At 41.7% G+C, this 57,671-nt stretch carries 44 protein-coding genes and 1 riboswitch (1 of these 45 running past the window's edge); of the genes, 4 read left to right on the top strand and 40 right to left on the bottom strand.

The window, feature by feature from the left end; all coding sequences use genetic code 11:
• Positions 1-552: the beginning of a CAP domain-containing protein gene (locus WKT17_RS12985; RefSeq protein WP_340273153.1), read on the bottom strand. Its footprint begins 792 nt before the window's first position; the window shows 552 of its 1,344 coding nt (coding positions 1-552); the start codon lies at positions 550-552; the stop codon falls past the left edge of the window.
• Positions 553-1,079: 527 nt separating this feature from the next.
• Between WKT17_RS12985 and WKT17_RS16340 the strand changes: the two genes are divergently transcribed.
• Entirely contained in the window at positions 1,080-1,283 is a 204-nt protein-coding gene (locus WKT17_RS16340; RefSeq protein ID WP_291682068.1) for an IS66 family transposase, read from the top strand.
• Between the two features lie 348 nt (positions 1,284-1,631).
• Here the strand turns inward: WKT17_RS16340 and WKT17_RS12975 are convergent, their stop codons facing one another.
• The 20 genes from WKT17_RS12975 to WKT17_RS12880 all read right to left on the bottom strand — a co-directional run bounded on the left by WKT17_RS12975 (position 1,632) and on the right by WKT17_RS12880 (position 26,028).
• A complete protein-coding gene (locus tag WKT17_RS12975; protein ID WP_291682066.1) occupies positions 1,632-3,074 on the bottom strand; it encodes a GH25 family lysozyme in 1,443 nt (480 codons plus the stop codon).
• 4 nt (positions 3,075-3,078) lie between these two features.
• Positions 3,079-4,224 carry a pyridoxal phosphate-dependent aminotransferase gene (locus WKT17_RS12970; RefSeq protein ID WP_291682064.1) on the bottom strand — a complete coding sequence of 382 codons (1,146 nt, stop codon included), beginning with the start codon at positions 4,222-4,224 and terminating at the stop codon, positions 3,079-3,081.
• 16 nt (positions 4,225-4,240) lie between these two features.
• Entirely contained in the window at positions 4,241-6,151 is a 1,911-nt protein-coding gene (locus tag WKT17_RS12965; RefSeq protein ID WP_291682063.1) for a glycosyltransferase family 39 protein, read from the bottom strand.
• Positions 6,135-7,088, bottom strand: a complete 954-nt coding sequence (locus WKT17_RS12960) for a glycosyltransferase family 2 protein (protein ID WP_291682059.1) — start codon at positions 7,086-7,088, stop codon at positions 6,135-6,137. The genes WKT17_RS12965 and WKT17_RS12960 overlap by 17 nt, the downstream gene beginning before the upstream one ends.
• 8 nt (positions 7,089-7,096) lie before the next feature.
• Complete coding sequence (locus WKT17_RS12955) at positions 7,097-7,741, bottom strand: RraA family protein (RefSeq protein ID WP_291682054.1); 645 nt, start codon at positions 7,739-7,741, stop codon at positions 7,097-7,099.
• Positions 7,742-7,761: 20 nt separating this feature from the next.
• Complete coding sequence (locus WKT17_RS12950) at positions 7,762-8,976, bottom strand: ATP-grasp domain-containing protein (RefSeq protein ID WP_291682053.1); 1,215 nt, start codon at positions 8,974-8,976, stop codon at positions 7,762-7,764.
• Positions 8,977-8,985: 9 nt separating this feature from the next.
• Complete coding sequence (locus WKT17_RS12945) at positions 8,986-9,648, bottom strand: acetyltransferase (RefSeq protein ID WP_291682052.1); 663 nt, start codon at positions 9,646-9,648, stop codon at positions 8,986-8,988.
• Between the two features lie 5 nt (positions 9,649-9,653).
• Positions 9,654-10,784, bottom strand: coding sequence for a dTDP-4-amino-4,6-dideoxygalactose transaminase (gene rffA / locus WKT17_RS12940; protein ID WP_291682051.1), 1,131 nt, complete (start codon positions 10,782-10,784; stop codon positions 9,654-9,656).
• Positions 10,777-12,603, bottom strand: coding sequence for a hypothetical protein (locus tag WKT17_RS12935; RefSeq protein WP_291682050.1), 1,827 nt, complete (start codon positions 12,601-12,603; stop codon positions 10,777-10,779). Before WKT17_RS12935 ends, rffA begins: the two co-directional genes overlap by 8 nt.
• Positions 12,604-12,615: 12 nt before the next feature.
• The gene (locus WKT17_RS12930; protein ID WP_294459103.1) at positions 12,616-14,073 is read right to left on the bottom strand and encodes a flippase; all 1,458 of its coding nucleotides are present in this window, start codon (positions 14,071-14,073) and stop codon (positions 12,616-12,618) included.
• A 2-nt stretch (positions 14,074-14,075) separates the two neighbouring features.
• A complete protein-coding gene (locus WKT17_RS12925) occupies positions 14,076-15,083 on the bottom strand; it encodes a glycosyltransferase family 2 protein (RefSeq protein ID WP_291682047.1) in 1,008 nt (335 codons plus the stop codon).
• Between the two features lie 18 nt (positions 15,084-15,101).
• Positions 15,102-16,103 carry a glycosyltransferase family 2 protein gene (locus tag WKT17_RS12920; protein WP_173747198.1) on the bottom strand — a complete coding sequence of 334 codons (1,002 nt, stop codon included), beginning with the start codon at positions 16,101-16,103 and terminating at the stop codon, positions 15,102-15,104.
• 11 nt (positions 16,104-16,114) lie between these two features.
• Positions 16,115-17,221 (bottom strand): glycosyltransferase, encoded by a 1,107-nt coding sequence (locus tag WKT17_RS12915; protein ID WP_291682046.1) that lies wholly within the window; start codon positions 17,219-17,221, stop codon positions 16,115-16,117.
• 21 nt (positions 17,222-17,242) lie between these two features.
• A complete protein-coding gene (locus tag WKT17_RS12910) occupies positions 17,243-18,670 on the bottom strand; it encodes an O-antigen ligase family protein (RefSeq protein WP_291682045.1) in 1,428 nt (475 codons plus the stop codon).
• A 24-nt stretch (positions 18,671-18,694) separates the two neighbouring features.
• Positions 18,695-19,792: a UDP-galactopyranose mutase gene (gene glf / locus WKT17_RS12905; protein WP_173747195.1), complete on the bottom strand. Its 1,098-nt coding sequence runs from the start codon at positions 19,790-19,792 to the stop codon at positions 18,695-18,697.
• Between the two features lie 49 nt (positions 19,793-19,841).
• Complete coding sequence (locus WKT17_RS12900) at positions 19,842-20,912, bottom strand: glycosyltransferase family 2 protein (protein ID WP_291682042.1); 1,071 nt, start codon at positions 20,910-20,912, stop codon at positions 19,842-19,844.
• Entirely contained in the window at positions 20,905-22,128 is a 1,224-nt protein-coding gene (locus tag WKT17_RS12895) for a glycosyltransferase family 4 protein (RefSeq protein ID WP_291682041.1), read from the bottom strand. The genes WKT17_RS12900 and WKT17_RS12895 overlap by 8 nt, the downstream gene beginning before the upstream one ends.
• 13 nt (positions 22,129-22,141) lie before the next feature.
• Positions 22,142-22,840, bottom strand: a complete 699-nt coding sequence (locus tag WKT17_RS12890; RefSeq protein ID WP_173747192.1) for a sugar transferase — start codon at positions 22,838-22,840, stop codon at positions 22,142-22,144.
• A gap of 2 nt (positions 22,841-22,842) precedes the next feature.
• On the bottom strand, positions 22,843-24,045 hold the full coding sequence (locus WKT17_RS12885; protein ID WP_173747191.1) for a DegT/DnrJ/EryC1/StrS family aminotransferase: 1,203 nt from the start codon (positions 24,043-24,045) through the stop codon (positions 22,843-22,845).
• A 99-nt stretch (positions 24,046-24,144) separates the two neighbouring features.
• The gene (locus tag WKT17_RS12880; protein ID WP_340273141.1) at positions 24,145-26,028 is read right to left on the bottom strand and encodes a polysaccharide biosynthesis protein; all 1,884 of its coding nucleotides are present in this window, start codon (positions 26,026-26,028) and stop codon (positions 24,145-24,147) included.
• 342 nt (positions 26,029-26,370) lie between these two features.
• On the opposite strand from WKT17_RS12880, the gene WKT17_RS12875 reads away from it, so the two are divergent.
• Positions 26,371-28,224 carry a hypothetical protein gene (locus WKT17_RS12875; RefSeq protein WP_330026880.1) on the top strand — a complete coding sequence of 618 codons (1,854 nt, stop codon included), beginning with the start codon at positions 26,371-26,373 and terminating at the stop codon, positions 28,222-28,224.
• 62 nt (positions 28,225-28,286) lie between these two features.
• Here WKT17_RS12875 and WKT17_RS12870 read toward each other — a convergent pair whose 3' ends face one another.
• From WKT17_RS12870 to WKT17_RS12860, 3 genes are all read right to left on the bottom strand, one after another.
• Positions 28,287-29,405 (bottom strand): DUF362 domain-containing protein, encoded by a 1,119-nt coding sequence (locus WKT17_RS12870; protein WP_291682037.1) that lies wholly within the window; start codon positions 29,403-29,405, stop codon positions 28,287-28,289.
• Positions 29,406-29,423: 18 nt separating this feature from the next.
• Complete coding sequence (locus WKT17_RS12865; RefSeq protein WP_173747187.1) at positions 29,424-30,467, bottom strand: ribonucleotide-diphosphate reductase subunit beta; 1,044 nt, start codon at positions 30,465-30,467, stop codon at positions 29,424-29,426.
• A 74-nt stretch (positions 30,468-30,541) separates the two neighbouring features.
• On the bottom strand, positions 30,542-32,806 hold the full coding sequence (locus WKT17_RS12860) for a ribonucleoside-diphosphate reductase subunit alpha (protein ID WP_291682034.1): 2,265 nt from the start codon (positions 32,804-32,806) through the stop codon (positions 30,542-30,544).
• A 198-nt stretch (positions 32,807-33,004) separates the two neighbouring features.
• Here WKT17_RS12860 and WKT17_RS12855 point away from each other — a divergent pair, with 198 nt between their 5' ends.
• Positions 33,005-34,327, top strand: a complete 1,323-nt coding sequence (locus tag WKT17_RS12855; RefSeq protein ID WP_291682032.1) for a uracil-xanthine permease family protein — start codon at positions 33,005-33,007, stop codon at positions 34,325-34,327.
• Positions 34,328-34,387: 60 nt separating this feature from the next.
• Here WKT17_RS12855 and WKT17_RS12850 read toward each other — a convergent pair whose 3' ends face one another.
• From WKT17_RS12850 to WKT17_RS12800, 11 genes are all read right to left on the bottom strand, one after another.
• Positions 34,388-36,751: an N-acetylglucosaminidase gene (locus tag WKT17_RS12850; protein ID WP_291682030.1), complete on the bottom strand. Its 2,364-nt coding sequence runs from the start codon at positions 36,749-36,751 to the stop codon at positions 34,388-34,390.
• Positions 36,752-36,921: 170 nt separating this feature from the next.
• Positions 36,922-37,776, bottom strand: coding sequence for a DUF368 domain-containing protein (locus WKT17_RS12845; protein WP_226853420.1), 855 nt, complete (start codon positions 37,774-37,776; stop codon positions 36,922-36,924).
• 29 nt (positions 37,777-37,805) lie between these two features.
• Complete coding sequence (locus WKT17_RS12840; protein WP_173747183.1) at positions 37,806-38,429, bottom strand: DUF47 domain-containing protein; 624 nt, start codon at positions 38,427-38,429, stop codon at positions 37,806-37,808.
• Between the two features lie 14 nt (positions 38,430-38,443).
• Entirely contained in the window at positions 38,444-39,499 is a 1,056-nt protein-coding gene (locus WKT17_RS12835; RefSeq protein WP_291682027.1) for an inorganic phosphate transporter, read from the bottom strand.
• A gap of 18 nt (positions 39,500-39,517) precedes the next feature.
• Positions 39,518-40,180 (bottom strand): potassium channel family protein, encoded by a 663-nt coding sequence (locus tag WKT17_RS12830; RefSeq protein WP_291682025.1) that lies wholly within the window; start codon positions 40,178-40,180, stop codon positions 39,518-39,520.
• 16 nt (positions 40,181-40,196) lie between these two features.
• Positions 40,197-41,366 carry a TrkH family potassium uptake protein gene (locus tag WKT17_RS12825; protein WP_445291968.1) on the bottom strand — a complete coding sequence of 390 codons (1,170 nt, stop codon included), beginning with the start codon at positions 41,364-41,366 and terminating at the stop codon, positions 40,197-40,199.
• Positions 41,305-43,578 carry a protein translocase subunit SecF gene (gene secF, locus WKT17_RS12820; protein WP_445291967.1) on the bottom strand — a complete coding sequence of 758 codons (2,274 nt, stop codon included), beginning with the start codon at positions 43,576-43,578 and terminating at the stop codon, positions 41,305-41,307. The genes WKT17_RS12825 and secF overlap by 62 nt, the downstream gene beginning before the upstream one ends.
• 135 nt (positions 43,579-43,713) lie before the next feature.
• Complete coding sequence (locus tag WKT17_RS12815) at positions 43,714-44,136, bottom strand: hypothetical protein (RefSeq protein ID WP_173747179.1); 423 nt, start codon at positions 44,134-44,136, stop codon at positions 43,714-43,716.
• Positions 44,137-44,343: 207 nt separating this feature from the next.
• Complete coding sequence (gene ppdK, locus WKT17_RS12810) at positions 44,344-46,974, bottom strand: pyruvate, phosphate dikinase (protein ID WP_173747495.1); 2,631 nt, start codon at positions 46,972-46,974, stop codon at positions 44,344-44,346.
• A 295-nt stretch (positions 46,975-47,269) separates the two neighbouring features.
• Positions 47,270-48,517 (bottom strand): 6-phosphofructokinase, encoded by a 1,248-nt coding sequence (locus WKT17_RS12805; protein ID WP_294459132.1) that lies wholly within the window; start codon positions 48,515-48,517, stop codon positions 47,270-47,272.
• Positions 48,518-48,766: 249 nt separating this feature from the next.
• Positions 48,767-50,161 (bottom strand): glycine--tRNA ligase, encoded by a 1,395-nt coding sequence (locus tag WKT17_RS12800; RefSeq protein WP_173747178.1) that lies wholly within the window; start codon positions 50,159-50,161, stop codon positions 48,767-48,769.
• A 260-nt stretch (positions 50,162-50,421) separates the two neighbouring features.
• Here WKT17_RS12800 and asnB point away from each other — a divergent pair, with 260 nt between their 5' ends.
• Positions 50,422-52,002 carry an asparagine synthase B gene (gene asnB, locus WKT17_RS12795; protein WP_340273124.1) on the top strand — a complete coding sequence of 527 codons (1,581 nt, stop codon included), beginning with the start codon at positions 50,422-50,424 and terminating at the stop codon, positions 52,000-52,002.
• Here asnB and purF read toward each other — a convergent pair.
• From purF to WKT17_RS12770, 5 genes are all read right to left on the bottom strand, one after another.
• Positions 51,999-53,375: an amidophosphoribosyltransferase gene (gene purF, locus WKT17_RS12790; RefSeq protein ID WP_173747176.1), complete on the bottom strand. Its 1,377-nt coding sequence runs from the start codon at positions 53,373-53,375 to the stop codon at positions 51,999-52,001. The two genes, asnB and purF, sit on opposite strands and share 4 nt — an antisense overlap.
• 115 nt (positions 53,376-53,490) lie before the next feature.
• Positions 53,491-54,357 (bottom strand): YitT family protein, encoded by an 867-nt coding sequence (locus tag WKT17_RS12785; RefSeq protein WP_173747175.1) that lies wholly within the window; start codon positions 54,355-54,357, stop codon positions 53,491-53,493.
• 29 nt (positions 54,358-54,386) lie between these two features.
• Entirely contained in the window at positions 54,387-55,373 is a 987-nt protein-coding gene (locus tag WKT17_RS12780; RefSeq protein WP_173747174.1) for a diaminopimelate dehydrogenase, read from the bottom strand.
• Between the two features lie 135 nt (positions 55,374-55,508).
• The gene (locus WKT17_RS12775) at positions 55,509-56,693 is read right to left on the bottom strand and encodes a phosphoribosylaminoimidazolecarboxamide formyltransferase (protein ID WP_173747173.1); all 1,185 of its coding nucleotides are present in this window, start codon (positions 56,691-56,693) and stop codon (positions 55,509-55,511) included.
• A gap of 24 nt (positions 56,694-56,717) precedes the next feature.
• The gene (locus WKT17_RS12770; RefSeq protein WP_173747172.1) at positions 56,718-57,431 is read right to left on the bottom strand and encodes an IMP cyclohydrolase; all 714 of its coding nucleotides are present in this window, start codon (positions 57,429-57,431) and stop codon (positions 56,718-56,720) included.
• 118 nt (positions 57,432-57,549) lie between these two features.
• Positions 57,550-57,628, bottom strand: a riboswitch (ZMP/ZTP riboswitch).
• Positions 57,629-57,671: the final 43 nt, after the last annotated feature.

Raw genomic sequence — 57,671 nt, 5'->3', positions numbered from 1 at the left:
TTCTCCTCTTGCCAATCGATACGGATCTCCCACATTCATTTGACATTGAATATTATCCGTAATCACTTGAACCGCTTCTTGTGTGTCAATGTTTTGTCTTTCATCTGTAGATACAGCTTCTGAGGTTCCAAATAATTGTACCCAGTATCTAATCCCGCCTTGCGTAAAGCATCCTACTCCCATGATTGAAAAGTCTTTATCGAGTATATTTGCTTTATGCCCTGGTGAATTCATCCACTGTCTCATTGTTCCCTCTGCGGTAGAGTTCCCCGCTGCGATATTTTCCCCAAATGCCTTATCCGAAACAGAAAAACAACTCTCTCCATTTGGCCGTGTATGAGAGAAATCTATCTGAGTTTCTATTGCTCTTGTCATCGCAGCATGCAGTAACTCTTTGTCCATAGTAACTTTCGGTACACCAATCTTCGCCCGCTCCTGATTTACCAATTCAAGTATCTGCCACGCCTCTTCGTACAAATAAGTTCCTTCCAGCCAGATATCAGTACACTCTGCCCCATACTGAGAAACCGAAACCTCCTGTCCTGCATTCAATGCCTCTCCAATGTTTATTCCCTCTTCCATTCCGGACCTATTCATGTTTTGCATGTTGTCATTCATATCACCTTCTGCAAGAACTCTGCTGTTTCCCAACATAACCAAACATGTCATTACCAGAATACACACTACGGTATTTTTTAAAAATTTGTACATCCTTTCTCTCCTCCTATTTAATATCTCTCTTAGGCGTTTGCGAAACGCCAGAACCCGCATAAATACGGGATTCTTTTTACTACAAAATAACTCCTCACTGATTTATGCTAAAATTGAGACGTCCAATAACAATTAACCATATCTACCAGTAAAGGAGTTATATTTACACGATACCATACAAACCGCTTTCTTTGGCAGATTTTTTACCGATTGCCAAAATAAATTTGATAACGATAAATATGCGTTTCTTGAACTTCTTAAAAATGCCATCTACCTGATGAAATTGTTCCAGTGTCTTTTATTTCTCCTTTTCACACTGCCACCAGCAGGCCTCGCAAGCCAGTCCGGAATACTCGTATGAAAAAACAGTGAATTATGTGCTTAACTGCCGGGATACTGCAGAGACCTGTTTGGAAGATGGACGCTGTAGCTTTACCAACAATCTCAGCGAGAATGAAATCTGCGTGTTTGCCGTTAATCGGAAGAACTGGCTGTTTAGTAATTCTGTGGATGGGCCTATGCCAATGCAATGGTCTACACAATGGTTGAAATGGCAAAGGTACATAATCTGAATATATACGGATGCCTGAAATTTCTACTGGAGCATCGGCCCACAAAAGAAATTACGGACGAACAGCTCGCAGAACTTGCACCCTGGAGTGAAAACTCCAGTCTATCAAAAATCGCATATGAATTATAGTGAATTGCTCCAACTCGCAAAGGGCTGGAGCGATTTTATATTCTACCGCATTATATTTTGGCGGGTACTTCTCAACTTACCCCCTCTTATTTTACAGAAAAAGTTTCATACTCTCATTTTATTAAGTGCTTACTTTCTTTCTACTTCTGACAAATGTTCATCTGCTTCTATCATTAATTCCATTTCTTTGGTAATAACTTGAAATTGGAAGGATATACTATTATAAGCCACGGCCATATGTATATCTAGGCGTACCGCCCACTACCATCGTGTTCCCACTTTTGTGATACGGGTAAACCCAATAGTAATTATACATTGTTTTTGATGCCTTTGTATCTATGAAGGATGTTGCATTACTCGTCATTCCAATATATTCATATTGTCCACCGGCTCTCCTTCCATAGACCAGATACCCCTCTGCGTCAAATTGTCGATTCCATGTAAGTTTTACTCCATCTAACACAGAAGATGCTTTCAAATTCTGTACTGCTGGTATAATTCCTTTCGCATATACATATTTTGCACATGCTCCCGGAAACATATTTCCTTTTGAATCCTCACAATAAGGAAATACCCAATAGTAATTATACTCTTCATCCAAGGCTTTAACATCTATAAATTCAGACTTTTTAGTCGTCATCCCACAATACCTATACTCGCCATATTTTTGTGCATATATTAAATATCCATCTGCCCCCTCTGAAGGGTTCCAACTAATTTTAACCTTATTTTTGCCATATGCGCTTGCTTTTAGATTTTGTACTGGTGATGGGATTACTAACTCTTCAGAACCAAAATACATATTTAAATCTACTTTTCCACTAATACCATCTACTACCCCAGCATCTGCACACTGCCAAATTTTATACTCACCATTATAAGTACATACACTATTATATTGTGCTACCCACTTTTCCATATTGTCAAACGTTGAATCTGTAAGATAATTTGTAAACCAATCGGTATTGGCATAGATTGCAGCATCATATCCTGCCGCCTCTATAATATCACAAAATGTTTTTGCAATCTCTGCAATTTTTTCTTTGCTGACATGATTTCGTATACTGTTTTCTTCTAAATCATAGTAAATAGGAAATTCCAAATCATACCCTTGAACAAGTCTTAAAACATGCTGTGCTTCACTTTTTGCCCGTTCTACACTATCAGCATACGAATAAAGATAAGTTCCGAATGGAATTCCCAATCGTGTACATTCATCAGCATTTCTTTTCCAATAATCATCGTCTTGGTTTGTCTGATTCATACCATATCCACACCTTATAATTGCAAAGTCAATATCTGTATTTTTTACTTTCTCCCAATCAATGCTTCCCTGCCATTCACTTACATCAATACCTTTTGCTGTTGCTCCCTTAATGATCTCGCCACGATTATTGATATAGTGCCCATCAACCTTACTCCATGCCTGAAAAGCCCCCCATGTCTGAGAAGGTTCATCAAAATAAATTCTTTCCCCATCTTGATAACGCCAACTGTTACTATGTCCCTCTAAAATAGCTGCTTCATCAGATTCACTGTCAACATTTTCTTCATTTTTTTCTATTGATTTCTCAGATGCCTGCACTTGAGAAACCGAACTAATATTTAATAAACTAACAAGAACAATACAAATACTTTTTTGTATTAACCGTTTCTTTTTCATATGTCTAAACTTCTCCTATCTTTTTGATTACTGTCCTCAATATTTCCATATCACTTGCAAAAGAAAAACGAACACATGGATATTGCTGTTCTCCATAAGATAGTCCATCTACACCGATAATTCCATATTTATCCAATAATCTTTCACATACTTTTTTTGAATTTTTTTCACTTTTAAATCGTACCCATGCATAAAAAGCCCCTTCTGGCTTTCTACATTCTATTCCTTCTACTTTATTTAATTCTTCTACAAAATAGTTTCTTCTGTATTCATATATTGTTCTCATTTTTTCAATTTCTTCATCACAATGGAATACTTCTATGGCTGCATTTTGTATGAAAGGACTAAGTCCGGTTATGGTATGAACATATAGTTTATACATAACTTTCGTTATTTCTGCACTTGCCACTGTATACCCTATTCTCCATCCAGTCATAGCCGCACACTTGGAAAATCCATTAACGGTCACCACTCGATCTGCTATATTTGAATAAGAAGCCAAACTAATATTCTTCTTACCATCATATATGATTTTCTCATAAATTTCATCAGAAACAATATGCAAATTATATTTTTCCGTAACATCCCTCAGCAATTCTGCCTCTTCTTTTGATAGAACTCTACCTGTAGGATTGTTTGGATAATTTACTACAATTACTTTTGTTTTTTCTGTAATATAGGGAATAATATTTTCTTCTTTTATCTTATAATTATCATCGTATTGCAGATAACTTATAATTGGCTTTCCTCCACATGCTCTTATTATTGGACAATAAGAAACCCAAGAGGGAGCAAAAACAATTGCCTCGTCTCCTACGTTCATTAGAGAGGCAATCGCCATATAAATACCATACTTCCCTCCTGGAGTCACAATAACATTCTCAGGCGTACACATAATATTATTTTCATTTCTAAGTTTTTCCGCAATGCGCTCTCTCAAAGAAAAAATCCCCTGACCGACAGCATAGTGAGTCTCTCCTTGATTTAAAGACTGTATTGCTTTATTAATTATTCTATCAGGAGTATCAAAGTCTGGCTCACCGCCAGCCAGACTTATTACCTCTTTTCCCTCTTTACGCATTTTCTCAGCTTTCAGCATTAATTCCACAGACGATGAACCTTCTAATCCACTGATAAACTTATTATACATTTCCTGTTCCTCTTTACTATTCTTCAAACATATAACTTCTAATATCTTTCATATCTGTTTTTGCAATTCCCGGTGCTGCCATAACTACATAATAATCATTCGCATATTCTACAGAATATTCTCTATCTTCTAAATACTGTGCAAATAATTCCTTTTTTCCAGCATACTGATTCGACAATTCACTAGAAAGCAAAGTTTCATAATTCCAATCTTCAAATCCATAATAATTATTTGTTCTGCAATAGACAACTATCGGCGGGATTTCAGACTTCTCTTCTGCATTAGATAAATCCTGTCCCAATTTCTCATTGCTATAGTTAGGATTACTTACCCATGGCTGCACATAGGACTCCATATCTGTTAATGAATACAGGAGAATAGCCCCCCCAAAAACCATTAATTTTTCTTTTTCATCTTTTTCTCTGCTTTGTAAATCAGAAACCACTTCTAATGTTCCATTTACCGCATCTGCTTCTCGCTGTGTTGTTTTCATAAATTTCAATTTATCACTATTAATCGTATATTGCAGTGAACTTCTATCAGTACTGTCAAAATTCATAGTAGAATATATCATGTCAAAGAACTTATATCCACTACATACACATAAAACTAGAATTGTCAACATCACTGCACTGCGTTTTGTAACAATTCCAATCCGAGAAGTTATATCATTTAGAGACTGGATTGATGTTCTTTTCAACAACGCACAAATAGAAGATACCGACAACGGCGCTATAATCCAAAATGCTAATATTACATGTTTAGTTCCTGTATTAGACCCTGCAATTGTCAACAATGGTAAAATCACTGCACATATTCCTATTAAAGCAATTTTGACATTTCCATTTTTCGTATACAAATGATAAAAAATAGTAAAAAATGTAATCACATATAGTAATCCTATAAAGAAAGACGGACCTGTTGTCATCTGCGGCCAATTAGGAACTTCATTGACATCATACGCATAAATTAACTGATATACTGCAATTCCCACTATCACAATTCCAAATAAAATATTAAAGATTTTTCTTTTTATTTCTACTTTTTGAGTGGCAAATATTATACTAATGCCCAAAAATAATACAATCCCTGCAGCCAGAAAAATAAATCCAGATGCGATTGCATCTAAATTTCCAAACAAAAATGTAGACCAAAGATTATTCATGCTATATCCGCCATCTGATGCTGAAGCTAGACCTGATAATCTGAATATATTTCCAATAAAATACTTCATTTGTCCAGAAACTGTAAGAACTATTCCCATAAAAAAACCCATTCCTAACGTTCCTGTTAAAAATGCTCCTATATGTTTAAAAAGATATTTTACCTCTTTATTCTCATACATATACCAAAAGATATACAGGAAACATGTTATTACAGCTGTAACACTTCCCATCCTAGAGCATACAACCAAAGTAAAAAATATTCCTGCAAATACACTAAATATTTTCTTATCTCTAATAATGGCTTTATACTGAAATGATAAAATTAAAATCAAAAATAAAACATTATATTGATGGTAATTAAAAATATTGAGATATGTATCAGACGCCAAAACAGCAATTAAAATTCCAAACAATGTCTCCAACTCACCAAGATCTTGTCCAAAGGTCTTGTAAATGACTGCTGCCATGACAATCTCAATGAAAACTTCTAATAAATTTAGGCCCCATATTCCTAATCCCGGAAATACATTTAGCCACATCCACCCTGTTACACTAGTAAAATAAGAAGTAAAACCAATCAATTCCGGGTTACTAAAAATGTTTTCATAATTAAACATATGAATTCCTGTATCTCCTAAATCAATCCCGTAAAAACTGGTCATAAAAGGATAAAATCCAATACAAAACATTAAAAAGATTTTAACAATTTTTTTATATTTGTCACAATCGGTTTTTCTCATTTTTTCAGCTATTTTTCTCATATTCCTCCTCTTTTCCAACAATACTCTCAATAACGTATTGCGGTTTTTTATTTATACACATATAAATTCTTCCAATATATTCTCCTATGATTCCCAAAACACCTAAAATAAGTCCGCCGATAATTAATTGCACTGCTATCTGAGATGTATAACCAACTTGTATAGTAGGTATCATTAACTTTCTCACTAAAGCTATAATTGCAACAAAAAAGCCAATAATAGAGCTTCCAAATCCCAAAGCACTTCCTATTCTCAATGGCTTTACTGAAAAAGCTGTAAATCCATTAAGCCATAACTTCACCAATTTTTGAAAGGTATAACCGCTATTTCCTTCTCGTCTCTCTCTTTGGCTGATTTCTATATTTGCAATTTTGCTTGTAGTCCTTAATAATAGTCCCGCTATATACGGATATGCATTTTGATATTTTATCACTTCTTTCACAACAAATTTTTTTGCCATAAAAAAGGATGATAATCTGAGACTTTTGGGTTTATCTATCATATGATACATCATAAATTCATTTAATTCTGTACCTAAACGCCTAATACGAGACTTCTGTGTTGTTTCTTTATATTTGGCACAAACAACATCGTATCCTTCTTGTATTTTATCATAAAAATCCCAAACCATACCAACTGGCGTTTGTCCATCATCATCCGATGTCATAATGTATTTTCCTTTTGCCATACGAAATCCTGCCAGAAGACCACTGGGTTGTCCAAAATTTTTTGAAAAATTTATTCCCACAATTCTTGAATCATCCGCAACAAGTTTCTCTATTAACTGTTTTGTATTATCTTTTGAATTATCGTTGACTAATATAATTTCATATTCAAAAGAAGGCTTTTTTTTCATTGCCTCTCTAATCTCATCAACTACAAATTGTAAATTTTTTTCTGAACAATAACATGGTATCACAAAAGATATATCCATCATATTTTCTCCTAATCATTTAAATATTTTTTCAAACAAACTATATCATATGTGTCCCATTTTCTGCGGTCTAAACATTCAAACCAAGTATCTTCCTGTTTCTCTATATTATCTAGTTTTCCCAAAAATTCAACAGTATGCTGTTCTTTTGGTATAATTACAACCCCTGTATCATCACATACTGCAATACTGCCATCATATTTTTCTTTATGTTGCTTATAAATTTCTTCGTCCAAAGGTTCTTCTATTTTTTTATTAAAGCATCCTACTGGAGTAAATCCGTTACACCATACAGGATAATTTTGCTTAATTAAATCGTTTGCATCTCTCAATGGCGCATTTGATATAACTGCCACTGCTTCTTTATATAAAAGCATAAATTTTGAAACCAATTCTCCAATTGTTGCTCTATTTTTACAATTAAACGCCTCTATTAATACAACATCTCCCGGCTGTACTTCTCGCGCCTGTTCATGAATGCTCCAATTGGACTCATTATAAGCATATATCCATTTTACGTTTCCAACCGCAAAATGTCCTCTATTAACAATGTGTGCCCCCTCAAATAAACCTGCTTTTCCCAAGCAGTCTGCTACCTCTGTAGTTGAAATACGATTTTTTCTAATTTTATCGATAATCTCCTTTTTTATATCCATATCCTGCTCCTCCTTATGATTTATTTAAATGAAACTTTAAACATTTCTTGAACCTGTTTTATCAAGTTTTCTACTTGTCCTCTATTTTCTGCACAGATAATATAAAAGCCCACTCTCGAACGATCATCCTGAGCACGTTCAATAATGTCTCCTTCTGAAAAATCCACATCAAAGGCGACCACTTCTGGAATAGCTCGAATCTCATGTATTCCCTCAATTCTTTCAATCTGCTTTCCGTTTGATTCTATATCTAAAAAGGCCAGTACTGCACAACGTTTTTTGCACTCATTTTTTACTTCAAGTTCTGCCTCTTCTGCAACGTCTTCATTTCCTAATGCAGTTTCAATTAAAAATTTATAATTATCTACTCCTGAAACATACGGCACAATATCTGAAGAAATACGTGTTCCACCGCCTCTTGCCGCCATTTCTATCAAATAAAATTCACCATCTTCAAATTTATATTCCGCATGTGTCAAAGCATTTTTCAAACCTGTTCTATCAATAATTTCATTATTTGTACTTCTGAGATAAGTATAATCAAATTTATCGTTCTCATATGAAAAAAACAATTTTGATGCAATGTTCGGATTATATGTAAAATGAGATTTTTCAGAAATCGCTAAACTATGATGACATCCATTTAAAACAATCCCATCTATTGTAAATTCTGTCCCTTTTATATATCGTTCTACCAAAACATATTTTCCTTTGTTTGTATAACCCTCAGCAACAGGATACCACTTTCTCATTTCCGCTTCTGTTGCTACGGTAAACACCCCTCTGCTTGATTGAGAATCCAAAGGCTTTATAATCACTGTTTTGCCCAATTCTTCAAGAAACGTGACAGCCTGCTCTACATTTTCACACAGGCAATACTCCGGAAATTTAAATCCATTTTTTCTACAAAACTCTCTCATTTTATATTTATCCGTAAAAAGTTCTGCCATTTCACTGCCTATACCACTACAGCCCACTTTTTCTGCTACATATGCCACGGTTGGAACTGCTATATCACTTTCATCTGTCAAAACAGCATCTACCTGGTATTGTTTTGCGAACTCTAGATTACCTTTTTTATCAAGAACATTCATGACTCCTCTAATATCTGCATATTCAAATCCAGCAGAATCTTCATATAAGTTTGTATTTGCAACTTGATACCCTAATTCTTTTGCTCGCTTAATCAAGGGGACCTGCCATGTTCCTCCCGCAATCACCATAATTGTCTTCATTTCGTTCTCCTATCTAAAAAATTCTTTACTGTTTTTATTTGATAAACATATCGTTCTTGCAGGTACATATACTCTATTTTTTTCTGTCGAGTTGTTTATATAACTCCCTGCACCTATTAAGGTATAATCTTCTAAAATATTCCCACCTCTGACAGCACTCTGAATTCCTAAAAAGCAATTATTTTTTACGATTGTCTTCCCGGCTATTACTGAAGAAGGTGAAAAATAATTGAAATCACCCACTGTAGATTCATGCGATAATTGACAACCATTCCAGATAATATTTCCCGAACCTATTTTCGTTCCATAGGCAAGTACAACATTTTCCAGTATGATATTTCCATCTCCCATTTGTAAACATTCCAGTCTTGCAGAAGGGTGTATTATATTTACTAATTCGTACCCTTTTCTTTTTATCTGGTAGTATATTTCTTTTCTTATATCATTCATAGCTCTATATCCTATTGCCAAAATGAAAGAGTACTCTTCTGGTTGATATTTTCTACTAATTGATTCAAATTCTACAACAGGAAGTCCATCTCTTTTTCTTTCTGTTATATATCTCCTATTCATAGTATACGCATCTACAACTATATCCATATATTTCTCAGCATAAAACCGAAGCATACTACCAAAATCATTTGCCCCAAATACTACACAACGTTTTTTCATCTTCTTCAACCTTTATAAAATTTTCTAACCTGCTCTGCCACAAATAAAATATCAGATTCTCTCAATTTATAATATAACGGAAGTCTTAGCAGCTTTTCACTTTCTGCTGTGGTATATTTGTCTTCCCCAAAAAAAGTACCATATTTTTTCCCTGCCGGTGCCGAATGAAGTGGTATGTAGTGAAAAACTGCATTAATTCCGGCTTGTTTCAAAAATTCTATTAACTTCTGTCTTTCCTCCAAGCTTTGAGTTTTAATATAAAACATATGAGCATTATGTGAACATTCTTCCGGAATCACAGGTAGCTTTATATATTCTTTCTCCTCTAATTCTTTTAATGATTCATAATACAGAGTCCAACTTCTCATTCTATCTTCAAATATTTTGTCTGCCACCTCTAACTGAGCCCATAAATATGCTGCATTCAATTCACTTGGAAGATAAGAAGAGCCTGCATCCATCCATGTATACTTATCTATTTGCCCTCTAAAAAATTTACTTCTATTTGTACCTTTCTCCCTTATAATTTCTGCACGTTCAATATCCTTCTCGTTTTTAATTAAAAGGGCACCGCCCTCTCCCATACTGTAATTCTTGGTTTCATGAAAGCTATAGCAGCCATAGTCACCAATAGTTCCCAAGGGTCTTCCCTTATAAAAGGAGTTAACTCCCTGTGCTGCATCCTCTATCACAAATAAGTTGTATCTTCTTGCCATATCACAAATTTCATCCATCTTACAGGAAACCCCTGCGTAATGAACCGGCACAATAGCTTTTGTTTTTTCTGTAATAGCGTCTTCAATCAGTCTTTCATCAATATTCATTGTCTCCGGTCTGATATCTACGAATACAGCCTTTGCTCCTCTTAACACAAAAGCATCCGCTGTAGATACAAACGTATAAGAAGGCATAATTACCTCGTCACCTGGCTGGATATCGCATAAAATTGCTGCCATTTCTGTAGCATGGGTACACGAGGTTGTCAATAAAGCTTTGGACGTTCCTGTTGTTTCTTCCAGCCATTTAGAACATTTCTTTGTGAAATTTCCATCCCCACAAATTTTTCTATTCTGTATAACCTGTTCAATATAGTCTATTTCTTTCCCCACCACTGGCGGCACATTAAAATTAATCATTGCTTTCTCCTTCTTTTTCGTTTGTTTTTATTTTCCAGATTTGATAACCAGCAACCTCTTTGTATAATTCTGCCTCTGCCTCAGAATAATAGTGCTCCTGTATAAATTTCACCTTATTATTCAATGTTCTCGTATCTGTATCTACCAGATATACTCTGTCTTCCACAAGTGCTTTTAAAGGCTGTGATATCCCATATGCCTCCATACACGCTCTTTCCTCTGGAAAATTTGTCATAACACTTGCAAAATACAGGGCATTTCGCAAATATCCCTTCTCCAGTGTCTGAAATGGATTCCATTCATAATACAGTGTCTGCATAGTAGTCTGAAAATCTAAAAAATAGAAATTGTCTCTATTATCTTCTATCTCTTTTATTAATCCATTTTCCGGCTTACCTTTATTTACATTTTTTCTATATTTTCTAGCATCATAATTCCATGACTCAAAAAAAACATTGTCAATATAAGATTTTCTATTTTCGCTAACCACATCCTGATAACTACGATCAGGCAAATATAACGGTATTTGCAACATCAGACAAACTGCATTAAGTATAACACATATTCTACTAATTTCAACAAAATTGCTTTGATTTTCTTTGTATTTTTCTTTCCAAAAATAAAGAATACTCAAAAATACTCCTGCCAGTACAGCATATTCTACTCTGTATACAACTCTTTCTCTTATAAAGAAATAAAGCATATACACAAAACCTACTAATGACAAAAGAAATCCCGTCCAACAATATTTTCTCTGAAATATACACATAAGTACAAATAGAAATGCTGTAGCCAGAAATATTGGATATCCTGTAATTCCTCTTGTCTGCATATTTTCCAGTATCATTTCCTTAGAAATTTCTACATTTTTGTTATAGTTTTCTATAATATCAGCAGTCTTTTGCATAATCTCAAGCGTAAACACTTCATTATCTGCAAAATTCCATGTTCTCATAAGGTAATAATCATTTTCTGAAACTCCAATTTTCTTCAGTTCTTCTCCGTATGCCTCATACCCATAATCCGCGGAATCTACAATTCGTCCTCTTGCTTCTCCATATTCTCTAAAAAATCTATATTCTTCATTTTGATTATAAATATAATCATCAAATTTATCCATTCCAAATGCTACTACAATGACTAAAATTCCGGGAATCATAATCCACAGTATTCTCTTCTTGAAAGTTTCTTCTTTTCTCTCTTTTTGAAACAACCTTACAAACTCTACTATTAAAATAAATAGCAGAAACCCTCCTGCTATATAAATCACATAAAATCTTATTAGCGTTCCGGCCAGGCATATCAACGCAGAACCCCACTTTAACTTCCAGGATTTATTCTCAAACAAGGCCCAAACAAATACAATCCCACCTCCCATAACGGCCAACATTGCTGTCTTTGTAAATTGCACCAAAATATAAGCGTCATCTGCAAAGAAGGTTAACAGAATTGCAATCAATAATAGCGCTATAGGACGCTCCATTTCTTTTAGCAGCATATAAGATACTAAAATTAATGATATATTTATTAACACCAATTGAAAAATCAAATACCAACTAATTCCTGGAAAAGCATAATAGAAAGGTAACATAATATATCCCCATAAAATATTTATAAATATCATATGCGGATTCGGTGCATCTCCGTATGCCCCAGACATAATGGACGCCATTAAAAAGTCATCCGACACTTCGTATTTTATATCACAAAACAATAGAATTGTTAAAAAAAACACTATATTTATAGTCAATGCCAGTACCTTATCTGATTTCCATTCTTTATTGTTATAAAACTTTTTTATTTCTTTTGTCCTTTCCACAATACCTCACTCCTACTTACCTTTTCTCTTCAAAATGGTTACTCCCATTTTTACCATTTCTACTGTTATTTGTTCTCTCTGTACTAATAATATCACCCCATATAGTCCAAAAAAGAGCACTGCTGTTATAACCAATTCCCCAAAAGTCGAAAAAGCAATCGTATGTTTCATTAGTAGCATGACTACACTGGCTACTAATGCTGCCACCAGATTTTCTCGAACACTGATTTCTTTTACAATTTGCCCCAGCATCTTTTTCAAATACATACACTGGACCGCTAGTACAACAAATTCTGCCAGTAGAGTCGCAAAAGCTGCTCCTGTCGCGCCATACTTTCCAATCAAAAAAAGATTCAACACAAAGTCCAGCAATGCTCCCCATATTATGGAATACAATACTTTTTTCTCTTCTCCTTGAGGTGTAAGAATCTGTATTCCTGTAATATTGGACAGCCCGATAAAAAGTACAGCTGGCATTAATATCTGCATAGGAAGAACCGATGCTCCATAGCTTTCACCTGCCAGAAGTTGTATAGCTTCTGGCGCCATAAAGGTAAAATACACAGACACTGAAATCCCAATTATCATCACAAAATTAAAGGCTTTTACTACCATTCTCTGAAATGCCCCTTTATCTTTCTTTTCTATATAGTAAGAAAGTCTGGGGAGCAGTACTGTTCCGAGAGAAGTAATCAGACTTACCAACAGTGTTTTCACTTTAATAGCAGCAGTATAGTAGCCCACCTCTCTGCTCCCCTTCATAAAACCAATCATAACAATATCCATATTTGTGTATACGCTAATGGCCGCTGATGTAGCAAAAAAGATAAGAATAGGCTTTAAGTGTTTTTTAAATTCATACGGTGCTATTTTACGAAAGCTCACATATTTATGGAGATTTATAAAATTCAAAAGATATGATGCGCTTCCTGCAAAAACTGTAATTGCCCCATACTTTACATAGTCATTCGGATTCTTGATCCACAGAAACATCATCACAATAGAAATAATCTTAAACGCAATAGAACATGTAGTAATATATGTATATTGTTCCATTGCATTATAAAACCAAGTTACACCTACAACATTCAAAACCATACTGACACTGTTAATAAGTAGAAGTGTTTTCTCTCCCGCAAAATCTGGAACCAAAAACAACAGTATCAAAAAAACGAAATATGTCAGTACCATCGTTCCACCATTTAAAAGCATTAACTCCTGTACTGTTTTTGACAGAGCTTCTTTATCATCACGCACTTTTGCGCAGGTGCGAATTCCATATGTAGGAATCCCCAGCGATGCAAACATGGAAAAATAGGTAATCACAGAGGCAGAAAAATCTACACGACCAATACCTTCCGGTTGTAAAACACGAAGTACATAAGGTGCCGTAATCAACGGAAAAATAATAGAAGAAACCGTCAAAATTGCATTCATGATAAAATTAAATTTAATGGAATGTGTCTTCATACCTAATCTTCTCCTATATGATTTCGTTTCTTGCACATTCTGGCAATCCACGCATAGCATTTAAAGTTCATCTTCCGAAATAACCGAAGTGTCCCGCTCTCTTCCCCTGAACGGCGGTAAATCTCCGGACTTTTTTCTTTCAGTTCTCTGTCAAATGCACGGAACTTCTGTCGTATCTCTCTGTCCTTTTCCGGAAAACTCATGAAAACAGTGATTTGGTCTCCCACCATCTGGGCAATCCGCTTTCCAATATAATCAATTTTACCTTCTGTTCCGGTCTTTGCATATTCCTGGAAAAAATCTGTCAGATGCAAGATAACATCAATATGATTCTGCATATGTTTCTGATATCCCTGAAGACTGACACTCTGGGTCATCACGGCCAGCCTGTACATGTAAACAAACAAGTCCAGAAACTGTACGGTTTCTACATAAGGAATGGGATACAACACATATTCCACGTCCACATAAAAGCAGTGCTCATCCAGACGAATCTGATTTTCTTTTAAAATACTGGTCTGTATCACAAGGGCATGCATGGCAATCTGCTTTCTTTTTCCGGCCTCTTCAAAAGACCAGATTTCTTTTTCTTTCAGAACTTTATAATCTACCGGTGTTTTCTCCCCGGTCACATCATTGACTTCATAATAATTTGTAACCACATACTGAGCCGTGCAATTTTTTAAAGCTTTTACCAGTTTGACGAAATCTTCTGTGTCAACCCAGTCATCTCCATCTACCACTTTAAAATAAGTCCCTTTGGCCTCCTGAATTCCACGGTTTATAGTAGAACCATGCCCTCCGTTTTCCTTTGAAATCACCCGGAACGTCTGGGGATATTGCCTTTCATACACCTTTCCAATCTCTGCCGTCCTGTCTTTGGAACCATCATCTACAATTAAGACTTCGACTTCCTCCAGGATTTCCGGGCTTAGAAAGGAATCCAATGTCTGTTTCAAATATTTTTCCACATTATACGAGGGAATGGTAATTGTCAGCACCTTCTGCATACTTCTTCTCCTTATTCTCTACTGCCTCAAACTATCGCTTTTTTTTCGCAGACCGGACAGTATATTCATTATGCCATACAAATGCCGTTTCATCAGAAACAACAAAATCTTATCTTTTTTTGACAATGTTTTTATATAGGGATTCTGCAAAAATCCTGGATATTTCTCTTCCACATAAATCCGAAACTTTTTCAGCCATATACTCTTACTGTTTTCCAGAATAATCTCTTTAGACGGAACAAAATATCCATGTTCAAAAAACATGTATTCCAGCTCCTTTTGAAATTCTCCCGCCCTTTCCTTCTGACTGAAATAATCACGCAGAAACTCCAGCACCCATGTCCGGTCTTCGTAACTGCGTTCAAAATTGCTGCTGTGCATAATAGAACCTTTTCTCAACATATAATAGTAAAAAGGTTCATCACCCACATATCCTATTCTCTCTGCCTGCAGTAAAAATCTCGGTGTGGTTGCCAGGTCTTCATAATGCCGTCCTTTCGGATAGCGAATACCAGATTTGTCCCAAAATTTTTTACGGTACAGGCAACAGCATGCAGAAGGAGATTTCAGCAAAACCTCAGGATTTGTCCTGGCAGAAAAAACCTTATTTTCCGGCATTCCGTAGTGATACAAATCTCTTCTCCCGGTTTCCTCTTCAATGGATTCAAAGTCAAAAAATACCATATCGGCCTGAAGCTTGTCTGCACAGGCAACTGTCTTTTCCACCAGATGCGGTGCTACACTGTCATCTCCGTCTATAAAAAACAAATATTCTCCTTTTGCCTGCCTGGCTCCATAATTTCTGGCATCACTGAGCCCGCCATTTTCTTTATGGAACACCTGGATTCTCTTATCGGCACAGGCATATTCCTCGCAGATTTCTCCGCTTTTATCCGTTCCTCCGTCATCTACCAGAAGAATTTCTATGTTTTTTTCGGTCTGTGCCTGAAGACTTTCAACACACCCCCGAATATACCTTTCAATATTATACACCGGTACAATAATACTGGCTTTTTTCATGCTCTGACTCCTTATTTTTCCAGCAGTCTTTGCTGCTGTTTTTTCAATGTTTCCAGACTATAGGCTTCCTTTTTTCCAATCCAGGAAATATGTTCCCTGTCTGTTTCTCTATGTTTTAAAATAAAATCTGCCCAGACCTCCGGCTTCTCTTTCAGTGGTAAAAACCAGCAGTTCTCCGTAATCTTCACTTCCGTTGTAATAGTATCACTCATCAGGCTGGGAAGTCCCGTACACTGGGCCTCTACTCCCACAGTAGGAAGTCCTTCAAAATATGACGGAAGCAGAAAAAAATCCATGGCCTGGAAGAGTCTGTCCGGGTCTTTTCGAAAGCCGAGAAGCCGAACACTGTCTTCCAGTCCTTTTTCTTTTATCCTCTTTTCTACGGTCTCAAACCGCTCTCCTCTTCCCAATAAAAGCAGCACTGCTTCCGGACATTTCCTTTTCAGTTCTTCAAAAATATCTATTAAAAAGTAATGGTTTTTCTGGTAAACGAAGTTTCCCACATGTCCCACCACAAACTTGTTTTCTAAATTCAGTTTTTTTCTTACATCGTCTCTAACCGCAGACGAATATGTAAATTTCTTTAAATCTACGGCATTAAATATCATCTGAAATCTGTCTGATTTTACTATCTTTTCAGGAAACATCCACAGTCCCGCTTTTTCAGAACAGCCGTAATACTCTGTAGCTGCCCTGTACAAAGACAATCTGCAGAACTTATGGATGCTGTCAAAAATCATCCTTTTCACAGGATTCTCACAATCATTTCCACTGGTATGACTGTGAATGAAAATCCTGGGAACCTTTTTTTTCTTTGCTGCCCAGGCAGCAATGCAGTCAATGGCCGTGGAAATATTGAGATACACAATATCGTAGGATTCTGCTTCCAATATTCTGCATACTTCCCGGTATTGTCCTACCGGGTGTTTTAAATTGGGAATTGCAAAAATGCGGGAATGATACTTTTGCAGGAAGGTTTCCAATTCCGGAGAAACCTCATTCGTCAGAAAATCAATTCTGATGTTCTCTGTATGAACATTCTCTAAAAAATTCAGGAGATATTTGTCAATGCCTCCTCCGTATCCGTCCATGATAAATCCTGCCAGTATCTTTTTCATCTTTTGTTTCCGCCTTTTCTTTTATTTTGTACTCTGCATGTACTGCATCAGATATCCCAAGAATGTCCACAGCACAAATGCTGCCGGGGAGTTTGTATAGAGCCCTTCCATTAGAAATCCCATAGCCACAGCCACTACCAGAATGCAGGCAGAAAGTATTCCTATGTAATTCCGATCCGAATCTTCTGTTTTAAGAATATTTTTTCCCCACCGGCAAAATACCAGAATGCCAAATGCCAGAAAAATTCCAATCCCCAACAGGCCTTGATAAACCATAATATTTAAGTATTCATTATGCAGGCTCACATACTCCCCCTGGGAATTATGTACCGCATAAGTATCCGGAAGCTTCTCCCTCACATATGGAAGAAAGGAATTATACCCGGTTCCCACCACTGGGCTGGTCTGCCAGATTTCCAGTCCGCTTTTCCAAAGAGCAATCCTGCCGTTTGTCACGTCCTTTTCCAAATCAGCAGCCCGCTCCGTCTGTTGTGTCTGTTGTGTCTGTTGTGTCTGTTGTGTCTTTTGCGTATTCTGTGCCTGTGTGTTCTGTTTTTGTGTATTCTGCTGTTTTTGCGCATCCATAATTTTTATCTCAGCTTCTATTTTTTCACTATATCCTGTTTTCACATGGGAACCGCCTCCTATAAAAACAACGGCAGCAAAAACAACCATCAAAACACGAAGGGCAAATGTTTTCTTCGCCCACTTGCCTGTAACACCTGCAAAAATCAGCCAGAAAACACTTGCCAGGGCAAGAGCCAATTCTGCAGTCCGGGAGTCTGCAAAAAGAATATATCCATAATTCACTGCAAGAATAAGTACATAGGGTATCTTTTTCCAGCTTTTTTTCGTCATGCAATGATACAGACACAGCAAAACCGCAAGGGTACTGAGCACACCGCCATAATTGGGGTCTGTATAGACTCCCCAGAGCCTTCCCCAATAAAATCCCGCTAACATCAGTTCATTCCCTGAAGTAAACCACTTTGCGTGGTACAATGTCTGCATCAAATACAGACTTACAGCCGCGGCTCCCCCACTGTAAAGCAGAAGTACATGGGAGAAGAAATGAAATTCTTTTTTATAGGAAGACTTCTCTCGCTTTGTATCACACATATAGAGCAGAAAGAATAAAAATCCTGTCCATATCATCCACTTCATGTCCGCTATTCCTGCACCATACTTCCAATTCACCAAAATACTAATGCCAAAGCTGGCACAAAACAACACCAATACTACCAAATAGGGTGTCTTCACATAATCTTTCCAGTAAATCATTCTCCCTAAAAGCGCCAACGCTCCCAATATCAGACATCCCTTCACCAACAGGGGCTGCACCGGCGAATCATACAGAAAGGCATTAAAAGTCACAAGTCCCAGCAGCAGATACGCCAGCTTAAATGCCCATTCCAGATACTTTACATACTCCTTTTTCACTAACTTCATCAACAATCCCCTTATTTCTCTGCTTTACAGTTCTTTTTCCACTAACTGAAATGCGGACTCAATGACCTTGTCCATATCGTAATACTTATACTCTGCCAGTCTGCCGCCAAACAGAACCTTATCTTCTTTATCTGCCAGTTTTTTATATTTCTGGTACAGACTCTGATTTCTCTCATCATTAATGGGATAGTAAGGTTCCATGCCTTCCTGCCAGTCCGACGGATATTCTCTGGTAATGACAGTCTTTGGCTGTGTGCCGAATTCAAAGTGCTTATGCTCAATGATTCTGGTATAGGGAGTTTCGCGGTCTGTATAGTTTACCACAGCCACACCCTGATAATTTTCTTTATCCAAAGTTTCTGTTTCAAACTTCAGACTTCTGTATTCCAGCTTTCCGAAGCAATAATCATAGTAAGAATCAATGGTTCCTGTATACAGAAGCTTTTCGCCCAGAGCATTGTATTTTTCCCGATTTTCATTGTAATCCACACCGGTTTCCATATCACAGCCTTCAAACAGCTTGTCTATCAGCACATTGTAGCCGCCGATAGGAATTCCCTGATACAGATCATTAAAATAATTATTATCATAGGTATATCTTACAGGAAGTCTCTTAATAATGAAAGACGGTAAATCTTTACAATCGCGGCCCCATTGTTTTTCGGTATAGCCCTTGATGAGTTTTTTGTAAATATCCTCTCCAACTAAACTGATGGCCTGCTCTTCCAGATTCTTAGGTTCTCCCTTTACGCTGGCTTTCTGTTTTTCAATAATCGCTTTTGCCTCTTCCGGGGTGCTGATATTCCACATTTTACTGAAGGTGTTCATATTAAAGGGCATATTATACATCTCGCCGTGGAAATTAGCCACCGGAGAATTGGTATAGCGGTTAAACTCCACCAGAGAATTCACAAACTGCCATACTTTTTTATTGCTGGTATGGAAAATGTGGGCGCCGTATTTGTGGACATGAATGTCTTCTACATCTTCACAGTAAAGATTTCCTCCTATGGTATCACGCTTTTCCACTACCAGGCATTTCTTGCCTGCCTTTGTGGCATGATAAGCAAAAACTCCGGAAAACAATCCGCTTCCTACTAAGACATAATCATATTTTTTCATATTCTTTTTCCTCGCTTTGTAAAATTTTCACTTTGCTTTTCCTTATCTGTTACCGGTTGGATTTCACCTTGGAATACACCGTGGGAAGTCCGCTCCGCACTATATGTACAATTCTTGCCAGAGCTGTACACAAAAACACGGATTTCTGTTTCATACAGACAAGGGCTATTTTTAATGCCTTACTGTCTCTGGCTTTTGCCCTGAGCACCAGGCTTTCAAAAAGGGAATCCGAAAAAACTTCCCGGCAGAACTGCGCCCTGTCTTTGTGTTTCATTCCGGCTCTCCTGTCGCAGTTTCGCTCTAAGGCGGAGAGTATATATCTTCCGTACAGGCTGCCCAGAATGGCACAGGTTTCCTCTGTATCGGTTTGCCAGAAACGCTGCTGGTCATACAGCATGGCTATTCGCCTTCTATGGAGAGGGTAATAGTCCGGTACAAATTTCGTCGTCAAACTTCCTTCCATGCGCTTTGCATAATGATACGGCGCAATATCCAGGATATTCATGGCCTGGATATGCATACAAAACTGAATATTAAAAACAATATCTTCGATAAGCCGTACCGTTTCATACTGCAGCCTTTCTTTTTGTATGTGCTCCAGGCTGTAAAACTTGTTCCAGGCATATCCGTATATAGTTTCCTGTTCCAGATAGATAATGTGTTCTCTCATCTTCTGCTGACTGGAAAAAAACTGCCTTCTCGGCCGAATCTCATGGGTATAATTCAGCTTTCCATCCCGGTCATAATATTCTTCTTTATGCCCGATAATGGTCAGCTCGGCCGGATTTTCCTGCAGTGCTTTGTACACTTCTTCCAGCACAGTCGCTTCTACATAATCATCCGGATCCATAAACCAGATATACTGCCCTTTCGCATGGCTCATTCCTGTATTTCTGGCAGGGCTTAAACCACGGTTTTTCTCATGATGAAACACCTGGATCCTCTCGTCGTTTTTTGCCAGTTTCTCTGCAATTTCTCCTGTTTTATCCGGAGATCCGTCCTCCACAATCAACAGTTCCCAGTCCGAAAATGTCTGTGCAACAATACTTTTCACTGCTTTTTCCAGATATTTTTCTACTCCGTAAGCAGGCATCACCACAGTAAAAAATGGTCTATTCATTTTCTGTCAGCTCCTCAATCAATTCAATAATCTTCTTATAAGACTGGGGTCTGTCAAACTGTTCCTCTGCAATTGTCCTCGCCTTTTTCCCCATTTCTGTTCTTCCTGCCTCGTCTTCATACAGCTTTTCAATGGCATCTGCCAAAACGTTGACATCCTCCGGCATAATATTGATACCAAATCCGTCATGCTCGACCTTGTTTCTGAATTCCGGACTCATACAGGTATTAATCATTGGTTTTCCCGCTGCCAGATAATCCCCGATTTTCGTCACAATACTCTGGGGCGCTTTCTTCACGAACGAATTCACCAGAATATCGGATTTTGCCAGATAGGCCGTCATTTTCGGGTAAGGTGCGTAACCTACAAATTCTACGTTACTGCAATTCTGCTCTTTTGCCAGGGTTTCTAGTTCTTCTTTTAAAGGCCCCCCGCCCAGAATTTTAATTTTTATCCGTGTTCTGCCCCGCTTCAAAAGTTCTTTGCCTGCCAGCACCATAGTACGGATATCATAGCTGGTTCCGATGGTTCCGGCATAGGAAACCCAAAACTCCCTCTCTTCTTTTGGTATCTGCGGGCTGTAAACTTCTACCCCTGCATCGAACTCTGCAATTTCATTTCCCACATAGACGGTTTTTTTCGGCACATCCAGTTTCTGGTGTTTCAACGGTCTGTCCCGGTATTCATCTGAAGTCCCAATAATCCCTGATACCAGAGCATATACCTTTTCCGCGTCCCTCAAAAGAGGATAAAAGAGGACATCGCTGATAACCGGTACATCCAGTACCATCCGCATGGCCTCCGGCCACAAGTCATTGACATCAGGAACAAAGGGAATCCCCTTCTCTTTGGCATATTCTGCTGCTGCAAGTGCCACATCATTGGGAGGGATTTCACAATAAATCAAATCATAATCCCCTTCTTTTTCCAGAAGCTGCCGTAGATTTTTTGCAGCGATACGATGGCTTCTGATTCTACGCAGATCAATATTCTTCTTATATCCCGGCTCATAAATAAATTTTAAATTAAATTTATAGTTTTCTTTTTTAATCTCATCAAGATTCCTCTGGGCTTTCTCCCAATGTTGAAAGGTTGTAGTGATTAAATCCACCTGATATCCCGCATCAGACAGAAATTCTCCAATATACCGAAAACGGCTGTATCCTTTTTCGTTGTCAAGTTTCACACCCATGGAAATTACTGCTATCTTTTTCATATTCATCTCCTGTCTATCTCAGCACCGCAAGGGCCGTGTCTATCATAACCTTAAAATCGCCCCATATGCTAAATTCTATCAAATACTGCAAGTTATATTTCATTTTCTCTGGTAAAACATATTCCACATAGATTTCATCTGTACTTTTGTCTGTTGTCTGGCTATATTTGTCTAAGATTTCATCTTCATCTTTATAGGCAATACTGGTTCTGGATGTAATTCCGGCCGGAAGTAAAAGCGTTGCCATCATCTCCGGCGAATAGCTGTCTACATATTTCTGTACTTCCGGTCTTGTCCCTACAAAGCTCATATCTCCCGTGAGTACATTAAATAACTGCGGAAGTTCATCCAGACGACATTTGCGAAGTTTATTCCCCATTCTGGTAATTCTGGAATCCTGTCCGGTAGTCACCAGCGGCCCCTTCTTGTCCGCATCTGCCACCATGGTCCGAAATTTAAAAATACGGTACTTTTTTCCATACTGAGTCACTCTTTCCTGACGATAAAAAACCGGTCCTTTGCTGTCCAGTTTAATGCATACTGCCAGTATGAGCATTACCGGTAACAAAAGAACGGTCAAAATAAATGACAGAACCACGTCCAAAAAACGTTTGGCCACAAGTGCCCCACGCTTTTTGGAAAGGTACCTATAATATTTTTTTACTTCTTCCTGTTTCATTTTCTGCGGAAGTGCATCCCAACTTTTTAACATGCTTACAGTTCCTTTACTATTTTTCTGTAGGTTTCAATGATAAAATCTACCTGCTCATCTGTCAGACAAGTATGAAGCGGCAGCGTAATTTCATTTTCAAACATATGATACGCATTAGGGAAATCCTGAATGTCAAATCCCAGGTTTTTATATGCCGTCATCATAGGAAGTGGTTTATAATGCACATTTGTAGCAATCTCCGCCTCTGCCATTTTCACAATGACATCATTGCACACTTCTCTGCTTTTTCCAACTAGACGTGTGAGATACAAATGCCCACTGGAAGTATGCTTATCACTATAATGTTTCAAAACTTCAATATTCAAGTCTTGAAATGCATAATCATATCTTCTGATAATCTCCCGTCTTCTCTTTAAAATATCAGGATATCTTTTTAATTGTATCAGGCCAATAGATGCCATAATATCTGTCATGTTACATTTATAATACGGACCGGCAATGTCATATTCCCAATTTCCTAATTGTGTTTTAGCCAAGGCGTCTTTATTCTGTCCATGAAGTGAATAGAGCATATATTGATTATAAATATCTTCATTATCGATACCTGGAATGGTACGCCATACAGCTGCTCCGCCTTCTGCTGTTGTAAGATTTTTAACTGCATGGAAAGAAAAACTGGTAAAGTCTGCAATTTCTCCTGCCATTTTTCCCTCTCTGGAAGCACCAAAGGCATGTGCGCCATCAGCAAGAATGGCAATCCTTCCCATCGCTTCCTGTATCTCATTGTTCGCATGAAAAAGAGATTTCTTTTCCTCTGCAATCTGAAATAATTCCCGGTAGTGCGGATAAATAATACCAGCCAAATCTACTGCTATTACTGCCTTTGTTTTTTCTGATACTGCTTCTCTTACTTTTTCCGGATTCATATCAAAAGTGCCCGGAACTGTATCTACCAGAACAGGTATTGCCCCTACATGGCAGATAACACTGCAGGATGCTGTATAGGTATATGCACTGGTGATAACCTCATCTCCCGGTCCAACTCCTAGAATACGAAGGCTCAATTCCAGACTTGCTGTAGCAGAGTTAAGGCATGCTGCTTTTGCAGTATGACAATATGCTGCAATTTCATTTTCAAATCTTTTTGTTTTCGGTCCTGTAGTAATCCAACCGCTTCGCAAAGTATCTGCAACTTCAGCAATCTCTTCTTCTGTGATGTCTGGTGGTGAAAATGGTACTTTCATAATTGTATATTCTCCAAATCTTCTTAGTTCTATTTCTTATTATATCTGTTTTTCTTATAAAAGCAAGTTATTGAACTATTACGTTTATAATTTATCTACTTACGCTTTCATATGATAAGTCGGAACCATCTCCGCCACTTTCTCTTTAATCTGTACATCGTCCTGATAGCACGCTTCTTTTAAATCTGCCAGCTGCTGGAAAAATTCATCCTCGTTCATTTCAATGGGCTTCCCAATATGAATCAGTTTGTTGGCAGTTTCTTTCATGCCTTCCTCTGCCATCAAAAGTTCTTCATACAATTTTTCTCCCGGACGAAGTCCCGTATATTCAATCTTAATGTCTATATCCGGAGTGTAGCCGGACAGACGGATCAGATTTCTGGCCATATCATCAATTTTCACCGGTTTTCCCATTTCCAGGACAAAAATTTCTCCTCCTCTGGCATAGGCTCCTGCCTGAAGCACCAAAGATACAGCCTCCGGAATCGTCATAAAATATCGAATAATATTTTTGTCTGTAACCGTTACAGGGCCGCCCTCTGCAATCTGCTTTTTAAACAAAGGAATCACACTTCCATTACTTCCCAGTACATTTCCAAAGCGCACCGCAACAAACTCTGTATCCGATATTTTATTAAAGCTCTGAACAATCATTTCACATAGTCGTTTAGATGCCCCCATAATATTCGTGGGATTTACTGCCTTATCTGTAGAAATCAGCACAAAACGTTTGACTCCGTTGTCACTGGCTGCTTTGGCGGTTTTATATGTCCCAAACACATTGTTCTTAATTGCCTCATTCGGACTGTCTTCCATCAGTGGGACATGCTTATGAGCTGCCGCATGGTACACAATATCCGGATGATATGTCTCAAAAATACTGTTTATCCGATGGGTATTCCGCACAGAACCAATCAACGTTTCCAGATTCAATTCTGGATAATGGCGCTGCAATTCCTGCTGGATTTCATAAGCATTATTCTCATAAATATCAAAGACAATCAACTGCTTTGGCTGATATGCCGCAATCTGACGGCACAATTCACTTCCGATAGAACCTCCGCCGCCGGTTACCATGACTACCTTATCTTTCACATATCCCATGATTTCATCCAGATTGACCTGTATGGGCTCTCTCCCAAGTAAATCTGTGATTTCTACATCTCTTAATTTACTGACATTTACCTCACCATCAATCAGCTGATACATTCCCGGCAAAGTTTTCAATTCACAGCCAGACATTTGACAGATTTCCAGGATTTCTTTTTTCTCTTCTAATGGGGCAGAAGGAATGGCCAGAATAATACTTTTAATTTTGTATTCTTCTACATTTTTCAAGATGGTAGAGCGGTCTCCCACAATAGGAATACCATTTATATAACGCCCTGCTTTGTTGCGGTCATCATCAATCACACAACATATTTTCATTGACAAAAACTTACTGTCCATAATTTCTTTTATAATAACTCTACCTGCTTCTCCGGCTCCAACCACCATAACCCGCTTCCATTTATTCCATCCACTGAACTTCTGCTCTTTAACCTCTTTTAAATGGCGCAAAAAGCGATAAGAAAACCGCAAGGCAGATACCATAGCCGTCTGCAATAAAATCTGAAAAAAGAAATAGCTTCTCGGCATAGAATACTGCAGCATATACATGCTTGCAATCTGCACTAAAAAGACAATTCCATTTGCAATCAAAATATATCCTACTTCATAAACACCTACAAATTTCCAAAGACTGTGATACATACGACAAAAATAAAAAATAATCAAATTCAATGCAATACCTATTGGCAAATAATGATACAAATTTGATAGATACGGTACTTCAATTCCTGCATAAGAAAAATCAAATCGTGCCATGAGAGCAAGCAATGATGATGCAATTATAATTCCGATATCAAATAATGCCAACAGCAAGGCCCTTCTTACCCATTGTAAATCCAGTAAATGCTCTTGCTTTTTATCCTGTCTTTCCATTCTTTTGTCCTTCTTCCATACTTATACTCAAATCTTCCATTATACAAAGATACCCTCTGCTGAATGAAGAGGCAACAAAATGCGGACAGCAGTCTACTCATTCCAACAAGAAGGTTCTAACGTAGACAGTATACATCATTCTAAGGGTATTTACAATTATTATAAGTCACAAAATCCTGAATAAACTTTTAATTTTCCTTTAAAGCCCTTTTAATTTTCTAACATTTCTCTTTTTTATCTATTATTTACAGCTAATATCTGTTATAATAAAAATACCTATAAACAACTATTTTCCGCCGCTCCTCCCTATAACAGCGGCATCACGGAAAGAGGTGAATCTATATGATGAAAAAACTGAGCAAACTGTTGGTTTTCCTGTTGACTCTGGTCTTAATCGGAAGTTCCCCCGGTATTTCTCCCATACAGGCAGCCGCAGAAAATGCAGCCAACGAAACCCAAAAAGAAAAGGAACTGGAAACCGTATCCAAAACTGCAGATACGATTGTTCTGAAAGCAGGGAAAAACTACGAATACGCAAGAAAAGTCACCGATGACAAGCAAAACGCCTCCTGGAAATGGGCTGAGAAGAAACAATATGACGCACAAAAAGAAACCGTTTCTTTTACCGGATTGAAGGCAGATACAGAGTATACGTTTACCCGCCGCACAGTCGGCGATACAGACGAAAAGTATCTGAAATCCACCATTATCCGAACAGAAAAGGTTCCTGACAACAAAAATGACACCAACACGGACACTTCCACCGACACTTCAAACATCGGTACTGACACACTGCCTCCGGGCGACGCCAAGGACAACGACTCCAACATAACACCTACATTCGACACACAGAACAACGACTCCCAGACAACTCCTACAGACGACTCGTCAAACAAAGACTCATACGATACCCCCTCCGATAACGCACAGAACAACAGCACGCAAACCACAGACTCCATAACTACACCTCCGAAGGAAGCACCGCCATCTACGGATGAGCCGGACCCGGAAACACCTCCCGAAAGCCCAAGAGAAGCCCCGGCCATACCGGCTCTCCAATCCTGTACCGACACCACTGTACTTCTAACCACACGGCCCAATCAGGAGTACGCGCCGGTACAGCAGGAAGATTCCGCAAACTGGAAATGGCAGTCCTCCGGTTCTTTTGAAAACCTGACTCCCGGAACTTCTTACGAATTTGTAACGCGCTTCTGTAAATCCGAAACGCAGGAGGCCAGCCCGGCCAGCGAAAAGCTGAAAGTCACCACAAAGTTTTCCGCAGCCAAAGCTCCGCAAAGTCCCCAGGCTGCAGAAAAAGGAGAAACATTCCTGGTTCTGCAAAAGCAGGAAAACCTTCTGTATGGTATTTCCGAAGACGGAAAAAACTGGACCTGGACAGAAAACCCGCGGTTTGAAAACTTAAAATCTGGAACCGCCTACCAATTTGCAGCCAGACAGAAGTTCAATGCCGATACGGATATGGAAAGCGAAATCAGCGGCAGTTCTGTTTTAAAAACTTACGTTGCTTTCAACGGATACATAGATGGAATTACAGCCGGAGCGACTTACGACAGAGGCACGAACCTGACCGCCACAGCTGTGGGCACCGGTATGGACAATCCCAATCCTTCCGCCGGCGATTCCCGCTGGATTCCCCGGAACTGGAACTGGGACGGAAAGACCAACCGCACCTGGTCCGACGCCCCTTATTCGGTAACCTTCGTTCTGAACAAAGCAGGCAATTACGAACTTACCGTTGGCTTTGACCTGGAAGAGTATACGGAAAATGGCTGGAAAGCAGTGGGACAGTCCAAATCTTCTGCAATAGAATTTAAAGCTGTAGTTCCGGTTTATACCATTACTTCCTCTGCGGATAAGAACGGACGCATTTCACCGGAAGGCAGCATTGAAATTCAGGAGGGAGAAAACGCAGAATTTACGTTTCTCCCCAACAAAAACTACCGTGTGGCAAAGGTTCTGGTAGATGGAAAATCCGTTTCTGTGAAAAACAACAAATATACCATGAAAAACGTGAAAGCAGACCATACCATCACCGTTTCCTTTGAGCGGACAGACAAAGCAGCCGCACCCAAAACAGCAGATAATACCCACGTAGGACTTTACATGGCGCTCTTTGCAGCTTCCTGTGGTATTCTTCTCCTTCTGGCCGTTATCTACACCAAACGTCAAAAGTAGCAAAATAACAGATAAGGCTGCCCCATGAAAGATTCATGCCTTTCATGGGACAGCCCTGTTCTCTATTTCTCTGGCTTCTCTTCTTCTAAAGCCGTGATATACGATTTTAAAAATTCATAAATCTCCCCTTCCGTAGGCGGACACCCTTTCAGGGAATGTTGAAAATCCTTTGTGCAAAGTCCGATTCCCAGTTCTCCTGTCTGTCCCCGGTACCCCTGTCCAATGCAGATTTTTTCTTTTAACTGCCCCAGAATCCCCTCTTCTTTCAGCTTTTGCAGGGCCGGCAACAGATAGCCGTAGCAGGCACTGCAGGATTCCACTTCTTCCACAGCATCGGCCAGTTCCACGACTTTTCGCTCTTTGGGATAATACGCTCCCCGCAAAGGCCGGTTTAACTCCCGAAATTCTGCCAGCCGCCAGTCGGAAAGCCCTACTCCCAGTTCTTCTGCCATGGTGATATAGGGAACTTCTTCCACCTCATATCCCATAAGATGACAGACATAGGCATCGCACAAAACCGGGTCGGCCGCCGCCATAATCCGGTTCAGCACCACCGGATTGCCGCCGTCTTCAAAATCCCAGTCCCCACAGATGTTGTCCACCACCACAAAATCCTGACGGATTCCCGCATTCAGATGGGCAATGGGCTTGTGCAGACCCAGAGCATGAAAGCGGCGTTTTTCTGCGTTGGGAAGCAGGCCCTTCATATTTTTCAGAGCACAGGTGATTTTCGTCTGGCAATGGCCTTTCATCACCGGTACGTTGATGAGAAAATCCAGTTTCAGCGCTTCTTCACAGATTTTTAACTCCATTCCCTGGCAATCGCAAGTCTGCCAGTTATCTTTCTGCAAATCCAGAAATTCCACCTGGTACTTTTCCACTAAATCATCATAACCGCAAAGCGCGGCAGCCTCCGGGGTCTTATCCCCCACCCAGGAGCCCTCCAGCATCACCAGATTCTGAAATCCCCTTTCCTGCAGGTATTCTATTATTCCCGCCACAATTTCCGGGTGTGTCGTAGCCCCCCAGGAGGGCTCCGATGGAGACACCAGATTGGGTTTGATGCCAATGCGGCATTCTTTGTCGGGAATCTGTTCCTGCAAATTTGCTTCCTGTAAAAGCTGTTTTGTCATTTCTTTATATTCGGCTCCGTAAATCGCCAGAATTTCCTGTTCTCTCATAATTCTCCTTACTCTCCTTTATAAATCATCAAGCAGCGCCGTGCTCTTGGCATAAGCCGTGCTTTTTGCCTCGAAGAAATCGGTTTTCACCATATTGGCATTGGAATAGCGGCTGACCCACTTCATGCTCTCCGGCTCTTCTTCATATCCGGGGTACAAAATTTCCAGACCGATTCCGGTCATACGCAGATTTCCCAGATATTTTATATAGGAAGTAAGCATTTCCTCAGACAGACCGGGAATGTCCTCGCCAATGACGTAACGCCCCCACTGCATTTCCTGCCGGACGCCTTCTTTCATCATTTCTCTCAGCATCTGCACGTTTTCCTCTGTAAAAAGCTGCGGCTCTTCTTTCTTTAATTCCAAAATCATATTCCGAAACAGCCATAAATGGGTATTCTCGTCCCGGTTGATGTAACGGATTTCCTGGGCGCAGCCAGGCATTTTTCCATTGCGGCTGAGATTGTAAAAAAACAGAAAACCACTGTAAAAATAAACCCCCTCCAGAATATAATTGGCCATCATCACCTTTAAAAGTGTCTGGGCATCCTGCTTTTCCTGAAATTCATTATACAAGTTTCCGATAAAGGTATTTCTCTCTAAAAGATGGGCATCGGATTTCCACTGATACAGAATTTCATTTCGCTTTTCCGGGCTGCAAATAGTGTCCAGCATGTAACTGTAGCTCTGGCTGTGGACACATTCCTGAAAAGCCTGTATGGACAGGCATAAATTGATTTCATTAGCTGTCACATATTCACTGATACAGGGCAGGTTGGCGGACTGTATGGAATCCAGAAACACCAGGAAACTGAGAATCTTGTCATAAGCCTGCCGCTCTTTTTTGGAAAGTCCCGGATAATCTTTTTTGTCCTGGGAAAGGTTGATTTCCTCCGGTATCCAGAAATTGTTCATAGCCTGCCGGTACCAGTCGCTGACCCAGGTATAACGCATTTGCGTAAAATCATTGAGGTTGGTAGTATTTCCCCCAATCATACGTCTGAGACGCACTTCGGTATCCCCCTGGGGATTAAACAATGGTTTTTTCGTTAATTTTATCATATTTTTCTCCGCTTATTTCATTATAGTATAAACATTCTTTTCTCTCAATGCTTTTTCTGCTTTAAGACGCAGCCCTAAGAAGCGCAGCTTTCGCACTCCTCCACTTCCAGCGATTTACTCCTTACATAGTAAATGGTTTTCACGCCCAGTTCCCATGCGCTCAGATACAGGTCAAACAACTGCCGCAGGGTATACTGGTTGGTGATATAGAGATTCATACTCTGAGCCTGGTCTATATGCCTTTGGCGCACTGCACAGGCCCGGACACTGAAACGCTGGTCCGTCTGATGGGCGCTCTGATAGTAATAATAAGTGTCTACGGACAATTCCGGCGCCACTCTTGGCAGCATACTTCCCTTTTTTTCTTCCATAAAAAATTTCTTCATCACCGGGTCTACGCCTGCTGTGGTGCCAGCCAGAATACTGGTGCTGCTGGTAGGCGCCGCTGCCAGCAGATACCCATTCCGAATCCCGCAAAAGGCAACTTTTTCCGCCAGTTGTTTCCAGAATCGGGACGAGTACCCTCTTTTTGCAAAATAGGCCCCGGTTTGCCAGTCACTGCCGGAAAAATATGGGTATGCCCCTTTCTCTTCTGCCAGACGGGCACTGGCCTTTATGGCAAAATAATTGATTCTTTCAAAAATTTCATCTGCAAAGTGCAGATGCTCTTCACTTTCCCAGAGAATTCTCCGCTTTGCCAGCATGTGATGATAACCGCTGACGCCCAGCCCGATTCCCCGGTAATTCTGATTGGTAATCTGTGCATAGGGCAGAGGATAAAAATTCAAATCAATGACGTTGTCCAAGGCCCGCACCGCTGTTTCCACCAGGTCCTCCATATACGCATCATCTTCCACCGGAATCTTACCAAGGGAGAGGCTGGCCAGATTGCACACCACAAAATCCCCCGGCTTTGCAGTTGTCACCACCACAGTTTCTCCTTCCTTCGTCTGAATTTCTCTGGAAACAGAAGAAACAGGAGACAGATTCTGAGCAATTTCCGTGCACAGGTTGGAACAGTAGATTACCCCTTTATGACTGTTAGGATTGGCCCGATTTACGGTATCTCTGTTAAACGCAAAAGGAGTTCCCGTCTCTGCCGCAGATTTTAATATCAAACGGATAATGTCTTTCAGTACCACAGTTCTTTTACAAATCCGCTCATCCTGCACACATTCTTCATACCTCTGTTCCCACTCTTCCCCGTAAAAATCCTCCAGATGCCAGCCTTTGGCCTGAAAAATTTCGTGCGGACACATCAGACACCAGTCCTGGCTCATGTCTTCTTTTGCCTTTTTCCAGAATAAATCCGGATAGCAGACCGCCGGAAAAATATCGTGGGCTTTCATTCTCTCGTCTCCATTGTTGGTTCGTATCTGAAGAAATTCCGGCAAATCCCGGTGCCAGGCGTCCAGATACACAGCCGCAGCTCCCTGGCGCATGCCAAGCTGGTCCACGGCTACAGCAGTGTCATTAACCAGACGCAGCCAGCGAATCACGCCACCTGCCGCCCCCTGAAAGCCCCGGATACTGCTGCCGCTGGCTCTCACTTTCCCGAAATACAGCCCCATGCCTCCGCCAAACTTGCTGACCTGGGCAAAATTGTCCAGGCTTCTGTAAATGCCTTCCAGACTGTCGGGAACGGTATCGATAAAGCAGCTGGAAAGCTGGTGATAAGGCTTTCTGGCATTGGACAGAGTCGGAGTTGCCATAGTAACTTCCTGCAAACTCAGCATATCGTAAAATTTCCGCACCCATTCCATGCGCCCCGGCCCTTTTTCGGTTTCCCTCTTTTCCTTCATGGCCAGGTGAAGGGCAATGCCCAGATACATTTCCTGGGGCGTTTCCAGAGCAATATGTTCCCCGGTACGAATCACATAGCGTTTCAGCAGAAGTTCCAGACCGGAGAAATTGAAAATCTTGTCCCGTTCCGGCCGCAGCATGGATTCTGCCTGTCTGAGTTCCTCTTTGGAATAATGTTCCAGAATATAAGCGCCATACAGCCCTTGTTCGGTGAGATATTGTATCTTTTCGTAAAAGTTGTGAATCTTTCTGCTTTTCATTTCTATTTTCAGTTCTTCCTGAAACTGGAAATTCAAAAGTCTTGCCCCTATAAATTCCCACTTCGGCGCAATCTCCTCCGTCAGCTCCACAGCGCTTCGGATAAGAAGCTCCAGTTTTTCTTTCTCACTCTTATGTTCTCTGCCAAGATGCTCAAAACGCTCTGTCAGTTTTTCTAATGCGTATTCTTTTTGAGGAAATTCCCGCTCTATCTCCCGCAGTATGCGCTGAAAATTTTCCCCATAGGGAAGTACTGCTTTTTTATTTTTATTATTCATGTTTTCATTCTCCCTTATATACTACATATAGTATTTTCCCCATCATATCATACTTTATATATTAATACTAGAGTTTTTTAGTTAAGTATTTTCACAAAAAAAGAAGCCTTGCATCCGCATTTTTTTCTTTACGATGGGATAAAAATTGTGTAAAGTAAAGGGGAAAAACAATGTTTTATACCATCAGGAGGATTTTTCATGTCACAGACAAGAGCATCTATTTTTGAATCTGACGGCATCCCCGCATTTTCCAAAGCCCTGCCGCTGGCCTTACAGCATGTGGTGGCAATGATTGTGGGCTGTGTCACTCCGGCTATTCTGATTTCTGACGTTGCCGGATTAAATGAACGGGACAGAGTCATTCTCGTACAGGCCGCTTTATTTGTATCTGCTATCAGTACCCTGCTGCAGCTTTTTCCTGTTTTTAATGGAAAGAAGTTTCAGCTGGGTTCCAGACTTCCCGTTATTATGGGTATCAGCTTTGCCTATGTGCCCAGTATGCAGGCGATCGCCGAATCTTATGATGTGGGAACGATTTTGGGCGCTCAGGTTATCGGCGGTATTGTTGCCATTCTTGTAGGCTTTACTATCCGCAAAATCCGTGTGCTGTTTCCGCCTATTGTTACAGGAACCGTAGTTTTTACGATTGGCTTGTCCCTGTATCCTACCGCTGTAAAATACATGGCCGGCGGCGCCTCCAGTCCGGAATACGGTTCCTGGAAAAACTGGCTGGTGGCTTTCTTTACTCTGGCTGTTGTGGTAGGATTGAACCATTTTGCAAAAGGCACTCTGAAACTGGCTTCCATTCTCATCGGTATCATCGCCGGTTATGCGGCGGCTGCCTGTTTCGGACTGGTGGATTTTTCCGATGTTTCTTCCGCTGGTTTTTTCCAGCTTCCGAAGCCTCTGCACTTTGGTCTTCACTTTGAGCCTTCTGCCTGCGTGGCTATCGGCATTCTGTTTGGTATTAATTCCATACAGGCCATCGGTGATTTTTCTGCCACCACGGTAGGCAGTATGAACCGGGAACCAAAGACAAAGGAACTCCAGGGCGGTATTTTAATGTACGGTATCAGCAACATTGCCGGCGCGCTCTTTGACGGACTTCCAACAGCCACCTTCAGTCAGAATGTGGGCATTGTCACAACGACAAAGGTCATCAACCGCTGTGTGCTTGGTCTGGCCGCTGTTATCCTTATGGTTGCAGGATTTGTGCCCAAGTTTTCAGCCCTTCTGACTACCATTCCCCAGTGTGTTCTGGGCGGTGCAACGATTTCTGTCTTTGCTTCCATTGCCATGACCGGAATCAAGCTGATTATGCGTCAGGAAATGAATTTCCGAAATTCTTCTATTGTAGGTCTTTCCGTAGCTCTGGGTATGGGTATCACACAGGTATCGGATTCTCTGGCTTCCTTTCCTGCATGGGTAACCACTATTTTCGGAAAATCTCCGGTAGTTGTAGCCACTCTGGCAGCCATACTTTTAAACATCATTCTTCCCAAAGAAGAACCTGCATCTTAAAAACTTTTCTGAAAAGGGGCACCGCAATTTCTGCGCATGCCCCTTTTGTATATCTGTATCCTATTTTCTGTCTTTTATGTGTCCTTTTCTATAGCCCATACCTGCGGCCAGGAATCCCGATATGCTAAGAATCGTTATCCAAAGCGGTCCCTTAGAAGCATCTCCGGTCTTAACACTGGTATTTTTTTGCTTATCCGAAGTCTCCCCGGATTTTGTGCCTGCCGCTTTCTGTCCGTTTACCTGCTGACCTGCAATATACTCTTCTTCTTTGGTATCTGTTTCTGCAGCCTCTGGGGTCTGGTCTGTGGCAGAGGGATTGCTCTCACTCTGACTCGTTGTTTCCTGACCTGTGCTCTCCTGCTGTTGATTCTCCTGTTCCGGCTCTTTTACAAGAGTAACCATGGCATCCGACACTTTGTCGCTGCCTTCTCCCCAGGAAAGTCTCACAATCATTTTCTCGGCAGTTTCATCCTGTCCTAAGGTCAGCAGACCGCTGCTGTCAATCACCGTCTGCTGGCTTTTACTGCCCAGCACTTCCCATTTCAGTTCCGGCACGGTATCCGCCGTTTTTTTCATTTCCACGCCAAACTGCTGACTCTCTCCCGGTTTTAGCTCTGCCGTTCCCGGTGTCACAGCCAACGACAGGCTTTCCTCTTCCACAGCCTTTGCTGCAACTGTTATGGGCTGTACTGCCTCCTTTGTTACGCCCTGCCAGGTATATTGCACTGTCATTTCCGTATAAGAACTGTTCAGAGCCTCTTGCATCCAGGTAACTTCTCCTGTCACATCACTTTCTGTCCCATCGCTCCACTTCGCCAGGACCTGCATTCCTGCTCCATCAAAACTCTCGCCTTCTATATAGGAAACTTTAGACGGCGCATTTGCGATTGCAATGGATTCCAACTGTTTTTCTGGGGGTATTGTTTCATCTGTATCCGGTGCCTGCTCCTGTGTGTTCTTCCCCCGGCTTACCACCGTGAGATAATCGCTTGACATATAGCCGTACATTCCCTCAAAGTCGTATTTTCCGCTGTCTTTTACCACCGTGCTTCGGCTGCTGTCCAGCACTGCGTCACTCTGAATCTCATAAAAGCCTTCCGAAGGTTCCTCATTCCTCACCAACACCACATAGTTTGCCGCTTTTCCGGTTTTATACAGCAGCGTGGACGACACATTCTGCTCTTTCCGCACATTGACCGAGATATGTGTATCCGGAATGATTTCCTTAGCTGCAAGGGTGTAGGCTCCTGCGTCCTTACTGCCCAGTGTGCTGTCCAAACGCCATGCAATGTTGGCGGCTTTTTCTCCCCAATAGGGGTCTGATGCATATTTCACATTCAGACCACTGGCCTTATTTCCCAGAAAACCACCCTGATACCGGTAATCTCCCGGATAAAGATATCCTCTGGACATCCAGCCATTGGCAAAGTCTTCAATACAGGCCTCCACACTGCTGTACTGATTTGCATTGGCGCCGGGGGCCGCATCTGTGGCATTGAGCCCAAACAGGTTATTCTTTTTCTGGCTGATACTGCTCTTTCCCCAATTACTCTCATTGGCGGCAATTCCCGCCATCAGAAGCGCATGGACACCATATGTATTCTGGTTTTTTACAAAAGTTTCCCCTGTATTTTTCATTTTTGAGTTTGCGTTTACAAGCTTGTCCAGTACTCCGTTGATTTCTTCCCCGGTATAGCCTGACTGGCTGCGCATGGGCAGATATTGAAAATAATTATAATAAGGCTCCTGAGGATTCACCGACTGTGTGCGCTGATTTTGCCTGTAATCTGCAGCCATGACTCCGTAATCTGTATAAAAATAATGTCCGTCATAACTGTAATATATGGTTCCGGGTGTAAGGTAAGAAGGCGCAGGACCGTTATTCAGGCTTGTAGCATAACCGGGAGTTGTCATGTCCTGTACAATATGATGCATCAGTTTCCCATCTTTTACCTCATAGCAGCTGACCGCTTTGGCCTGGGACAGATTGACCACCTGCACCTCTTCCGCCTTTACCCAGCCAACCACACCGGAAAGCATAAATTTGTATTTTCCATTGGCAGAGCCAAGATACACTGCATCTGCACCATATGCCCCATTGGTATAGCCCTGCTTTGCAGTCTCCTGCTCGATAAACTCTGTAATCGCATTGTTTTTCGTGCGGAAATTCACCACCTGGGGCTCTCCGCTTCTGGATTTGTTGGGTCCTGCCGGATTTTCAATGAGCTTTGCCGAACTGTCTGCGTCTTTTATATTTCCTTCTTCATCCATGGAAGTGATATGGTCTTCTCCGGAAGTATTTTCACTTTGTACCTGACTCTCAGACTGTGCTTCCGCCGCAAAAACCGGCTTGGAAAAATTCCATACACCTGAAAGTCCGAGGCAAAACGCCAGCCCGAAAGCCAGCAGTTTTCGCTTTCTCATTCGTTTCTCCTTTCTCTGTCTGAACGATTTTTTTGCCTCATTAAATGTAACATATTCTTAATACTTTCGCAAGAAATTATCGCTGCTCTGCTTTAAAAAAGCCAGCTTTGAATATTTAAAATTCAAAGCTGGCTTTTTCCTATCATATTCCCTTTCACAATCCGGACATTTTATTGCAGCGCTTCCTCTTCTTTTTCTCCTCGATTTAATAAAAGCGAGCAGGCTGCTCCAATTCCCAGACAAAGAACATTTGTTATCATACTGCCCAGGGACGAGGCAAAACTTCCAAACGGTATAATCATAATGGTTGCCGCGATTACAACACCTACAATGGCATGAAATACATAAGAATAGTATTTTTTCAAAAGGGCGTCCATCAGTTTCGCAAAACACACAACCGTTACAAGGGCTCCAATCCCTCCGGGAAGGATGACACTCATATCCAGATGTCCCAAGCCTTCAATAAATGGTGTATACAGCCCCAAAGGCATCAGCAGCGTAGAAAAGCTCATTCCCGGAACAATCACGCTTAAGGCCAGGCATACACCGCAGAAACCATACCAGCCCACATTGGGCACAAGTTTCACGGACAAAATCTCCAAGGCCGCCAATACTGCAAAAATTACCACTGCAGAAATCATCAGGGCTATCCAGGAGCCTTTTGTTCTGCCTTCTTTTCCTGCCTCCTGCATGAGAGATGGCAGCATACCTGCAATCAGTCCTACAAAAAGGCACACCGATGGATTCGGATATTTCTCCAGGAAAAATGCCAATATATTGGCAACACCGAGAAAGCCGACTCCAATGCCCAGAATCACCGGAAACAATTTCCGGATATGCACCAGAAAGTATTTTCTGGGATTAGACAGCAATTCCATCACCGGCTTATAGATCCCAAAAATAACACACAAAACACCTCCTGAAATCCCCGGAAGGACGGAACCCAGACCAATCAGCATTCCCTGAAGCATTTGAATCAAAAACATGCGCGTTTTTCTGTTTCCTGTTTTCTGCTCTTTCATCATATTTTTTCTCATCACTCTCTTTTCAATGTTTAGGTGTTCTTCATTGCAACACTGCCCACAATATCAGCTACATGCTCGCAGGCATCCGCGCATTTCTCAAGATACGTATAAATCTCTCTCCACGCAATGATATTTCTTACATCCTGCTCTTCTACATGAAGTTTTCTCATACTGGACATAAATAATTCATCTTCTTTTTCCTCTAAGGTATTCAGGCGGATAATGCTCTTCTTTAATTCTTTAGAATGTTTGAAATTCTTAAATTCTTTCAAAAGATTCTGAAGCTCCTCACAGCATTCAATCACTACATCCAGCATAGCAAACACTTCCGGCCGCATTTCCTGTACATGATTGATGTAAACACGTATCAGTACTTCCTCTATCTTATCTGTAACATCATCAATATGGTGGCTGAGCGCAATAATATCCTCTCTCTCAATCGGTGTGATAAACGCCTTTGCCAGCTTATCTGTAATCTCGTGTCTCTGGGAATCGGCCTGACGCTCTATCTCATGGACTTCTTCCATTCTCTTAGAAATTTCTTCCGGCTGAAACTTAGTCAGTATCTCTTTTAATAAATACGCCTCTTTGCAGCTGTATTCTGCACATTTGATAAAATTATCAAAATAGTAATCATCCTGTTTTTTTGACATTTGTAGTCCTCCTCTTATCCAAATATATACATAAATATTTTTGCCATACAAAAACTAATCAGTCCGCAGCCCGGGAAAGTAAAAATCCAGGTCAGCATCATATCCTTTACAACTCCGAAATTAATGGCAGAAAGCCTTTTTACTGCTCCTACTCCCATAATGGCACTGGTCTTTGTGTGTGTCGTAGAAACCGGAACTCCCATCAGACTGGAATACAGCAGGCAGACAGCTCCTGCAATATCTGCGGAAAAGCCCTGATAACGCTCCAGCTTTACCATGTTCATGCCCACGGATTTAATAATCTTTTCACCGCCTACACTGGTTCCCACAGCCATAACAACACTGCATACAAGCATCAGCCATACCGGAATTTCCATACCGCTTACGGATGTATGTCCTCCCGAAAAGGCAATTCCCAAAAACAAAACACCGATAAACTTCTGTCCGTCCTGGGCTCCATGCATAAAGCTCATAGCCGCTGCTCCGGCAATCTGGGCGCCTCCAAAAAAGCGGTTTGTCTTCCGTCTGTCCATACTCTGGCACACAACTGTAATTATCTTGCACACAACCCATCCGGTTGCAAATCCCAGAATCAGACTCAGAACAAGACCGTACAAAACCTTTACCCATTCGTCGAAATTGATTCCGCCCACACCTTGCTGAATGGCAATGGCCGCTCCGGACAGGCCGGCAATGAGGCTGTGGCTTTCACTGGTTGGAATTCCGAAAAAGGAGGCCGCTGTACTGTAAATAACAATAGACAACAAGGCCGCGCACAAGGCAATCAAAGCCTCATCTGTATGTTCTCCGAAGTCTACCATGTTACTAATAGTGGACGCCACCGAACTGTTAATCTGTGTCATAACAAAAACACCAAGGAAATTAAACCCTGCACTCATCAGGATTGCGGCCCTCACCGGCATACATCTGGTTGCTACACAGGTAGCAATGGCATTGGGCGCGTCCGTCCAGCCATTTACGAAAATAACCCCCAATGTAAGAACCACTGTAATAAACAGCACCGGATTTCTTACAACCTCCTGCCAGAAATTTATAAATGTCAATTCCATGCTCTCTTCCTCCGGTCTTTAAATTTCATTTGCAAATGCAGTAATGTTGTCTGTTTTTCCGATTACCACAATAATATCATCCCGGCGCAGACGATAATCCGGAATTACTTCGATATTCGTCTCATCTCCGTTCTCAATGGCAATGATGTTCAGCCGGTATCTCTGACGAATTTCTGTCTCTTCTATGCTTTTTCCAATCAAACGCTCCGAAATAGGTATCTGGCGAATTTCCACCTGGTTGCACAGAGAAACATATTCAAAAAAGTTATTGGACAACAGCTTCTTCCCAAGCCGCAGCGCCATATCCCGCTCCGGATATACCACTTCCGCACCAAGTTTTTCAAGCACGGCTCCCTGTTCAGGGCTTAATGCTTTTGCAATGACCCTGGGCACTCCCATCTCTATGACGCTCATGGTTGTCAATACGCTGACATCCACCTGTTCGCCAATGCAAATAATAACAACATCGCAATTTTGTATTCCGATTTCCTTTAAAGTATCTGCACTCAGGTTGTCTGCCACAAAAGCACAGTCCGTATACTGCCGTATTTCTCTTATCTTCCTTTCATCTTTGTCTACTGCAATGACTTCATTTCCTGATTGTGCCAGCATAGTGGCCAGCGCTTCTCCAAAGCGTCCCAGCCCAATCACTCCGTATGCTGCGTCTAGCTTCTTTTTCATTTTTATTTTCTCCTTTTTATCCTATTGCAACTTCTTCTTCTGAATATCTTGCTCTTGGCTCTGAACGGTTGACCCATATAGTAATCAAGGTGATGACTCCCACTCTTCCGGTAAACATCACAAGGATGATGACTGCTTTTCCTGCCACACTAAGCCCCGGCGTAATTCCCGTGGAAAGTCCCACAGTTCCAAATGCAGAAACCACCTCAAATAAGAGCTGCATAAAACTCAGGTCCGGTTCCAGAATACACATAAAAAATACTGCAATGCATACTACAGTTCCTGAAAGAATGGTAATCATGAAAGCCTTTGAAATATTCTGCTCAGATATATTCCGCCGGAATGCATGCACAGTTCCTTTGGTACAGGTTCCTCTTATCTTCTGAAACATGATAAAAAAGGTACTTGTCTTGATACCGCCGCCTGTAGAACCCGGAGATGCACCGATAAACATCAGAATACACAGTACAAACAACCCTGCATTGGTAAATTCGCCAATGGGATAGGTGGAAAAACCAGCCGTTCTTGCAGAAACACTCTGAAAGAAGGCTCCCAGCCATGTAATATTTTCTGTTATTTTCAGCAGAACCGTTCCCACTGCAAGCAATACCACACTGGTAACAATGACCACTTTGGAATGAAGCGTCAATTCCCGGAAGCATCTCTGTTTCAGCAAATCCAAAATGACCAGAAAACCCAATCCGCCAAAAATAATCAGAATACTGGTGGTCAGATTCAGTAAAACATCATTCTGATAAGGCGTCAGATTTCTAAGTCCTCCCAGAATATCAAAGCCCGAGTTGTTAAAGGCCGCAATGGAATGGAAAATGCTGATTCCTATGGCATGCAGTGTATCGTAATCCCTGCTGAAAACCAGAAAACTTAACACTGCTCCTCCCGCTTCAAAGCATAAAGTCATTAATAATACGGCCTTTACCAGTTTTACAATTCCCTTATAGGTGTCAATGTTTAAGGCTTCCTTTACCATCATCCGGCTTTTAAGACCAACCTTTTTTCTTGCCACCAGCATGAGACCTACTCCAAGGGACGTGACACCCAGGCCGCCGATTTGTATCAGAGCTGCAACAACTCCCTGTCTAAAGGCGGTAAAGTGGTCCGCTGTATCAATGGCAATCAGACCCGTTACACAGACCGCACTGGTAGAGGTAAACAGCGCGTCTATCACGGATACCTCTGCGCCGTCCTTTACAGATATAGGAAGGAGCAGCAAAATCATTCCGAGGAGAATGACGGCCGCAAATCCTCCCACAATCATTCTGCCGGGCGGCTGACTTCTTAAAAACATATTCATCTTTTTCATTTTTCTTTTCGTCCTGTCTTTTTTTCTGAATCCTTTCTTTGTGTTCTTCCCACCATACCCATAAAGGTCCGGCAATACAAATAGAAGAATAACATCCTGAAACAAGTCCGGCCAAAAGAGGCAGTGAGAAATTCGTAATAGATTCCATTCCGTAAACAACTGAAACAATCAAAATAATAGCCGCACACAATACTACGGTAAATGCAGTATTAATGGAACGCTGCAGGGTTTCTGTGGTACTGATATCCACCAGCTCCGCCAGGGTATTCTTCTGCTTCACGCCGTTTCTGTGTTCACGTATTCTATCATATAATACAATGGTATCATTGATAGAATATCCGATAATTGTCAGGGTAACTGCCACAAATGCATCGTTTACCGGAATCCGGAAAATTCCAAACACAAACAAGACTATCAGAATATCGTGAAGCAGCGCTATTACAGCTGTAACACCGGATGCAAGTCCTCCCAGAGCAGAAAACCGAAGGCGAATATATACCACAATAAACAGGAAAGACAGCACAATGGCAATGGCTGAATTTTTCAATGCCTTTGCACCGATATAAGGTTCTACTGCTGAAGTTTCTGAGGTTTCAAACTGATTGTCGTTTCCCTCATTAATAGCAGTTAAAATTTCTTTCTGCTGGTCAGGGGTCAGCCCGTTCTTTCCGGACAGCGTAATAACCAGATTCTTTTCTCCTGTAGCGGAATCTTCAGAGGTCTGTACATTCACACTTCTGTCCACAATCTCCTCTACCTTTTTCTGAATTTCTCCGGTATCTGCCTCTTTGCTGTATGTATACCGCAAGATAACTCCGCCGGTAAACTGCGTATCCAGCTTAATTCCGTTTACAGAACTCCATATGGTTCCCACGATGAGCATTGCCAGACTGGCCAGGAAGAAATACCTCTTTGCCTCTGCAAATTTCAGTATCTTTTTTTCCTTTTTTCTTCGGAACCATTTTTCTTTATTGAAGAACTTGTATCTTATTACAGAATTCAACATATATCTGGACATCCAGACGCCTGCCAGCAGATTGATAATTACACCGGTAAGCAGTGTATATCCAAAACTAAGCATGGTACCGGAACCAAAAATCATCAAAATTCCTGCTACTGCCGCAGTTGTAATATTTCCATCCAAGACAGAGGAAAATGCCCTTTTGTATCCATTCTTCACTGCAGTTCTGACGGAATTTCCTTTTTTCAGTTCTTCGCTGATTCGTTCACTGATAATAATATTGGCATCCACCGCCATACCAGCCGACAAAATCAGGCCTGCAATTCCCGGCAGTGTAATGGTATACTGAGGAACAGAAATAACCAGAACCTGCAGTGCAATCTGAAAGGCCAGTGTCAGGCAGCTTATCACTCCCGGAAGACGATACCAGCATATCATAAACAGACAAATCAGTATCATTGCAATTTCTGCTGCCAGCGCCATGGCATTTAAAGCCTTACCGCCAAGTGTGGGACTAATCGTACTGTAATTGGTCGTCTCCATGGAAAAAGGAAGAGCGCCTGAATTAATCTTGTCCGAAAGGCTCTGTGCTTCTTCCTTCGAGGACATACCTGTAATTTCTGCTTTGCCGCCTGTGATTTTGGCATTGACCGTGGGATTGGAAATCAGTTCTTCATCCATATAGATTCCCATATTCTGTCCCACAAGCTTTTCTGTGGCTTCTGCAAATTTCTTTGCACCTTCACTGCTGAATTCCAGTTCCACCACATATCGCTTCTGCTCATCTAAACCTACCTGGCTTCTGGAAATATCGGAGCCTTTTATATACACGGTATTGTCCGAACCGCGGAAGGTCAATTCTGCCATTTCTCCAAGTTCCTGGATAGCTTCTTCCGGATTAAAATCTTTTTCATCCGACTTCCAGGGAAATCTCACAATCACATCCCCTGCTTTTTCATCTACCGTTACTTCCCTGTCTAAAATGTTCTGTGCGTCGAGACGTGTCTCAATAACCTCCCTGGCCATTTCCAACTGTTCCTCTGTTGGTTTTGTCTTCAGACCTGACGGTTCAAAAACAGCTTCCACACCGCCTCGAATATCAATTCCGAAACGCATGTCACGAATTCCTTTGATATCCTCTCCGCATCCGAAAACTGCAAGGCACACAAACAGAACGATTACTGCAAGAGCAACCCAAATATGTAATTTTTTATTTTTCGTTTTTTCCCGCTTTCTTTATAACCTTTTATTTTATAAAGTTCCGAAAGCAAGACTTCGTTTTTTTCCGTCTTTTTTTAATAGGATATAATACTCGCGCAGAAAACGCGCAAAAGAAAAGGAATAAAACTGAATGTACGACAAATAGACCCTCTTCAGACATACACCCAAAGAGAATATAAGAAATGCCAAAAGTTCCATGGAAAGTCTGTAAACATGCTTACGCTGCTCAAATTTCTGTGCAGAAAAAACTTCCTTCTGACTCTCCAGACGCATATAGTTCTCGTGAAGAATTTTCTTCTCCACATTATCCGTATACTTTGCTTCTGTCTGCATACCTGATCCGGATTCTTTCACAAAAACCTCCGAACCTTCGGACAGCAAAAAAGAAGGCAGAAAAATGCCAAACATAATCATTAACACAATTGCAACTGTTGATTTTAATCTGTGCTTCATTTTTCTCTCCTTCCTGTTTTTCACAAAGTATATAGAGAGTAACATTAAATGCATGATATGTCAATACATGATTTTCTTCTCTCCACTCTGTTCTATTGAAAAGAAACAGGACTCTGCCTTGTATCGTTCAGGTTTCCGAAAGAATCCTATACCAAGGCAAAGTCCTTTTATGTTACATATTTTTACTTTTTACAATCTGCCAAAGCATTAAGCCCTTTTCGCATTGATAGCTGCCTGAGCTGCTGCCAGCCTTGCGATAGGTACACGGAATGGTGAGCAGGAAACGTAGTCTAAGCCAATCTTATGGCAGAATTCTACAGAACTTGGGTCACCGCCGTGTTCTCCACAGATACCGATGTGTAAGTTTGGATTTACAGGTTTACCTAATTTGATAGCTGTTTCCATTAATTTACCAACACCAATCTGGTCTAATTTAGCGAATGGATCGTTTTCGAAGATTTTTGCATCATAGTAAGCATCTAAGAATTTACCAGCATCATCACGAGAGAATCCGTATGTCATCTGTGTTAAGTCGTTTGTACCGAAGCAGAAGAAGTCAGCGTCTTTAGCGATTTCATCAGCTGTTAATGCAGCTCTTGGGATTTCAATCATTGTACCAACTTCGTAGTGTAATTCAATACCAGCTGCTGCGATTTCAGCGTCAGCTGTTTCAACAACGAATTTCTTAACGTATGCTAATTCTTTTGTATCTCCAACAAGTGGAATCATGATTTCCGGGCAAACGTTCCAGTCAGCGTGAGCTTTCTGTACGTTGATTGCTGCACGGATAACAGCTTTTGTCTGCATCTTAGCAATTTCTGGGTAAGTAACTGCAAGACGGCATCCGCGATGTCCCATCATTGGGTTGAACTCATGAAGAGAATCGATGATTGCTTTAATCTGTTCAACTGTTTTGCCCTGAGCATCTGCTAATTTCTTGATATCTTCTTCTGTTGTAGGAACGAACTCATGTAATGGCGGATCCAGGAAACGAATCGTAACTGGGTTGCCTTCAAGAGCTTCGTATAATTTTTCGAAGTCTCCCTGCTGTTCCGGAAGAATTTTTTCCAGAGCAGCTTCTCTTTCTTCTACTGTTTCAGAACAAATCATTTCACGGAATGCGTCAATTCTGTCACCTTCGAAGAACATATGCTCTGTACGGCAAAGACCGATACCTTCTGCACCAAGCTCACGAGCTTTGACAGCATCTGCTGGAGTATCAGCGTTTGTACGAACTTTCATTGTTCTGTATTTATCAGCCCATCCCATGATTCTTCCGAATTCACCAGCGATTGTAGCATCTACTGTTGGGATAATTCCATCATAGATAGCACCTGTAGAACCATCCAGAGAAATGCTGTCTCCTTCATGGAATTCTTTTCCGCCTAATGTAAATTTCTTGTTTGCTTCGTCCATTGTGATATCACCACAACCGGATACACAGCATGTTCCCATACCACGAGCAACTACGGCTGCGTGAGATGTCATACCGCCACGAACTGTCAGGATACCCTGAGCGCTCTTCATACCTGTGATATCTTCCGGTGATGTTTCCAGACGAACAAGGATAACTTTTTCTCCTCTTGCAGCCCATTCAACAGCGTCATCTGCTGTGAATACGACTTTACCGCAAGCAGCTCCCGGAGATGCTCCAAGTGCTTTGGACATTGGTGTTGCAGCTTTTAAAGCAGCAGCATCAAACTGTGGGTGAAGCAGTGTATCTAAGTTACGTGGATCGATCATTGCAACTGCTTCTTCTTCTGTTCTCATGCCTTCATCAACAAGGTCACAAGCGATTTTCAGAGCAGCCTGAGCTGTTCTCTTACCGTTACGTGTCTGCAGCATATACAGTTTACCGTGTTCTACAGTAAATTCCATATCCTGCATATCTCTGTAGTGTGTTTCCAGAGTTTTGCAAACTTCTTTGAACTGAGCAAATGCTTCCGGGAATTTCTGTTCCATTTCGGAAATGTGCATTGGAGTACGAACTCCGGCAACAACGTCTTCACCCTGTGCATTTGTCAGGAATTCTCCGAACAGACCATTTTCACCTGTAGCCGGGTCACGAGTAAATGCAACACCTGTACCGCAGTCATCGCCCATGTTACCGAATGCCATCATCTGTACGTTAACAGCTGTACCCCAGGAATATGGGATATCGTTGTCACGACGATATACGTTAGCACGTGGGTTGTCCCAGGAACGGAATACGGCTTTAACAGCTCCCATTAACTGCTCTTTAGCGTCAGCCGGGAAGTCTTCACCGATTTTTTCTTTATATTCAGCTTTGAACTGTCCAGCCAGAGTTTTCAGGTCTTCTGCTGTAAGTTCAACGTCAAGAGTAACACCCTTTTCTTCTTTCATTTTGTCGATAAGCTCTTCAAAGTATTTCTTACCAACTTCCATAACTACGTCAGAGTACATCTGGATAAATCTTCTGTAGCAGTCCCATGCCCAACGAGCATTTCCTGATGCTTCTGCCAGAGTTTCAACAACTTCTTCATTTAAACCAAGGTTCAGGATAGTATCCATCATACCTGGCATAGAAGCTCTTGCTCCGGAACGAACAGATACAAGAAGTGGATTTTCTTTATCTCCGAATTTCTTTCCTGTTACTTCTTCCATTTTAACGATAGCTTCCATGATCTGTTCCATGATTTCATCGTTAATCTTTCTTCCATCTTCATAGTACTGAGTACAAGCATCTGTTGTAATTGTGAATCCCTGTGGTACCGGAAGACCTAATTTTGTCATCTCAGCAAGGTTCGCACCTTTACCACCGAGAGTGTTTCTCATGGATGCGTCACCTTCGGTGAACATATAAACCCATTTTGCCATTTTGAACATTCCTCCTAAAAGTAGATACTAGAAAAATAAATTGTTCAGTCCTTATTTTTCCCGGTGCAGGCTAACTGCGCTCGCACACAATATATTTTATCATAAGAAGTCATATAGTCAAGCAAGATTTGTTAATTTTTTTGCAATTTTTCCTGATTTTCCCTTCTATTTCCGTCAAAATTCCACAATACAAAATTGCATTTCATAATATGAAATAAATGGACATAAAATCAGCCCGGACCCCCATCCGGACTGATTTTCCTTCTATATAAAACCTTCTCACAAAACCTGTATCTTATTTCTTTTTCATCTTCAAAACAAGATGTCGCGGCAGACCATTTACCATAATCGGCTGATAATCTCCCTGAATCAGTGGTTTGATATAATCCACAAAGTCTTTTGTCACATAGTTGGCCTCCCGGTTCATCCATTCTCTCGGAACCAGCTTCTCTTCATTGGCAATTCTATGCACATCATAAATTCCGGTAGCGCTCATATACGGGTCATCAGAAACACGGTCAATCACTATCATCTTTCCGGTGTCCCCTTCGTCTGCTGCTTTCACAGCAGCACCGCCTACCATAAAGGCCTCGTCAATATCCACTCTGGACGCCATATGGGAAGCGCTTCTCTGAAGAGTAGATAATTCCACTGCTCTTGTCTTGCAGCCGCACTCTGCTGCCAGGAAGTTAGCCAGATAGGTAGCGGTTCCCTGAAGCTGCTTGTGTCCGAAAGCGTCTACATAGTCTCCTACGCTGCCAAGTTCGCAGACATAACGTCCGTCCTCCAGCTTAATCCCCTCAGAAACAGCAATGACAATAGACGATTTCTTTTTCAGAAGTTCTTTCACCTTCTTTAGGAATTTGTCTATATCAAAGGAAACTTCCGGAAGATAGATTAAATCCGGTCCATCGCAGTCTTCGGTCTTGGCCAGCGCCGTGGCACCGGTGAGCCAGCCTGCATTTCGTCCCATAATTTCCATAATGGTAATCATGTTCTTTTTATAGGTAAGTCCCTGAGCATCCCGAATGACTTCCTTCGTGGATGCGCCAATGTATTTGGCCGCACTGCCGAATCCCGGCGTGTGGTCTGTAAGCGCTAAATCGTTGTCAATGGTCTTTGGCACTCCCAGAAACTTCTGGCTCTGCCCTGTCAGAATCGCATAATCTGACAGTTTCTTAATGGTATCCATGGAATCATTGCCTCCGATATAAATAAAGGCATCAATTTCCAGTTTGTTTAAAATATCAAAGATTTTTTCATAAATCTCTTTATCCTGATGAATCTCCGGCAGTTTAAAACGGCAGGAGCCCAGAAATGCGGACGGAGTCCTTTTTAAAAGTTCAATGTCAAGTTCGGAGTGAATCTGTGTGGACAAATCTACATACTGCTCATCCAGTAATCCCTGAATGCCGTGAAGCATACCGTATACCTTATCAAATCCACGCTCAATAGCATTCTTATACACACCTGCAAGACTGGAATTAATGACAGCTGTAGGTCCGCCTGATTGTCCTACAATAATATTTCTTTTTTTCGCCATTTCGCCCTCTCCTCCTTTTTTTGAAAACGGAATCTATTGAAGATTATAACAAAAAAAATCCATATATTCAATAGATATATGGATTTTTGCACATTATTTTTATGTTTTTTCAAAGTTTTTTATGTATTTCATACAACTTTTCCGGTTTATGCGGCATCAGCTGACAAATTATCACCACTGCCCCTCTTTCGTAAAATACCAAAAGGAGGCCATCGCTTTAAGCAATAGCCTCCAAAATTTCAGACTACCTTAAAATGTGAATTTTTCTTCAAAGTAATCTTTCAAGTCTTCAATCTTAATTCTTTCCTGCTCCATGCTGTCTCTGTCACGAACCGTTACTGCTCCGTCCGTCTCAGAATCAAAATCGTAAGTTACACAGAACGGTGTACCAATTTCGTCCTGACGACGATAGCGTTTTCCAATGTTTCCTCTGTCATCAAATTCACAGTTGTATTTCTTGGAAAGCTGTTCAAATACTTTTAAGGCGCCTTCGTTTAACTTCTTAGACAGCGGCAGTACACCAATTTTCACCGGTGCCAACGCCGGATGGAAGTGAAGTACGGTACGTACATCATTCTTCTCTGCGTCCAGAACCTCTTCATCATAAGCGCTGCACAGAAATGCCAGTACCATACGGTCTGCACCAAGAGACGGCTCAATCACGTATGGAATGTACTTCTGATTTGTTTCATCATCAAAATAGGTCAAATCCTGTCCGGATACATTCTGATGCTGTGTCAAATCATAATCGGTTCTGTCGGCAATGCCCCAGAGCTCGCCCCAGCCAAAGGGGAACAGGAACTCTACGTCTGTAGTGGCCTTGCTGTAGAAACTTAATTCTTCCTGGTCATGGTCACGGTAACGGACTTCTTCGTCTTTTAATCCCAGACTGTGCAGCCAGTCTAAGCAGAACTGTTTCCAGTATGCGAACCACTCCAAATCTGTATCCGGTTTGCAGAAGAATTCCAGCTCCATCTGTTCAAATTCGCGGGTACGGAATGTAAAGTTACCCGGTGTAATTTCGTTACGGAAGGATTTCCCAATCTGGGCAATACCGAACGGCAGTTTTTTCCGGGAGGTTCTCTGGACATTCTTGAAGTTTACAAAGATACCCTGTGCGGTTTCCGGTCTCAGATATACGGTGTTTTTCGCGTCTTCTGTAACGCCCTGGAAAGTTTTAAACATCAGGTTGAACTGACGGATATCGGTAAAGTTGTGCTTGCCGCAGGTCGGACATGGAATCTGGTGCTCTTCGATAAAGTCTTTCATCTTTTCCTGGCTCCATGCGTCTACGCTTCCTTCGATTTCAATGCCTTTTTCAGCACAGAAGTCTTCGATAATCTTATCTGCACGGAAACGCTCATGGCACTCTTTACAATCCATCAGCGGGTCAGAAAAACCGCCCAGATGACCGGAAGCTACCCATGTCTGAGGATTCATGAGAATCGCACAGTCCACACCAACGTTGTAAGGGCTTTCCATTACAAACTTCTGCCACCATGCTTTCTTAACGTTGTTCTTCAGCTCAACTCCCAGGTTTCCGTAGTCCCATGTATTAGCCAGACCTCCGTAAATTTCAGAACCCGGATATACAAATCCTCTGGATTTTGCAAGTGCAACAATCTTTTCCATTGTCTTTTCCATTGTACAATCTCCTCTATTTCTACAGTTTATAAAATTTATTGCATTTTACTGATAGGGACTATTATACCTGTTAAATCTTATCTTTTCAACCTCTAAAAAGGGAGTTTTTTCACAGAATGAAATTAACAGTTGACAAAACACCCTCCCAAGTATAAAATACAAGCCATATCAGACAAGGGCGTCTTTTATGTGTTTTCGCATAAAAGGCGTCTTTTTGTTATATAAAAACAGGAATATAAAGGATATGGAGGTATTTGATTATGTGTTCAGTTATGGGATATTGTGACAGCGGCCTTCTTCTGGAAGAATTTCAGAAGTATTTTCAGAGAACGGTTTCCAGAGGACCGGATGACAGCCGCATAACAGATACGGGAAATGGCTTTCTGGGCTTTCACCGACTTGCCATTATGGGGCTTACCCCTTCCGGTATGCAGCCCTTTTCGCTGCATGGAAATCATCTGGTGTGCAATGGAGAAATCTATGGATTCGAGCGGATAAAAAAACAGCTTCTGGGAAAATACAGCTTTGAGAGCGACTCAGACTGCGAAATCCTGCTGCCTCTGTATGAGGAATACGGCACCGATATGTTTGCCATGCTGGACGCAGAGTTTGCCTGTATCCTCTATGACAGCAAAACCCAGGAATACATTGCAGCCAGAGACCCCATAGGCATTCGCCCTCTTTACTATGGACGGGATTCAAAAGGGGTCATGGTTTTCGCCAGTGAACCTAAAAATCTGGTGGGTTTATGTGAACATATCATGCCCTTCCCACCGGGACATTTTTACAAAGACGGCAAATTCGTGTGCTACTGTGACATTGCAAAAGCCGAAAACTACAGTGCTGACGATATGGAAACCGTATGCCAAAAGATTCATGACAAGCTCACTGCCGGAATTGAAAAGCGGCTGGTCGCCGATGCCAAGGTCGGTTTTCTCCTGTCCGGCGGTCTGGATTCTTCCCTGGTCTGTGCCGTGGCAGCACAAAAAAGCCAGGTTCCTATCCGCACCTTTGCCATTGGCATGAAGGAAGACGCCATTGATTTGAAATATGCCCGGCAGACAGCCGATTATATTGGCAGTCAGCACACGGAGGTCATCATCTCCAAGAAAGAGGTTCTGGCTTCCCTGGAAGAAGTCATTCAGCTCCTGGGCACTTTCGATATCACCACGATCCGCGCCAGCATTGGTATGTACCTGGTATGCAAAGCCATTCATGAACAGACAGACATCCGGGTTTTGCTTACCGGAGAAATTTCTGACGAATTATTCGGCTACAAATACACCGACTTTGCCCCTTCACCGGAAGAATTTCAAAAGGAATCACAGAAGCGGATTCGGGAACTGCATATGTATGACGTGCTCCGGGCGGACCGCTGCATTTCCGTAAATTCTCTGGAAGCAAGGGTTCCCTTCGGGGATTTGGACTTTGTACGCTACGTCATGAGCGTAAATCCAAAACTAAAAATGAACACTTACGGAAAAGGAAAATATCTACTGCGCCGCGCCTTTGAAAAAGGCCGGTATCTGCCCCCTGAGATTCTCTGGAGAGAAAAAGCTGCATTTTCAGACGCAGTGGGGCATTCTATGGTAGATTATCTGAAAGAATATGCAGACACTCAATACACCCAGAAAGAGTTTGAAGAGAAGCAAAAGGGCTATGCCCACGCACAGCCCTTTACCAAGGAATCCCTTTTGTACCGGGAAATTTTTGAAAAATATTATCCAGGACAAAGCCGGATGGTGGCAGACTTCTGGATGCCCAACAAAGCCTGGAAAGGCTGTAATGTAGACGACCCTTCCGCCAGAGTCCTGTCCAATTACGGTGCAAGCGGAGCCTAAATCTCTGTGGGATACCGGTTGTCAAAGCAAGCTTTGCAAAGAGGCAGACCTTCTGCCATAGCAGCCAAATCCTCCACTTTCATATATCCCAGGGAATCCGCACCAATCATCCTGCGGATTTCCTCCGTGGAGTGGGACACTGCCAGAAGCTGTTTATTGGAAGGCACGTCTGTTCCATAATAGCAGGGATAGAGAAAGGGAGGAGAGCTAATGCGCACATGCACCTTTCCGGCACCTGCCTGTTTTAAAAGCCGTATCAAATTGGCAATGGTGGTTCCCCGGACAATGGAATCGTCTACCAGAACAAGGTTCTTTCCTTTGACTGCCTGCTCCAGCACGCTGAGTTTCAGACGCACACTGGATTCCCGCTCCTCCTGTGTAGGTTTGATAAAGGTTCTTCCCACATAACTGTTTTTGTAAAAAGCCATTCCAAAGGGAATACCGGAGGCTTTGGCATACCCCTGTGCCGCAGTAATGCCCGAATCCGGCACGCCTGCCACCATGTCTGCCTCTGCGGGATAAACTTTCGCCAGGGCTTCTCCTGCTTTTAACCTGGATTCATAGACCGAAACCCCATCGATTTTGCTGTCCAATCTGGCAAAATAAATGTATTCAAAAACACAGTGCGCCTGCTGCTTCTGACACAATTCCGTGTTGGAAAATACCTGCCCCTCGGAAATTGTCACAATTTCACCAGGACGGACATCACGAACAAACTCTGCACCAATGGCAGAAAGTGCACAGCTTTCCGAAGCAAATATATATGCCTCTCCCCGTTTGCCCAGACAGAGCGGCTTCAATCCCAGAGGGTCTCTTACGCCGATTAATTTCTGAGGACTGGCTATCACCAGGCCATAGGCGCCCTTGATTTTCTCTGCCGTCCGTAAAATTGCTTCTTCCACAGTTCTGGTATTCACTCTTTCTCTGGCAATGTAGTAGGCAATGACTTCTGAGTCCGTAGTGGTCTGGAAAATTGCACCGCTTTTCGCCAATTCTTCTCTCAGTTCCTTTGTATTCACTAAATTTCCGTTATGAGCCAGAGCCAGAGTACCCTTGATATAATGCAGCACTAAAGGCTGGGCATTATTTAACGCAGCCGCCCCTGTGGTAGAATACCGCACATGGCCGACACCCAGGTTTCCTTTCAGTTCTCTTAAATTTTCTTCTTTAAAAACTTCGTTTACAAGCCCCATGCCGCGATGTACATGCATATTTCCCACAGGCCCCTTTGTATCGCAGACGGCAATACCGCAGGATTCCTGTCCTCTGTGCTGCAGGGAAGACAGTCCGTAATAAACGGAATTTGCCACCTGTTCTCCTGCCGGGGCATAAATACCGAATACGCCGCAGGCTTCTTTTATACGTTCTTCCAATGTTTTTTCTCCTTTCCGCAGAAACGCAAAAAGACGCCTTGGATTTTCTCCAAAGCGCCTTTGCTTTACGATTAAGTAGTATACTCGAAATTCTGAATTTGTCAATCCCGTTTTCTCAATAATTTTCTTTCTGATAGAATCTTCCCAAAAGCGTATCTGTCTTCACCACATTTACAAATGCGTGAGGGTCTGCCTCCATCACCTTTTCGGTAAGCACTTTAGCCTCCATAGTTGATACCACGGAATATATCATTTTCCGCTTGGTATTGGAATACATACCCGTTGCTGTAAATTCCGTAGCGCTGTGGTTGGTAACCTCATAAATGGCCTGGTATACAGCTTCCGGTTCGTCCGTGATCACAAACAGCGTGACTTTCTTATACGTCTGATACAGCAGGTGAATCATCTGCGTGGAAGCATACTGAAAAATAATGGAATACAGAGCTTTGTCCCAGCCGAACAAATATCCTGCAACCAAAAGCACCATGGCATTTCCCAGAAGAATATAATTCCACACGTCCTTATTCTTCTTTTCCGCAAAATAAATGGCAATAAAATCCGTTCCTCCTGTAGAAGCGCCGCCGATTAACGCAATACTGATAGCCGCACCGTTAATCAACCCACCAAACACACTGATAAGCAGAATATCCTGGGTAATCGGTACGGAGGGTATTGCATCCGTAAGCACACTGGTAGCTATAATCAGCAAACTGGTGGTTATGGTAAAACGCTTGCCGATTGCCTTAAAGCTGATGATAGCCGGAATGGCATTCAACGCAAGGCTGATAGGGGAAAAAGGAACGGCAATAGCAAAAAAGCGGTCACAGATAGTCTGAAACAGCAGTGTCACTCCGTTAAATCCTCCCGGATACAATCCCCCTGCCCGCACAAAGGTCTTGATGTTCACAGCCATAATCACAGCGCCGATTAGACCAAAGATAATTCTCTTGGCTTCTCTTTTGGGGTCTATGTTTGTATTCACGTTTACACTCTCTTTCTTCTCCACGTTTTTTACAGCATATGTGCACGGAGTTCTTCCGGAGTCTCAAGGCTTAAATAAGCAGGTGCCACGTCAAATACGGTCTTGCAGCCTGTCTGTCCTTCCCGGCTCATGCGGTATGCCGCTCTTGCATATGCAGCAATGACAGAAGAAGTAAATTCTGGGTTGGAATCCAGCTTCAGACTGTATTCCACTACATGCTTATGCTCATCTTCCCACCCTGTGCTGCCTGTACGGATAACAAAACCGCCGTGAGGAAGCCCTGCATGGTTGGCTGCCATTTCTTCCGCGGTAATGAAATGTACGGTTGTATCATACTCGTCAAAATAGTTTGGCATGGTTTTAATTTCGTTTTCAATCCTTGCTTTGTCTGCACCGTCCTCAGCTACTACGAAGACTTCTCTTGTGTGCTTCTGGCGTGTGGTGAGTTCCGGATTTTCTCCGTTTCTTACTGCTTCCAGTGCGCTTTCCACAGGAATGGTATACTGTCTTGCGTCTAAGACTCCTTCAATTCTTCTCACTGCATCGGAATGGCCCTGACTGACACCTTTTCCCCAGAAGGTATAATCCTTACCTCCCGGCAAAATCGCATTGGCGTATAAGCGGTTCAGAGAAAACATACCCGGATCCCATCCCACAGAAATCATGGCTGTCTTATTTCCTTTCTTTGCCGCTTCATCTACAGCTGCAAAGTGTTCCGGAATTCTTGCGTGTGTATCAAAACTGTCTACAACGTTAAAATACTGTGCAAACTCCGGTGTCTGTACCGGCAGGTCTGTAGCGCTTCCGCCGCAGAGAATCAGCACGTCGATTTCATCTTTCATACCCACAGCCTGGTCTACATGATATACCTTTGCTGTCTCTGTAAGAATCTTTACCTCTTCGGGATTTCGTCTGGTAAAGACAGCAACCAGTTCCATATCCGGGTTATGTTTCACTGCGCACTCCACACCACGGCCTAAGTTTCCATATCCTAAAATACCAATTCTAATACTCATGTCACACTCTCCTATCTGTTTGTAGCCTGTATTTTCTCTTTCAGAATATATCAAATATCCTTTCTTTGTCAATGCCTGATTGAAAAAAAGGGCTGCGCAGAAGCGCAGCCACTTTTTTGTTATACCATGGTTGATTTAGTGATGGAACAGGCGAATTCCGGTAAACGCCATAACCATATTGTATTTGTTGCAGGTCTCAATAACCGCATCATCTCTGACTGAGCCTCCCGGCTGTGCAATATAAGCTACACCGCTTTTGTGTGCCCGCTCAATGTTGTCAGAGAATGGAAAGAAGGCGTCAGAGCCAAGGGTCACTTCCTGAAGGGTATCCAGCCATGCTCTCTTTTCCTCTCTGGTAAAGACTTCCGGTTTCTCGGTAAATGTTTTTTCCCACGCACCGTCAGCCAGCACGTCCATGTATTCCTCGCCAATATAAACGTCAATGGCATTGTCTCTCTCTGCACGGGTAATGCTGTCTTTAAACGGAAGGTTCATAACCTTCGGGCACTGTCTTAACCACCAGTTGTCTGCTTTCTGTCCTGCCAGACGGGTACAGTGTACACGGGACTGCTGTCCAGCGCCTACACCGATGGCCTGTCCGTCTTTGACAAAGCATACGGAATTAGACTGTGTATATTTCAGAATTATCAGAGAAATCTTCATATCTCTTTTTGCTTCTTCGGTAAGTTCTTTTTTTTCTGTCACCAAATTGGAAATCAGTGCATCGTCAATAGCCAGTTCCTGACGTCCCTGCTCAAAGGTAACACCAAAGACCTGCTTGTGTTCCAGAGGAGCCGGTACATAGTCCGGGTCAATTTCAATGACATTGTAATTGCCTTTTTTCTTCTGTGCCAGAATTTCCAGGGCTTCTTCTGTGTAGCCCGGCGCAATGACACCATCGGAAACTTCTCTCTTAATGAGCATAGCGGTATCTTTATCGCACACATCAGAAAGGGAAATGAAGTCACCAAAGGAAGACATACGGTCTGCGCCCCTGGCTCTTGCGTAAGCACAGGCAATGGGAGAAAAGTTTTTCCAGTCCATATCGTCTACCCAGTAAATTTTTGCCAGAGTTTCCGTAAGCGGAAGTCCTACCGCTGCGCCTGCAGGGGATACATGCTTAAAAGAAGTTGCCGCCGGAAGACCTGTGGCTTTCTTTAAGTCTCTGACTAACTGCCAGCCGTTAAACGCGTCCAGGAAATTGATATATCCCGGTTTTCCTGACAATACTTTAATAGGAAGTTCTGCACCCTCTTCCATGTAAATTCTGGAAGGTTTCTGATTCGGATTACAGCCGTATTTCAAAGCTAATTCTTTCATAACAAAGTTCTCCTTTCCCGTTTCTTATTTATTTTTATTCACAATTCTGGTTTCATACTTGCCTGTTTCAATATCAATAAAACGCACAAACAGAGAAACTTTGTTGTCCTCATTGAGACTGCTCCATACCTGCTCTGTAAAAGCGTCAATTTCATTTGGAATACTTACCAGCTTCGGTTCGCCTTCAAAACTTGGCAGCGGATTGCCGTCATGCATATAAGTATGAATAAAATGGCCCTCTCCTGCCACCGGATTTTCGTAAGCGAAGGTATAGCGGTTGCAGGCCTCCGGATTTCCATTGTTGCTCTTTAAAATGGACATGGCATAATTGTATTTCCCGCCTTCCACATGCATAATACCGGAAATACGAGGGGTATAGTTTGGTCCGTCCGGCTCAAACTCCCTACATCTCAAGGACTGCTCAAAAGTCATCTGTTTGTCCATGCCTTCATAAATTGTATCGGTCTGGTCTCCGTTTGTCACAATGGTTTTGTTTCCCAATACACGCACAGGCGCGTAGATAATCAGACTTGGATCCACTAATTTGGAAGGGTCAAAGGCCTGTGTGCGGATGCCTTCTCCTTCTTCTACAAATACGCGGTTTCTGCTGTTTTCACTTCTTCCCATAATGAAGTAAGCGGCAACGGCTTTTTTTCCGTCCTCTGATTTTCCCAGCACAATTCCTCTGCCCGGATACGCATTGTCTCTCAATTCTTTTTCCAGTGATAACATTTCCATGAACATTTCTCCTTTTCCTGCTGTTCTATGATAAGATGAAATCCTGCCCGGAAGACTTTTTCCTTTCCACAGCGTCTTCTGACCTTCCCGTGAAATAAGAAAAAGCCCACTTTCCGAGCATATGTGCCCAGACGGTCGGCTTCTGCGGCTTATACTCCCCGTGGTCATTTCCACTTCCGTCAGTCATATAAGCACTTAAAACATACCATTTTGCAAAAGGGTTGTCAATCCCCTTTTCTG

Source organism: Blautia sp. HCN-20427 (assembly GCF_037890365.1).
In the GTDB taxonomy this organism is placed as follows: domain Bacteria; phylum Bacillota; class Clostridia; order Lachnospirales; family Lachnospiraceae; genus Blautia.
The sequence above is the reverse complement of the archived record's forward strand: the minus strand, read 5'-3'. Positions and strand labels throughout refer to the sequence as shown.

Excerpts from the sequence above, each read along its gene's own strand:
- WKT17_RS12975 (WP_291682066.1), bottom strand. The coding sequence starts at position 3,074 with ATGAAAAAGAAACGGTTAATACAAAAAAGTATTTGTATTGTTCTTGTT.
- WKT17_RS12970 (WP_291682064.1), bottom strand. The coding sequence starts at position 4,224 with ATGTATAATAAGTTTATCAGTGGATTAGAAGGTTCATCGTCTGTGGAA.
- WKT17_RS12965 (WP_291682063.1), bottom strand. The coding sequence starts at position 6,151 with ATGAGAAAAATAGCTGAAAAAATGAGAAAAACCGATTGTGACAAATAT.
- WKT17_RS12960 (WP_291682059.1), bottom strand. The coding sequence starts at position 7,088 with ATGATGGATATATCTTTTGTGATACCATGTTATTGTTCAGAAAAAAAT.
- WKT17_RS12955 (WP_291682054.1), bottom strand. The coding sequence starts at position 7,741 with ATGGATATAAAAAAGGAGATTATCGATAAAATTAGAAAAAATCGTATT.
- WKT17_RS12950 (WP_291682053.1), bottom strand. The coding sequence starts at position 8,976 with ATGAAGACAATTATGGTGATTGCGGGAGGAACATGGCAGGTCCCCTTG.
- WKT17_RS12945 (WP_291682052.1), bottom strand. The coding sequence starts at position 9,648 with ATGAAAAAACGTTGTGTAGTATTTGGGGCAAATGATTTTGGTAGTATG.
- rffA (WP_291682051.1), bottom strand. The coding sequence starts at position 10,784 with ATGATTAATTTTAATGTGCCGCCAGTGGTGGGGAAAGAAATAGACTAT.
- WKT17_RS12930 (WP_294459103.1), bottom strand. The coding sequence starts at position 14,073 with ATGAAGACACATTCCATTAAATTTAATTTTATCATGAATGCAATTTTG.
- WKT17_RS12925 (WP_291682047.1), bottom strand. The coding sequence starts at position 15,083 with ATGCAGAAGGTGCTGACAATTACCATTCCCTCGTATAATGTGGAAAAA.
- WKT17_RS12920 (WP_173747198.1), bottom strand. The coding sequence starts at position 16,103 with ATGAAAAAAGCCAGTATTATTGTACCGGTGTATAATATTGAAAGGTAT.
- WKT17_RS12915 (WP_291682046.1), bottom strand. The coding sequence starts at position 17,221 with ATGAAAAAGATACTGGCAGGATTTATCATGGACGGATACGGAGGAGGC.
- WKT17_RS12910 (WP_291682045.1), bottom strand. The coding sequence starts at position 18,670 with ATGAAGTTAGTGAAAAAGGAGTATGTAAAGTATCTGGAATGGGCATTT.
- glf (WP_173747195.1), bottom strand. The coding sequence starts at position 19,792 with ATGAAAAAATATGATTATGTCTTAGTAGGAAGCGGATTGTTTTCCGGA.
- WKT17_RS12900 (WP_291682042.1), bottom strand. The coding sequence starts at position 20,912 with ATGAATAGACCATTTTTTACTGTGGTGATGCCTGCTTACGGAGTAGAA.
- WKT17_RS12895 (WP_291682041.1), bottom strand. The coding sequence starts at position 22,128 with ATGAAAAAGATAGCAGTAATTTCCATGGGTGTGAAACTTGACAACGAA.
- WKT17_RS12890 (WP_173747192.1), bottom strand. The coding sequence starts at position 22,840 with ATGTTAAAAAGTTGGGATGCACTTCCGCAGAAAATGAAACAGGAAGAA.
- WKT17_RS12885 (WP_173747191.1), bottom strand. The coding sequence starts at position 24,045 with ATGAAAGTACCATTTTCACCACCAGACATCACAGAAGAAGAGATTGCT.
- WKT17_RS12880 (WP_340273141.1), bottom strand. The coding sequence starts at position 26,028 with ATGGAAAGACAGGATAAAAAGCAAGAGCATTTACTGGATTTACAATGG.
- WKT17_RS12875 (WP_330026880.1), top strand. The coding sequence starts at position 26,371 with ATGATGAAAAAACTGAGCAAACTGTTGGTTTTCCTGTTGACTCTGGTC.
- WKT17_RS12870 (WP_291682037.1), bottom strand. The coding sequence starts at position 29,405 with ATGAGAGAACAGGAAATTCTGGCGATTTACGGAGCCGAATATAAAGAA.
- WKT17_RS12865 (WP_173747187.1), bottom strand. The coding sequence starts at position 30,467 with ATGATAAAATTAACGAAAAAACCATTGTTTAATCCCCAGGGGGATACC.
- WKT17_RS12860 (WP_291682034.1), bottom strand. The coding sequence starts at position 32,806 with ATGAATAATAAAAATAAAAAAGCAGTACTTCCCTATGGGGAAAATTTT.
- WKT17_RS12855 (WP_291682032.1), top strand. The coding sequence starts at position 33,005 with ATGTCACAGACAAGAGCATCTATTTTTGAATCTGACGGCATCCCCGCA.
- WKT17_RS12850 (WP_291682030.1), bottom strand. The coding sequence starts at position 36,751 with ATGAGAAAGCGAAAACTGCTGGCTTTCGGGCTGGCGTTTTGCCTCGGA.
- WKT17_RS12845 (WP_226853420.1), bottom strand. The coding sequence starts at position 37,776 with ATGATGAAAGAGCAGAAAACAGGAAACAGAAAAACGCGCATGTTTTTG.
- WKT17_RS12840 (WP_173747183.1), bottom strand. The coding sequence starts at position 38,429 with ATGTCAAAAAAACAGGATGATTACTATTTTGATAATTTTATCAAATGT.
- WKT17_RS12835 (WP_291682027.1), bottom strand. The coding sequence starts at position 39,499 with ATGGAATTGACATTTATAAATTTCTGGCAGGAGGTTGTAAGAAATCCG.
- WKT17_RS12830 (WP_291682025.1), bottom strand. The coding sequence starts at position 40,180 with ATGAAAAAGAAGCTAGACGCAGCATACGGAGTGATTGGGCTGGGACGC.
- secF (WP_445291967.1), bottom strand. The coding sequence starts at position 43,578 with ATGCGTTTCGGAATTGATATTCGAGGCGGTGTGGAAGCTGTTTTTGAA.
- WKT17_RS12815 (WP_173747179.1), bottom strand. The coding sequence starts at position 44,136 with ATGAAGCACAGATTAAAATCAACAGTTGCAATTGTGTTAATGATTATG.
- ppdK (WP_173747495.1), bottom strand. The coding sequence starts at position 46,974 with ATGGCAAAATGGGTTTATATGTTCACCGAAGGTGACGCATCCATGAGA.
- WKT17_RS12805 (WP_294459132.1), bottom strand. The coding sequence starts at position 48,517 with ATGGCGAAAAAAAGAAATATTATTGTAGGACAATCAGGCGGACCTACA.
- WKT17_RS12800 (WP_173747178.1), bottom strand. The coding sequence starts at position 50,161 with ATGGAAAAGACAATGGAAAAGATTGTTGCACTTGCAAAATCCAGAGGA.
- asnB (WP_340273124.1), top strand. The coding sequence starts at position 50,422 with ATGTGTTCAGTTATGGGATATTGTGACAGCGGCCTTCTTCTGGAAGAA.
- WKT17_RS12780 (WP_173747174.1), bottom strand. The coding sequence starts at position 55,373 with ATGAGTATTAGAATTGGTATTTTAGGATATGGAAACTTAGGCCGTGGT.
- WKT17_RS12775 (WP_173747173.1), bottom strand. The coding sequence starts at position 56,693 with ATGAAAGAATTAGCTTTGAAATACGGCTGTAATCCGAATCAGAAACCT.
- WKT17_RS12770 (WP_173747172.1), bottom strand. The coding sequence starts at position 57,431 with ATGGAAATGTTATCACTGGAAAAAGAATTGAGAGACAATGCGTATCCG.